This is a genomic window from Gemmatimonadota bacterium, from assembly GCA_016720805.1.
GTDB lineage: Bacteria > Gemmatimonadota > Gemmatimonadetes > Gemmatimonadales > GWC2-71-9 > Palsa-1233.
Genome location: JADKJZ010000015.1, coordinates 102501 through 160171 on the forward strand (window position 1 = coordinate 102501; position 57671 = coordinate 160171).

Below are 57671 nucleotides of genomic sequence, written 5' to 3' on the forward strand. Positions count from 1 at the left end.
TCCGCAAGGGCCTGACCGCGTGCCTTTTGCATTATGATCCGGCGAGTTACTGATCACGTGCGGGTTAAGGCCCTCAGGGCCGGAGCCAGAGCGAAAGCGAGTCTGAATAGGGCGCATGTACGTGGTCGTAGACCCGAAGCCGTGGCGATCTATGCTTGAGCAGGTTGAAGCCGCCGTAACAGGCGGTGGAGGACCGAACCGATGTGGGTTGAAAACCGCTCGGATGACTTGAGCATAGGGGTGAAAGGCCAATCAAGCTCGGAGATAGCTGGTTCTCCCCGAAATATATTTTGGTATAGCCTCGGAAAATGAGTTCCTGGGAGGTAGAGCTACTGGATGGGTCCGGGCCGCGTCAGCGGTACCTCCCCCAACCAAACTCCGAATGCCCATGGAATGCTGTCCGGGAGGCAGTCGCTGTGCGCTAATGTACAGCGGCGAGAGGGAAAGAACCCAGAACGACTGCTAAGGCCCCGGAGTGGTGGCTCAGTGTAGCAAAGGATGTGATTTTGCTGTGACAACTGGGAGGTTGGCTTAGAAGCAGCCATTCCTTTAAAGAGTGCGTAATAGCTCACCAGTCCAGCGAGATTGCGCCGATAATGGTCGGGACTTAAGCCACCCGCCGAAGCATCGTCTTCATGCTTTGCATGAGGGGTAGGGGAGCGTTCCCATAGCGACGAAGCCGCGGCGGAAGCCTTGCGGTGGAGCGGTGGGAAGTGAGAATGCCGGATTAAGTACGCGATAAACAGGGTGAAAACCCCTGTCACCGTAAGCCTAAGGTTTCCTGAGCCATGTCGATCAGCTCAGGGTTAGTCGGTCCCTAAGGTGAGGCCGAGAGGCGTAGCTGATGGGAAACGGGTCAATATTCCCGTACCAACTGTAGGCCGTTATGAGCTCGAGGAGGGACGCAGGAGCAGGGTGTCCGACGGATTGTGGTTATGCCGTTGCAAGGTGGTAGACGTTTCCCGGTAGGCAAATCCGCTGGGATAGTCGAGAACCGATGCCGAAGGGTCTTCACCGACCCGCAAAGGGATGCTGACGCCGACTGCCGAGAAAAGCTTCGCGAGCCAGGACTGCAGTTGACCGTACCGTAATCCGACACAGGTAGGCGAGGCGAGCAGCCTAAGGTGCTCGAGTGATTTACGGAAAAGGAACTCGGCAAAATGACCCCGTAACTTCGGGATAAGGGGTGCCGGCAGTAGCTGACCTAATCAAGGGAAGGCGAGACCGGCCGCAGAGAATCGTCCCAAGCGACTGTTTAGCAAAAACACAGGAGCGTGCTAAGGCATTGTCCAAGCCAACGTATACGCTCTGACTCCTGCCCGGTGCCGGAAGGTTAAGGCAAGCTGTCAGCCGCAAGGCGAAGCAGTGAACCGAAGCCCCGGTAAACGGCGGCCGTAACTATAACGGTCCTAAGGTAGCGAAATTCCTTGTCGGGTAAGTTCCGACCTGCACGAATGGAGTAACGACTTGGGAGCTGTCTCTTCCGTAAGCTCGGCGAAATAGAAGCATCGGTGAGGATTCCGATTACCCGCGACAGGACAAAAAGACCCCATGCACCTTTACTACAACCTGTCATTGATTGTCGGTATGCGTTGCGTAGCATAGGTGGGAGCCGGTGAAACCGGGGTTTCGGCCCTGGTGGAGGCACCAGTGAAATACCACCCTTCGTTTACTAACAATCTCACTCAGCCGGCAACACCGGCGAGGACCGTGGCAGGCGGGTAGTTTGACTGGGGCGGTCGCCTCCTAAAAAGTACCGGAGGCGCACAATGGTTGGCTCAGTGCGGTCGGTAATCGCACGTCGAGTGTATACGCAGAAGCCAGCCTGACTGCGAGCGCGACAGCGCGAGCAGGGACGAAAGTCGGTGTAAGTGATCCGGCGGGACCGTGTGGACGGCCCGTCGCTCATCGGATAAAAGGTACGCTGGGGATAACAGGCTTATCGCGCCCGAGAGTTCACATCGACGGCGCGGTTTGGCACCTCGATGTCGGCTTGTCACATCCTGGGGCTGGAGAAGGTCCCAAGGGTCCGGCTGTTCGCCGGTTAAAGTGGCACATGAGCTGGGTTCAGAACGTCGTGAGACAGTTCGGTCTGTATCCGTCGTGGGCGTGGGAATGTTGAGGGACGTCGACCTTAGTACGAGAGGACCGGGTCGAAGCGACCGCTCGTGTACGGGCTATCCTGCCAAGGGTATCGCCCGGTAGCGATGTCGCGCGCAGATAACCGCTGAAAGCATCTAAGTGGGAAACTGTTCCCAAGATGAACATTCCTGGGTCTTAAGACCCCTGAAGGGCCGTGGGAGACTACCACGTTGATAGGCGGCAGATGTAAGGCGTGCAAGCGCTTCAGTCGAGCCGTACTAATCGCCCGTGCAGTTTGATCTCTCCCTATTATTTTTGGTTTTCGGTTGCCTTCCCAGGCACATCATCCCTCCCTTCGCTTGTTAATCAGCCGATATTTTTGGCTGGCGACTAGCGCGCAGGGGCCACACCCGTTCCCATTCCGAACACGGTAGTTAAGCCCTGTAGCGTCGATGGTACTACGACTGCGAGGTCGTGGGAGAGTAGACCGTCGTCAGCCACCCCATTGAAGCCCGAGGTTCCGCAAGGAGTCTCGGGCTTCTTGGCGTTCGTGGGGCGGTAGTCGTGGTCCTTAGTCATTAGTCATAGGCAGATGCCACCAACGACTAACGACTAACGACTAACGTCTACGCAACGACTATCTTCCCGCATGCCCAAGACTGGACGCATCGCCCTCGCCGGCCGACCAAATGTCGGCAAGTCCTCCCTCATGAATGCCATTCTCGGCACCCCCCTCGCCATGGTCTCCCCCAAGGCCCAGGCCACGCGGATCCCCGTTACCGGGCTCCACACCGAGGGTGACGTCCAGATGATCTTCGAGGACCTCCCGGGTCTGCTCGATCCCGCCTACCTGATGCAGTCTTCGATGCGCCACATGGCCCTCGAGCTGCTCCCCAAGGTCGACGTGATCCTGCACCTGCACCCGGCCGACGAGGGTGACCATCCCGATTTCGCCGCCCTCGTGCCCGATGCCCCAGCCTTCACCGCGCCGATACTCAAGGTCCTGACCAAGGGCGACCTCGTCAGCGGCCCGCGCCGGACCGAGCTGATGAAGACCGTCGTGGTGACCGAGATTGGCCGACCGGCCTCGATCAAGGCGCTCCTGGCCGCCATCACACCCTTGCTGCCCGAGGCGCCCTTCACCTACGACCCCGAAGACATCGGGACCCAGCCGGTGCGCTTCTTCGTCGGGGAGTACCTCCGCGAGGCGGCCTTCCAGGAACTGGGGGACGAGGTGCCCTATTCGTTCGCGGCCGAGGTGGACGAGTTCCGCGAAACCCCGGCGCCAGTGTACATTCGGGCGACGCTGTATGTGGAGCGGGAGTCCCAGAAGGGCATCGTGATCGGCAAGCAGGGCGCCACCCTCAAGAAGATTGGGGCCCACGCTCGGCAGCGCCTCGAGACCCTGCTGGGGGAGAAGGTCTACTTGGAGACCTGGGTAAAGGTGCTCCCCAAGTGGCGCCGCTCGCCGACCGCCCTGACCCGCTTTGGCTTTCCCATCCCGGACCCCGAGATTCGTTGATGCCCCTGGCTCAGGAACTCCTCGACCTGCTTGTCTGTCCGAAGTGCAAGGGCGACCTTGTGCATCGCACCGAGCCGGAGGAATCGCTGGCCTGCCTTGCCTGTCGTCTGGTATTCGCGGTCGAGGATGACATCCCGATCATGCTGCTCGACGAAGCCACCCCTCTCGACTGACCTCCGTGCCCCCACTTGATGATCTTCGCGCCGCCGCTGCAGCCCGGGCCGCGGCGCTGGAAGCCGATTTCACCGGCACCGAACACCTCCTGCTCGCGTGGCTCGACACCGCCACCGGGCCACTCGCCGAGGCCGTCAGCACCGCCGGCCTGACCCCCGACACGCTGGCCGCCCTGATGGCCCAGGGGAAGGGGCGCCGCCGCGGTGGCGTCCCCGCCGGCGAGCCGGGTGGGCTCTCTTCGCAGGCGCAACGCGTCATGGACCTGGCGACCGAGCAGGCCGTCGCCGCCGGCCGCACTGACGCGACCCCCGATGACCTCTTCCTCGCGATGATCCACGAGCCGCGGGGCATCGTCGCCCGCGCCCTCACCGAGTACCAGCTCAAGCCGTCAAAGCTGCGCGCGCTGGTCCGGGCGGAGGCGCCGAAGCCGAGGCGCGATCCGGCCGAGGCGGACGCACGGGCCGCCGAGAAGGCCGCACGGCGCGCCGCGCGGGAGAGCGAGCCAAAGCCCGAACGCCCCCCGCGGACGGAGCCTTCGGCCCCCAAGGCCGAGCGCCCGGCGCGCCCCGAGCCGAAGCGCGGTCGCGATCCCGAGATCGATGACATCCCCGAGCCACGGGCACCGGTCCGACCCAAGCTCGTTCCGCCGCCCAAGCTGGTCGCGGTGGTGGTCGAACCGGTCAAGCGCCGCTTCGGCATCACGACGCCGCTCTTCCTGGCCGTCCCGATCGCCATCTGGCTCTACAGCACCGGCGCCGATCCCCTCTGGATCTTCATCACGGCCTGCCTCGGCGTGCTGCCGCTCGCCGGGCTCATGGGCACGGCGACAGAGCATCTCGCCGAGAAGACCGGCCCCGCATTGGGTGGATTGCTCAACGCGACCTTCGGCAACGCGGCCGAGTTGATCATCGCGCTCGCGGCGCTGCGTGCCGGGTACGTCGACCTCGTGAAGGCGTCGATCACCGGCTCGATCCTCGGCAACCTTCTGCTGATCCTCGGCCTGTCGTTGATAGCCGGCGGCACTCGCAAGCCGATGCTCGCCTTCAATCGGACCAACGCCGGGATGAGCTCGGCGATGCTCGCCCTCGCCGTGGCGGGGATGGTCTTCCCGGCACTCTTCCATGCGACCCATCCCGATGCGGCCGCGCTGGTCGAGCTGCACCTGTCCGAGGCGGTCGCCGTCATCCTCGGTGTGACCTACATCCTCTCCCTCGTCTTCGTGTTGCGGACGCACCGCCCGCTGTTCGGCGGCGCAAGCCATGGCGTGGATGGACCGGTGTGGGGAATCGGGCGCGCCGTCCTGGTGCTCGGTCTGGCGACGGTCGGTGTCGCCGTGATGTCGGAAATTCTGGTGCATGCCGTCGAACCGGTGACGAAGACGCTCGGCGTCTCCGAGGTGTTCCTCGGCTTGATCATCATTCCGGTCATCGGCAACGCGGCGGAACACGCCACCGCCATCGTCGTCGCACGGAAGGGGAACACCGACTTGGCGTTCCAGATCGCCCTCGGCTCCAGCACCCAGGTGGCACTGTTGGTCGCCCCGATTCTGGTCTTCGCCGGGGCAATGATGGGTGTGGTCGGCATGAACCTCGTCTTCCCGGCCTTCGAGGTGATGGCGCTCAGCGTCTCGGTTGTCCTGACCGCGATCATCACGCTGGATGGCGAGTCCCACTGGTTCGAGGGGGTGCAGCTGCTGGCCCTCTACGCCATGCTCGGTGCGGCCGCCTGGTTCATTTGACGGCCTCCGCGGGAGCGGATACGTTGAATTGTTGGTTCACCCTCGTCCCGGAGTGCCGGCGTGCCGCTGCCGCGTCGCACCATCCTTCACTGTGGCTCGCCAGAGCACCCGCTGCCGGAGTTGTATCGGCGGTGGGCTGAGAGCACAGGGATGGTTGTCGAGTTCACCGACGACCCCGCCGAAATCGAGGCGCGGATCCTCCGTGGGCGCGGTGCGCTCTTGTTCGTGCTGGACGACGAAGGGCACCCCGAACGGGAGGCGATGGTCCGTCGGCTGAAGAGCGACGCCTACACGGCGATCGTCCCGGTGACGATCCTTGCAGGGGCGCACGATGCCAATCGGGTGGCCCGCTGGTATGAGGCCGGTGCAGATGAGGTGTTGACGCCGCTCTTCGCCCCGGCCGAGCAGCGGGCCCGCCTTGGCGCCTTGATGGCGCGCACCGAGCGCAACGTCGGCGTCCATCCGTCGACGCGGCTGCCGGGCACCATCGAAATTGAGCGCGAATTCCGGCGTCGGATCGACGCCGCCGCGGGGTTCGCTGTCTGCTACGCCGATCTCGACCACTTCAAGGAGTTCAACGACCGCTACAGCTACTACGATGGCGATCGGGTGATCTTCGTGCTTTCCCGCATCCTCCACGACGTCGTCCGTGGCGTGGTGGGTCCGGACGGCTTCGTGGGGCACATCGGCGGCGACGACTTCATCTTCGTCGTGCCCGCGGCGTCGCACGCCGAGATCTGTGCCGAGATTCTGAACGTCTTCGACACCCTGGTGCCGTTGCAGTACAGCGAGCAGGATCGGCGGGCGGGCTACTTCTTCGGCAAGGACCGTCGCGGGCAGCTGCATCGCGTGCCGCTGATGACGCTGTCGATCGGCGTGGTGACCAATGCGCACCGGACCTTCACCCATCCGGCGCAGATCAGCGAGTTGGCCACCGAAATGAAGAGCTATGCCAAGACGCTTCCCGGCTCGGTCTACGTGGTGGACCGGCGCCGCAGTGATCATGAGATTCGCAGTGGGCCGGGTGGGCGCGATGCCCGCGGCTCCTGAGGCTTCGAGGACCCGATGAACGTTACCTGTCCGCAATGTGCTTCCGTCTTTCGGGTCGACCCGGCCAAGGTCCCCGAGTCCGGTGTCCGGGCGCGCTGTTCCGTCTGCGCGGGATTGATCGCCGTGCGCCGTCCGCCGATTTCGGCGCCGGTGCTTCCGCCGATCGACATTCCGCTGCCACCGGTTGACGTCCGGCCGACTCCACCGCCGGTCGAGTCCCACATGGCCGCGCCGTTGGCCTCCGAGCCGGTTGTCGAGCCCGAACCGTTGTTCGAGGCGCCACCGGTCGAGGCGCCACCGGTCGAGGTGTCGCCGAGCGAGGTGTCGCCACCGCCAGCACCCGAGATCATGGTCCGAGACGTCGCGGCGCCGGTGATGCCGCCGGCGGTGCCGTTCACGACGCTGCCCCCGGAGCCGACGCCGGCCGTTCGTCCCGCCGCGCCGACTCCGGCGCCCGACGCCGAGGCGCCGCGCGCAGCACCGAACCGCTTCGCCAATCCGTTCCTGCAACAGGATCCCGCGACGCGGGCGCGCCGACTGGCCCGCGCCCTCGTCTCCGATCTCGTTGTCTACCATCCGGAGAAGCGGCAGCGCGGGCTCGCCGACGGCACGCTGAAGGAACTTTTCTCCGAGGAGATCCGGAAGAGCTGGGAAGAGTATTCGGAGCAGGTGGGTCAGGAGATCGCCACCACCACACCCTGGTTCACCGAGGCGCTGAACGAGATCCTCGCCGAGGGGCGGCCGCTCTTCGGCTGAACCGACCGGCGGCGTCGCCGTGCAGGGTCGATCGCGTTATCTTTGAACGCTGAGTCCGGGTCGTTCCCCGCCACCGGGCGGGTGAGCGGCCCGGTGGTGTCTCTGGTCCCGATGGGGTGGTGTGATGGCTGATCTTTCCGAACGCGCAGCGGGCTTGAAGCAGCGAGTCGTCGAACTCCGAGACTTTCTTTGACGTCCCGCGGAAGACGGCGCGGCTGACGGACCTGGAAGGACGACAAGGCGATCCCGCGTTCTGGGCGGATTCGGAGCGTGCCCGGGAACTGGTGCAGGAAATCAAGGCGCTGAAGGCGTGGATCACGCCGCACAGCGACCTCTCGGCGCGCGTCGACGATGCCAGCGGCATGCTCGAGTTGCTCGAACTTGAGCCCGATGCGTCGATGGAAGCGGACATCGCCACGGAGCTCGACAAGATCACGGCGGGTCTCGACAAGCTCGAGATGCAGACGATGCTGCAGGGCCCCGACGACCAGCGCGATGCGCTGCTCACGATCCATCCGGGCGCCGGCGGCACCGAGTCGCAGGACTGGGCCCAGATGCTCATGCGGATGTATGTCCGCTGGGCGGAACGGCGCGGCTTCGCGGTGACGATCCTCGACCTGATGGAAGGCGACGAAGCCGGCATCAAGTCGGCCACGATCGAAATCAAGGGCCAGTATGCCTACGGCTTTCTCAAGGCGGAGAAGGGCGTGCACCGGCTGGTGCGCATCTCCCCCTACGACTCGCAGGCGCGCCGGCACACCTCCTTCGCGTCGGTGTTCGTCTATCCCGACATCGACGACACGATCGTGATCGACATCCGCGACGAGGACATCAAGATGGATGTCTATCGCGCCTCGGGTGCCGGCGGGCAGCACATCAACAAGACGTCGTCCGCGGTGCGGCTCACGCACATGCCGACCGGGACGGTCGTGGCGTGTCAGCAGGAGCGGTCGCAGCACAAGAACAAGGACACGGCGATGAAGATGTTGCGCGCCGCGCTCTATGCCCTGAAGCTCGAGGAGCAGGAGGCCGCCAAGGCAGTCCTCGAGGCGACCAAGAGCGACAACTCGTGGGGCAACCAGATCCGTTCGTATGTCTTCCAGCCGTATACGATGGTCAACGACCACCGCACCGAGCTGAAGCTGACCGACGTGCACGCGGTCATGGACGGCGACCTCGACGAACTGATCGAGGCGTATCTGAAGCGGAACGGAGGGACGGCCGCATGAGTGATCCGCTGCTGAGTCGGGGTCATGTCGAAGAGGGGCGGCGCGCCAAGCGCACCGCCCTTGAGGCGATGGGCGTGACACCGTTCGCCTACGCCTTTGCCCGCAGTCACACCGCCGCCGCGGCCCTCGCGCTGTGGGACGACGCGATGGGCGAGGACGGACCGATCGTGACGGTCGCGGGTCGCCTGGTGGCGCTGCGCGGCCAGGGGAAGACCGTCTTCGCACACCTCGAAGACGCCTCCGGCCGGATCCAGCTCTACTGCCGGCGCGATGCCCTCGTCGAGGCATGGGCGGTGCTCGAATTGCTCGACCTCGACGATCACGTCGGCGTCGAGGGCCGACTCTTCCGGACCCGGACCGGCGAGGTGACCCTCGCGGTGTCGGCCATCACGCTCCTCGCCAAGAGTCTCCGGCCGTTGCCGCGCGGGAAGGTCGAGACCCTCGAGGACGGCAGCAACGTGGTGCACGGCGGGCTGACCGATCCCGAGGTCCGCTACCGGCAGCGCTATGCCGACTTCGCCGTGCATCCCGAGCTCCGCGACACCTTCCGGCTGCGCGCCCGGGTGATCGCCTACATCCGCCGCTTCCTCGACGACCGCGACTTCCTCGAGGTCGAGACGCCGGTGCTGCAGCCGCTCTATGGCGGCGCCTCGGCCCGCCCGTTCGTGACGCACCACAACGCGCTCGACATGCCGCTCTTCCTGCGCATCGCGGACGAGCTGTACCTCAAGCGCCTGCTCGTGGGTGGCTTCGAGCGCGTCTACGAGATCGGCCACGACTTCCGCAACGAGGGGATGGACCGGACGCACAATCCCGAGTTCACCATGCTCGAGTGGTACATGGCGTATGCCGATTACCACGACGTGCTGGCGATGTTCGAGGAGCTGCTGAGCGGGCTGGTGCAGGCGACGCTCGGTGGCGTGCAGCTGGAGCGGCAGGGGCATGCGCTCGACTTCACCGCGCCGTACCGTCGGGTCTCGTTCGTCGAGGGCATTCGCGACACCTCGGGGCTGGACGTCCTGAACGATTCCGAGGCCACGCTCCGCGCCTATCTCGTGACGCGTGGCGAGCCGGCCGAGTCGGCGGCGACGATGGCGGGTGGTCGCTTGCTCGACGAGGTCTTCAAGGTCACGCTCGAGCCGACGCTGGTGCAGCCGACGTTCGTGGTCGACTATCCCCGCGCCCTCTCGCCGCTCGCCAAGCCGCATCGTGACGATCCGCGGCTGACCGAACGCTTTGAGTTCTTCGTGCTCGGCCGCGAGATCGCGAACGCCTTCTCCGAGCTCAACGATCCGGACGATCAGCGGGCGCGGTTCGAGGATCAGGTCGCGCAGCGCGCGGCGGGTGACGACGAGGCACAGCAGTTCGACGCCGACTACATCCGCGCACTTGAGTACGGGATGCCACCGACCGGCGGGATCGGTGTCGGCATCGATCGGTTGGTGATGCTGCTCGCCGACGAGGCCTCGATCCGCGACGTGATCCTCTTCCCGGCGATGCGCCCCGAATCCACCGGCGCCGCGCCGGCCGCCCCCGAGGGCTGATGGCCGCGCGCTGGTGGCCGACGGCGCTCGAGCGCCAGATCGCGGTCCGCTACCTGCGCGGACAGCGCGGCACCCGCAGTGCCTCGCTGCAGACCATCATCGCGATCGCGGGGATCGCCATCGGCGTGGCCGCGTTGATCGTGGTGCTCGGCGTGATGACCGGCCTCCGCAACGACCTCCGCGATCGCATCCTGGTCGCTGCCCCGCACCTGCGCGTCCTGACCTACGGCACGTCGCTGCGCGTCGATGATTGGCGCGCCCAGCTCCCGAAGATCCGGGCCGTCCCGGGCGTCGTGCAGGTGGCGCCCGAGGTGAACACCCAGACCATCACGCTGAACGCCGACGGCTACCCCGAACCGGCCGCGGTCCTCGGGGTGGAGCCCGGCCTGGGCAACAACGGCGTCGTCCAACTCGACTCGGTGATGACGCAGGGCAATCTCGACTTCAAGCCACGGGCCCCCGACGTCGATGCCGCCGTGGTGCTCGGAGGCCGTCTCGCAGAGCGGTTGTCGGTGCTCCCTGGCGACCTGCTCTCGATCATTCCGCCGAGGGCTGTTCGCCGGAGTCGAACGTTGGGCACGCTGACTGGTACCAACGTGGTGCCGTGGACTGTCGAGGTGACCGGAACGTTCGAGACCGGGATGTACACCTACGACAACACCTTCATGGTGATGTCACGGGCGGACGCGCAGCGGTTCGCCGGGCTCGACACCGCGATCACGGATATCGCCGTCCGGGTCAGCGACCCCTGGCGGGCGGTGGCGATCGCGCGGCAGCTGGACACGCTCCTCGGCCTCCCCTATCGGACCGAGGCGTGGCAGGAACAGAACAGCACGCTCTTCGCCGCCCTCGAGCTGGAGAAGAAGGCGATGGCCATGGTCATCTTCTTCATCATGCTGGTGGCGGCGTTCAACATTGTCGGAACGCTGACGATGGTGGTGGCGTTCAAGACGCGGGAGATCGGGATTCTCCGCGCCATGGGCGTCACGCCGTCGGGCATCGGCCGCATCTTCCGCACGCAAGGGACCACGATCGGCCTCGTGGGCACCTCCATCGGCCTCGTCCTCGGCCTGGCGCTTTCGCTGGCGGTCGATCGCGGCAAGCTGATCACGCTCGATCCGACCGTGTACTTCATCGACGCCCTGCCGATCCGCACCGAGCCGCTCGATGTGCTGGCCGTGGTGCTGACGTCGCTGGCGATCGCGGTGCTCGCGACCATCCCCGCCGCCCGCCGTGCCTCGCAGCTCGAGCCGGTGGAGGCAATCCGCGCCGAATGAGTCTCCTCCTCGAGGGTCACGATCTGGTTCGCCGCTTCATGGGCGGCGATGGCACCCCGGTCGAGGTGCTCAGCGGCGCGTCGCTCACGATGGCGCCGGGCGAATGCGTGGCGATCACCGGCGCCAGCGGGACGGGCAAGAGCACGCTGCTCCACCTGCTCGGTGCGCTCGATCGGCCTGATCGCGGGACGGTGCGGCTCGAAGGCGTCTCCTTTGCCGACCTGGATGCGGATGCGTTGGCCGATGTGCGGAATCGACGGATCGGATTCGTCTTCCAGTTCCATCATCTGCTGCGCGATTTCACCGCCACCGAGAACGTCATGATGCCGTTGCTGATCGCCGGCGTCGCGCCGGCCGATGCCCGCCGCCGTGCGGTCGCCGAGTTGGCGCGTGTCGGCCTCGAGGGGCGCGCCGCCTCGCGCGTGACGGTTCTGTCGGGCGGGGAGCAGCAGCGGGTGGCGCTGGCCCGCGCGCTGGTGCCGCGGCCGGCCCTGCTGCTGGCCGACGAGCCGACCGGCAATCTCGACGTGCCGACGGCGGCCCGGATGCACGGTCTGCTGCTCGATGCGGCGCGCGAAGCGGGGGCGGCGGTGGTGCTCGTGACCCACAATCCCGACCTTGCCGCCTTGGCTGACAGGGTTCTTACGCTTCATGCCGGCGTCCTCTGCTCGGCCGATCCGGCGGGGACCGGGGAATGAGTCTCTGCGTTGACTGTCACCAGCGCGAGGCGGTGGTCCACCTGACGCAGGCGGAGGGGGGCGAAGTTCGGACGCTCCACCTCTGCAGCCGGTGTGCCGCGGAGCGCGGCGTGGCCACCGACTCCGACGTCGGGGAGACGCCACTCGGTGCGTTCCTGGCGGCCATGGGGAGTGGCGGCGCGATGCTGGCGGCGGCCGCTGCTCCGGACGTCCACTGCCCGGCATGTGATGCGACCCTCGGCGATTTCCAGGCATCGGGTCGATTGGGATGCCCCACCTGCTGGGAGACCTTCGATCGTCCCCTCCGCGAGCTGCTTCGGCGGGTGCACGGGGCGACCCGCCACGTGGGCGAGGCACCGGGGCAATCGGCTGCCGGAGCCGGGGCACTGACGGCGGTGCAGCAGGTGGCCCGATTGGAAGCCGTCCTGGCCGCCGCCGTGGCCGCAGAGCGCTTCGAGGAGGCGGCCGAGCTGCGGGACCGGCTCCGGCAGCTCCGGGAAGCGGCCCAGTGACCACTGACGGTCTCTTTCCGGATGGAGCACTCCCCTGGTTGGACGCGACCGGGCCAGATAGCGCCCTGGTCGTCTCCACCCGGGTGCGGCTGGCCCGGAACCTGGCCGGACGGCCGTTCTGGGGTCGGAATTCGCCGTTGGACCGCGAAAGTGTGGTCCGGATGGTCGAGGCGGCCTCCGGCGAGGCGCCGGGGCTCTCCGGGGCCCCTGTGGTCCGGGTGGACGGCCTCAGCAAGCGCGAGCGGATCCTCCTGCATGAGCGGCAGCTGATTTCGCGTGAACTGGCCGGGTTGGACGCCTCCGGGCGGGTCCGCTCGGGGGCCGGTTTGCTGGTCGGGGCGACCGCCTCGGTGATGCTCAACGAGGAGGACCACCTCCGCATTCAGGCGTTTCGGTCCGGCTTCGCGCTGGCGGCCGCACACGCCGATGCGGCGGGGGCGGAAGCCGATTTGGGGCGGCGTCTTTCCTTCGCCTTCCACCCCGAGTTCGGCTATCTTACGAGCTGTCCGACCAACGTCGGCACCGGCCTCCGCGCGTCGGTGCTGATGCACATCCCGGCGCTGGTGATGACCCGGGAAGCCGCGAAGGTGCTGCATGGATTGGGGCAGGTGGGGCTCACGCATCGGGGCCTCTCCGGCGAGGGCAGTGAAGCCCTTGGCCACCTCTTCCAGCTCTCCAATCAGACCACCCTCGGCAAGTCGGCGACGGAGCTCCTGGATCATCTGGGACGATTGGTCCGTCAGGTCGTGGAATACGAGGAACGGGCGCGGGTCGTCTTGCGGCGCGATGCCCCGACGGCCCTGGAAGATCAGGTGTGGCGTGCGTGGGGACTCCTCCGGCACGCCAGGGCCTTGGGCTTCGAAGAGGCAGTGACCCTGTTGAGCAGCGTCCGGCTGGGCGTCGGGATGGGCATCCTCCCGGCCGTGGCGCGACCGATCTTGAACCGGCTCCTGGTGCTGGCGCAGCCCGCGCACGTGGCCCAGGATGCCGGGACCGGCCTCGACGACGAGGCACTCGCGATGCACCGCGCCACATTGGTGCGTCGACTGCTGGCTGACACGGAGGGTGGCGGATGAACGGCTACAACTTCACCGACCGCGTGCGGAAGGTGCTCCAGATGGCCCGCGAGGAAGCGGCCCGTCTGCACCACGAGTACGTCGGGACGGAGCACATTCTGCTCGGGCTGATTCGCGAGGGAGAGGGCGTCGCTGCGGCGGTGCTCACCAACCTTGGCGTCGAACTGGAAGATGTCCAGCAGAAGATCGAGGAGACGGTGAAGAAGGGAAAGGCGGCCTCGGCCGCCGGTCCGGAGCTGCCGTACACCTCGCGCGCGAAGAAGGTGCTCGAGTTGGCGATGGTCGAGGCGCGTGAGCTGAACCATTCCTACGTCGGCACCGAGCACCTGCTGCTCGGCCTGCTCAAGGAAGAGAAGGGGATTGCGGCGCAGGTCCTAACCGATGCCGGCATCTCGCTGGAGCAGGCGCGCAGCGAAACGCTCCGCTTGCTTGGCTCCGACCTCCCGGCGCAGCCGCCGGCGTCGTCGGCCCCGGCCGCCGGTCCGCAGAGCGTGCCGCCCAAGGGCGACAAGAAGTCGAAGACGCCGGCCCTCGATCACTTCTGCCGCGACCTGACGACCCTCGCCGCCGAGGGAGCCCTCGACCCGACGATCGGCCGGGCGAAGGAGATCGAGCGCGTCATGGAGATCCTGGCGCGGCGCAAGAAGAACAACCCGGTGCTGATCGGCGAGCCCGGCGTCGGCAAGACGGCGATCGTCGAGGGACTCGCGCTCCTGGTGGCGAACGGCAACTGTCCCGACGTGCTGCGCGACCATCGTGTCCTCTCGCTCGACATGGCGGCGGTCATCGCGGGCACCAAGTATCGCGGCCAGTTCGAGGAGCGGCTCAAGGCGGTGATGAACGAGATCGCGGCAAGCAAGAACGTGATCCTCTTCATCGACGAACTGCACACCCTGGTCGGCGCGGGTGCCGCCGAGGGAGCGATCGACGCCTCCAACATGCTGAAGCCCGCGCTGGCGCGCGGCGAGCTCCAGTGCGTCGGCGCCTCGACCCTCAATGAGTATCGCAAGTACATCGAGAAGGACGGCGCGCTTGAGCGCCGCTTCCAGACCGTGGTGGTCGAGCCGCCCTCGATCGAGGAGACGGTCGAGATCCTCAAGGGGCTGCGCGGCAAGTACGAGGACCACCATCGCGTGACCATCCCGGATGCCACGCTGAAGGCGGCGGCCGAACTCTCGGAGCGCTACATCACCGACCGGTTCCTGCCGGACAAGGCGATCGACGTGATCGACGAGGCGGGCGCGCGCGCACGGCTGGCGTCGCAGCATCCGCCCGCCGAGGTCGGCGCACTGAAGCTGCAGCTCGACCAGGTCACGGTCGAGAAGGAAGAGGCGGTCCGCGACCAGAATTTCGAGAAGGCGGCGGCGCTCCGCGATCGCGAGCGCGACCTGCAGCAGCAGATCCGCCAGGTGCAGGAGGACTGGGAGCGCGAGCGGCAGACGATGCGTCCGATCATCGACGAGGAGGCCGTCGCCTTCATCGTCGGCCGGTGGACGGGCATCCCGGTGACGCGCATCCAGGAAGCGGAGGCCTCGCGCCTGCTGCGCATGGAGGATGAGCTGCACGTGTCGGTGATCGGCCAGGATGAGGCGATCAAGGCGGTGTCGCGCGCCATCCGTCGCTCGCGGGCCGGCCTCAAGGACCCGAATCGCCCGATCGGCTCGTTCATCTTCTCCGGCCCCACGGGCGTCGGCAAGACCGAACTTGCCCGCTCGCTGGCGAAGTTCCTCTTCTCCGACCCCTCGGCGTTCATTCGCGTCGACATGTCGGAGTACATGGAGAAGTTCTCGGTCTCGCGGCTCATCGGGGCGCCCCCGGGCTACGTGGGCTACGAGGAATCGGGGACGCTGACCAAGGCGGTCCGCCGCAAGCCCTACTCGGTCGTGCTGCTCGACGAAATCGAGAAGGCGCATCCGGACGTCTTCAACATCCTGCTGCAGGTGCTCGACGAGGGCCACCTGACCGACAACTACGGCCGGGTGATCGACTTCAAGAACACCGTCGTGATCATGACGTCGAACGTCGGGGCGCGCGACATCATGCAGGGAAAGTCCCTCGGCTTCCACGCGGTCGACGGCGCGCAGAGCTTTGCCAAGATGTCGGAGACGGTCAAGGAAGAGATCGGCAAGGTCTTCAATCCGGAGTTCATCAACCGGCTCGATGACGTGATCGTCTTCCATCCGCTCGCGAAGGAGCACATCGCGAAGATCGTCACCGTCCTGCTCAAGGATGTCATGCGGCGCCTCGGCGACGAGGTGCGGCTCACGCCGGCGGCGATCGACTTCCTGGCCGATCATGGCTACGACCAGAGTTACGGTGCGCGCCCGCTGAAGCGCGCGATCCAACGCTACATCGAAGACCCGCTCAGCGAGCGGATTCTCGCTGCGGACTTCGTGCCGGGAGATGAAATCGAAGTGGACGTCGCCCCTGAAGGGGACAAGCTGGCCTTCCGGGCCCTGTCCGAGAGCAAGGCCTGAGCGCCGCGTCGCTGTGCCGGCGTGTACTCGGGATGGCTGCACTGGCCACCCTGATGACGAGCACGCCGCTCCGGGCGCAGGACCCGCCGGCAATGCCACCGGTCGATTCGATCCTGGTCGAGGGCAATCTCCGCAACAAGTCGGAGCAGATCCTGGCCGTCGGCGGTCTCAGCAAGGGGTCGGTCATCACCTGGCGCGACATCCAGCGCGCGATCACGCTGCTCTACCGCTCCGGACAATTCGACCGGATCAGCGTCGAGCAGCGCGAAGGAGACGGGATCCTGATCCTCGCGCTCGTGGTGGTTGAGCGGCCGTTGCTGCGCAGCTGGACGCTCGAGGGGCCGGACAAGATTGCGGCGCGGCAGTCGAAGGAATTCGTCCGGCTGGCCATTGGACAGCCGATCGAGCGCGTCGCCGCTGCCAAGGCGCGATACCAGATCGACTCGATGTACCACAAGCTCGGCTACTACACGGCCAAGGTGACGTACAAGGAGACCAAGACCGAGGACGGCGGCGTCTCGCTGGCGTACACGGTTGACGAGGGCAATCGCGTCGCCATCGCCCGGGTCGAGGTCGAAGGCAATTCGGCGATGACGGCCGAGCAGATGGTCGGGGCGATGGCCACCAAGCCCGAGGGCTTCTGGTGGTTCCGCCCGGGGGCGTACAACGAGCGCGAGCTCGACCTCGACATGCGGGAGCGGCTCCCCCGGTGGTACGGCGAGCGGGGAATGATCGACTTCCAGGTGGTGCAGGACACCATCGTCGACGACCAGCAGAATGGCAAGGCGACGCTCAAGCTGAAGGTCGAGGAGGGCGACGTCTACAAGGTCGGCACCTTCGAGATCGTCGGGAATCGGCGCTACTCGCTCGAGGAGCTGTCGCAGGGCTTCCCGTTCGGCCTGCCGGGTCAGGTCGGCACTGGGCAGCAGCTGGGCGGGCTCTTCAATCGCAGCCAGTGGGAAGATGCGACCCAAAAGGTCGGCGAAACGTACGCCAACGCCGGCTACATCCAGGCGCGCGTCGATCCCGAGCAGGTGCGGCGCACGCTCCCCGATGGCAGCAAGGTGCTCGACTTGCGCTGGCGGATTTTCGAGGGCCAGCCCGCGACGGTCAACAAGGTCAACATCGTCGGCAACGAAGTCACCCATGAGCGCGTGATCCGCGAAGCGATCGTCCTGCTCCCGGGCCAGTTGTACAACCAGGAAGCGGTGAAGCGCTCCTATCAGAACATCTCGAATCTCGGCTACTTCAATCCGCTGCCGAATCCGGACATTGCGCCGGCGCCCAACGGCGTCGACGTCGACGTCACCTTCCGCGTCGAAGAGAAGCGGACGGGCAACATCAATTTCGGGGCGTCCGTCGGCCAGGGCACCGGGCTTGGTGGCTTCCTCGGGCTCGAAGAGCCGAACCTCTTCGGGCGCGGCAAGCGCGGGCGGCTGCAGTACCAGTTCGGCCGGAACATCAACGACTTCTCGCTGTCGTATTCCGACCCGGCGATTCACGAGAGCCGGATCTCGGGCACGCTGACGGTCTACAATTCCCGCCAGCGGTACGTGATCGGCGACCTCGGGCGGCAGCAGCAGGAAGGCGGGTCCATCCAGCTCGGCCTCCCGTGGTTGGGCTCACGGGTCTCGCGCCTCTTTGCGTCGTACGGGTTCCAGCGGATCCGGTACTCCGAAGGATCGGCGGCGCTGCAGGCGCGCTTCCAGTGCGCCCCGTGTTCCCGTTCGACGATCGGCTTGTCGTTCATGCGCGAGACGCGCATCGGCCTGCCGTTCCCGATCGCCGGCTCGATGGTGCAGGTTGGCGTCGAGCAGAACGGCGGTCCGCTCGGCGGCACCGGCGACTACCAGAAGGTCGACCTCGATACCCGGTGGTATGCCCCGCTTGGGCGCCTCGGCGGCACGCCCGGCGCGCTCGGCGGCGGCGTCCAGTTCACGCTCGGACTGACGGCCAAGTCGGGCTTCATCTTCGGCGATCCGGGCGGCTTCTTCACCCAGCTCTATTCGCTCGGCGGCGTGCAGTATGGCATTCCGCTGCGCGGTTACAGCGAGTTCGCGATCACCCCGAACGGCTTCGACGCCCTGGCGGGTGGGCAGCGGGCAAGCGCCGACGGCTTCGGCAAGTCCTACGCGGCCTTCACGGTGGAGGCCGGCGCCAGGATCTCCCAGGCGCTGTACGTCAACACCTTCTTTGACGCCGGCAATGTCTACCGCAATGTGCGCCAATACGATCCCACTCGTCTCTATCGAGGCGCGGGCGTGGGCGTGGCGTTAATTTCCCCGCTTGGCCCGATCGGCGTCGACCTCGGGTACGGGTTCGACAAGCTCGACAATCTCGGTCGCCCGAAGCCTGGCTTCCAGCTCCATTTCCGCCTCGGCAACTTCCAATAGTTGCTGACCTCAACCGGCAGTACGCCAAGGATGTCCCGATGATTCGTGTTGGATTCCCGCTCCGCGCCCTCGGCCTTCCGGCCGCCATGCTCCTGCTGGTGGCGCCCGTCTCGGCCCAGTCGATCGCCGGCTGCAAGGTCGCCTACGTGAACGGGGCGCAGGTGCTCCAGTCGACGCCCGGCTATGTGCAGGCGGACTCGATCTTCAAGCGCGAAATGCAGATCTACTCGACCGAGATCCAGCAGCTGCAGGCCAGCCTTCAGGCGGCGGCCGCCAAGTTCGAGGAGTCCTCGGTGATGCTCTCGGCCACCAACCGGGCCGCCGAGCGGAAGAAGCTCTCGGATCAGCAGGACGCGCTCGAGAAGCGTCAGCAGGACATCCAGACCAAGGCGCAGGATCGTCGCACCCAGCTGGTGTCGCCGATCGAGGCGCGCATCACCGCCGTCATCGAGGGGATCCGCGCCGAGAACAACTGCGCGATGATCTTCGACGTCGCGGTGGACGGCAATGCCATCCTCGCGGCCGACAAGTCCCTCGACCTGACCGCCAAGGTCATCGAGCGTCTCCGCGGCGCCACCGCTCCGGCCGCGAAGCCCTGAGCCTCGGGGCTGAAGGTGCGCTGACGGCACAGGCGGTCGCCGACGTGGTCGGTGGCCGCCTGTATGGTCAGGGGGACCTCCCCCTGCGGCGGCTCCGTTCGCTCGAACTGGCCGAGGCCGATGCGTTGGCGATCTGTCTCGGCCCGAAGTACCTCCCGGCCATGGCCACGACGCGCGCCGGGGCCGTGCTGTTGCCGGAATCGCTGCGCGACAGCGCCGGCCCGGTCACGCGCATTGTCGTGGCCGACCCGGCGCAGGCGATGGCCGAAGCGGCCCGCCTGCTCCATCCCCGCGCGGGCTCCCGGCCGCAGATTGACGTGTCGGCCCGAATCGGGGTCGGCACCACGATGGGCGAGTCGCCGCGCATCGAAGCCTTCGTCGTGATCGGGGCCAACGTCACCATCGGCCGCGGTGTGCGCATCGGCCCCCATGTGGTGATCGAGGACGGCGTGGTGCTGGGCGATGACGTCCGGCTCGACGCTGGCGTCGTCGTCCATTCGCACGCGGTGCTTGGGCACCGGGTCTGGTGCAAGTCGCGCTCGGTGATCGCCGGAGAGGGGTTCGGCTTCCACTCCGACGCGAGCGGCCATCGACGCAGTCCGCAGGTTGGCGGCTGCCTGCTCGGCGACGATGTCGAGGTCGGCGCGGGCAGCTGTGTTGATCGCGGATCGCTCGACGACACCGTCATCGGTCGCGGCACCAAGCTCGACAACCTCGTGCACGTCGGTCACAATGCGCGGCTCGGCGAACACTGCCTCGTCATGGCGGGCACCGGCGTCTCCGGCAGCGTCATCATCGGCGACCGCGTGATCCTGGCGGGGCAGGCGGGCATCGCCGGCCACCTGTCGATCGGCAACGACGCGCGGGTCGGCGCCCAAGCCGGTGTGATTTCCTCCGTTCCCGCTGGCGCCTCGGTTTCCGGCTACCCGGCCCGACCGCATCGCGAATTTCTGCGGGCGATGGCCGCCCTATATCGTTTGACACCGCATGTCGACGCACTCGAAGCGCTCGGCAGGGCAGAGGAGCAGGACGATGGCTAGGCGCACGCTGGCCGGCACGGCAACCGTCTCCGGCACCGGACTCCATACCGGCGCGAAGACGACCGTCCAGATCGGCCCCGGCGAGTCCGGGAGCGGTATCCGTTTCCAGCGCACCGATCTGCCAGGCCAGCCGTTCGTGACGGCGCGGGTCGCGCAGGTCGAGGCCACCGAGCGTCGCACCGGGTTGGCCGACGGCAGCGCCGCGGTGCAAACGGTGGAGCATCTGCTCGGGGCGCTGTTCGCCGAGCAGATCGATGACGCCGTGATCACCATCGACGGCCCCGAACCGCCAATTCTCGATGGCTCGTTCCAGCCGTGGATCGAGGCGATCGACCAGGCCGGGATCCGGGAACTGACGGGCGACCCGGTCGTCATTCGGGTCACGGCGCCGTTCACGGTCGAGGAAGGCGATGCGCGCTACGTCGTGGCGCCCGCGTCGAACTTCCAGGTCACCGGGACCATCGAGTGGAGCCACCCGGTCATCGGCCGCCAATCGTTGTCCGTCACCATGACACCGGACTCGTTTCGCCGCGAGATTGCGCCGGCGCGCACCTTCGGGTTCGTCCACGAGGTCGCGGCGCTGCAGGCGCGCGGACTGCTGCAGGGAGCCACGCCGGACGTGGCGGTCGTGCTGTCGGAGACCGGGATCGCCTCGGGGACGCTGCGCTGGCCAGACGAGTTCGTGCGCCACAAGATCGGCGACATCGTCGGCGATCTCTCGCTGCTCGGCGCACGAATCGAAGGGCACGTGATCGCCGAACGCCCCAGCCATCAGGGCAACCTGGCGTTGGCCCGCGCCCTGGCGCGTCTCGCGCTGCGTTCCGATCCGCGCCGGCTCGACGTCACTGCCATCATGGACGTCTTGCCCCACCGCTATCCGTTCCTCCTCGTGGATCGTGTGCTGGAGATCGAACCGGGGAAGCGCCTCGTCGGAATCAAGAACGTCACCATCAACGAGCCGTTCTTCCAGGGCCACTTTCCGGGGCATCCGATCATGCCCGGCGTCCTGATCGTCGAGGCGATGGCGCAGGCGGGAGGCATGCTGCTGATGGACAACTTCGATGATCCGGGGTCGAAGGTGGTCTATTTCGCCGCGCTGGATGGCGTGAAGTTCCGTCGGCCCGTGGTCCCGGGCGACCAGCTCCGCTTCGAGCTCGAATTGTTGCAGTTCCGTGGTCGCACCTGTCGCATGAAGGGGCAGGCCCTTGTGGAGGGACGCGTCGTGTGCGAGGCCGAGATGCTGGCGACGGTGGTGGACCGGTGACCCAACGCATTCATCTGTCAGCGATCATCGACCCGGCCGCGACGATCGGGGACAACGTCGAGATCGGGCCCTTCGCGATCATCGGACCCAACGTCACCGTGGGCGACGGCTGTCGCCTCGGCGCGCGGGTCACGCTGGAGCGCAACGTCCTGCTCGGCGAGGGGATCCAGATCGGCACGGGCGCCGTGCTCGGCAGCCCGCCCCAGGACCTCAAGTACCGCGACGAGGAAACCTGGGTCGAGGTCGGCGATGGGACCATCATCCGGGAGTACTCCACGATCAATCGCGGGACGGCCGCGTCGGGCAAGACCACCGTCGGTGCACGCTGCTTCATCATGACCTACGTGCATATCGCGCACGATTGCCACATCGGCGACGGCGTCGCGATTGCGAACGGCTCGCAGCTGGCCGGCCACGTGACGATTCAGGACCGCGCCGCCTTGTCCGGACTCGTGGCGGTACACCAGTTCACGACCATCGGGGCACATTGCTTCATCGGCGGGGCCACCCGCGTGAGCCAGGATATTCCGCCGTACGTCAAGGCGGTTGGCAATCCGGTGGAACTCTACGGCCTGAACTCGATCGGATTGCAGCGCTCCGGCTTCCCGCCCGAAACGATTGCGGCACTCAAGCGCGCCTATCGGCTCTTCTTCAACTCCGACTTCAATCTTGGCCAGGCGCTCGATCGCGCGCGCACCGAACTGCCCGCCATTCCTGAAGTGGAGCGCTTCGTCGAGTTCGTCTCCTCTTCGCAGCGCGGCGTCCCGGCATGAGTTCCCCGATCCCGGTCGGCGTGGTCGGCGTCGGAGCGCTCGGTCGGCACCACGCCCGCCACTACGCCAAGATGCACGGCGCGGAGTTGGTTGGTGTGTACGATGCGGACCCGGCGCGCGCCGCCCTGGTGGCGGCCGAGGTCGGCTGCCGCGCCTTTCCGGTGATGGCCGAATTGCTGTCCGAAGTCCGAGCCGTCTCCGTCGCGGTCCCGACCTCATACCACCATCAGGTCGGGCTCGAGTGTCTCGGGCGCGGTGTGGCCGTGCTGATGGAGAAGCCGATCGCGGTCACGCTGGAAGAGGCCGACGCGCTCCTGACCGAAGCGACCCGCCAGGGCGTCGTGCTGGCGGTGGGACATGTCGAGCGGTTCAACCGCGCGGTCCGGGCAGCCCAAACGGTCATGGAGCGACCGATCTTCATCGAAGGGATTCGATTGGCGCCATTCCAGCCGCGCGGGACGGATGTCGCCGTGGTGCTCGACCTGATGATCCACGACCTGGACCTCGCGAACCACCTGGTCGGTGGTGCGCCGACGCAGGATGTCCGAGCCAACGGCGTCTCGATCCTCTCCCCGCACCTCGACATGGTGAACGCCCGCGTCGAGTTCCTCGGAGGGGTCGTGGCCTCGATGACGGCGTCACGGGTGGCACGCGATCGGGTGCGTCGACTGCGTGTCTTCCAGCCCTCGGGCTACATCTCGATCGACCTGGCCGAGGGCAGCGGCACCTTCATGCGACTGCGTGATGGCTGGCGCCCCGGGATCGGTAGCAGCATCGAGGAAATCGTCGAAACGATCCCCTTGACGGCACCAGAGGCGGATGCGCTCGGCCTTGAACTTGCGGCCTTCGTGGCCGCCGTGCGCGGCGAGCGTGCCGCCATCGTGACGGGCGTGGAAGGGCGGGCTGCCCTCGCGCTCGCGCTGGAGGTGACGGCGGCCGTCCAGCGCTCCCCCCAGCCTGCGCTGGGGCGATGACCCCCCGGATCCTGATCACCGCCGGAGAGCCCTCCGGCGACTTGCACGCCGCCCGGATCGTCGCGGCGTTGCGCGCCCGAATGCCGGAGGCGGTCATCGAGGCGGTCGGGGGTCCGCTGATGGAGAAGGCGGGCGCGGTCCTGCGACGATCGATCGACGGGCTGGCCGCGATGGGGTTGGTCGAGATCCTCGACAAGCTTCCTGCCCACATTCGCCTCCTCCGCATGCTGACCGCCGATTTCCGCGCCGGTCGCTACGATCTCCTGATCACCGTCGATTACCCGGGCTTTCATCTTCGCCTCGCCGAGTCCGCCAAGCGCCACGGCGTGCCGGTGCTCTGGTATATCGCGCCACAACTCTGGGCCTGGCGACCGCAGCGTGCGGCGCGTCTCGCTCGCGCCGTGGACCGACTCGCGGTGATCCTGCCGTTCGAGGAGGCGTTCTTCGATGCCGCAGGCGTCGAGGCAACCTACGTCGGGCATCCGCTGGCCGATCGCGAGGCGCCGTTGACGCGAGGTGTCGCCCGTGCGCACTTCGGGCTTCCTGAGGGTGCCCGCACGCTGGCCCTCTTTCCCGGGTCGCGCGCAGGTGAGATCAGCCGCCTCTGGCCGGCGTACCGCGATGCCGCGCGTCAGCTCCTCGCGAGTGGTGCGTGCCACGAAGTGCTAGTGGCGGCCACGGAATGGGGCGACTATCCCGGGGCCGAGGGGATGCACCTGGTGCGCGATGACTCGTCCCGCATCCTCGCCGCGGCCGATGCCGTGCTGGCCAAGTCGGGCACCACGACGCTCGAAGCGGCGATGGCCGATGTCCCGATGGTGGTTGCCTATCGGGTGCATCCGCTGACGTATCGGCTGGCGCAGCGAATGATCACCGTCAAGTGGGTCTCGCTCGTCAACCTGATCGCCGATCGCGAGGTCGTGCCCGAGTTGCTGCAGGGCGAGGCCACCCCGGCGCGACTCGTCGCCGCGATCGCTCCGCTGCTCGATCCTGCGAGCGCGGCCTGCCGCGCCCAGCGCGCCGGGTTGGCCGAGGTGCGCGCACGGGTCGGTGGGCCGGGCGCCAATGCCCGCGTGGCCGAACTCGCCGCCGGATTGCTCGCCGCATGAAGATCCCGATGCCGAAACTCCTGCTGCGCTGCGTCGTCGAGCCGCTGGTGTCGGCGCTCGCGGCGTCGTGGCGGATGCGCGTCCATGGCGAAGCGCGCGTGGCCGCGCTGCAGGCGAGCAACACGCCGGTCGTCTTCCTGTTGTGGCATGAGACGTTGCTGCCGCTGCTCTGGTGGCAGCGCCGCCGGGGCATCGGCATCGTGGTCAGTCAGGGGCGGGACGGGCAGGTGCTCGCCGACTACGCGACGCGCCTTGGCTACCGCTGCATTCCCGGCTCCTCCTCGCGCGGTGCCGTGCGGGCCTTCCTCAAGGCGGTGCGACTCCTCGACGAGTCGGTCTCCGTTGCATTCGCGACCGACGGCCCTCGGGGGCCCAGGCGGGTGGTGAAGCCCGGCGTGGTGCGCGCGGCCCAGCGCGCGGGCGCACCGATTGTTCCGCTGCACGCCGTGGTCCGCTCGGGATGGCATTCGCACTCGTGGGATCGAACCGTCGTGCCGAAGCCGTTCACCCGCGTCGATGTCGGCTATGGCGAACCGTTCACGATCGCGGCTGGCGAGGAAGGACTCGGGGCAGGGGTGGTCCGCGCCGCTGCCGCGCTCGAGGCGTTGGAACGCGAGATGGTGGCCTGATGACGACGCGCAAGCGCGATGGCCACCGGATGGTGCGGTGGTTATGGACGGCCCGTTCCCTCGGGGCGAGCAGCGCGCGCGCGGCGCTCGTGCCGGCCAGCGGACTCTGGCAGGCCGGGATGGCGGTGCGGGAGCTCTGCTATGCCCGTGGATGGCTGGCGCAGCACGCCCTCCCGTTGCCGAGCGTGGCGATCGGGAATCTCTCGGTCGGCGGTTCGGGGAAGACGCCGCTGGCGGGATGGGTCGCCTCTCACTATGTCTCAAGGGGTCACCGGCCCGGGATCCTGCTCCGAGGCGTCGGTGGCGACGAGGCCTTGGTGCATCGCGAGGCGGTTCCCGAAGCGATTGTGGTGGCCAACCCCGATCGCGTGGCGGGCGCAGCGATGGCCCTGGCGGCCGGGGCCGATGTGCTGGTGCTGGATGACGCCTTCCAGCGACTCGACGTCTTGCGCGATCTCAACCTCTGCCTGGTGAGCGCCGAGACGAGTCGCGCGGTGCCGTGGCGACTCCCGGCTGGGCCGTGGCGCGAGGGGTTTGGCGCCCTGGCCCGCGCCGACGGGTTGATCATCACCCGCAAGCGGGCCGATGCGGGCACGGCCGAGCAACTGGCGGCACGGCTTGCCCCGCGCGTCACCGGGCCGGTCGCGATCGTCCGCCTCGACCTGGCGATGCTCGAGGGATTGACGAGTGGACAGCAACAGCCGATCGGTGTGCTCGACGGGCGGCGCGTGGTGGCCGCCAGCGCAATCGCCGATCCGGAGGCCTTCGTGACGCAGCTCAAACGCACGGGGGCGCAGGTGCAGGTGGCAACCTGGAAGGATCATCACCAGTTCCGCGACGAGGACGTCGCCTGGCTCGCCCATGCGGCGCGCCGTGCCGACCACGTCGTGATCACGGCGAAGGATGCCGTCAAGTTGCGCGACCGTTGGCCCGCCTCCGTCCCCGAGCCGCTGGTTGCCCGGCTCGCGGTGACCTTCGAGGCGGGAGAAGTAGCATTGCGGTCCGCGCTCGACCGAGTGGTCGGGCACGACGCCTGACCACCGAACCCTGAGGTCCCTCGCGGACCGGAGTCTGACATCATGGCTAGCCCGAAGTCGCGCAAGTCAACCGAAATCATCTCGCCGGACAAGGATCGTCGATTCGCCTCGGAGGAAAATCCGTTCGAGGCCATGATGAGCCGGTTCGACGACGCCGCTCGTCGCCTCAAGCTGGAGCCGGGGCTCTACAAGGTGCTCCGCGCGCCCGAGAAGCAGCTGATCGTGTCGATTCCGGTGATGCGCGACAACGGCGAGATCGAGGTCTTCACCGGTCTTCGCGTGTTGCACAACACCTCGCGTGGACCGGCCAAGGGCGGCATTCGCTTCGACATGAACGTCTCGGTCGACGAGGTGAAGGCGCTCGCGGCCTGGATGACGTGGAAGTGTGCCGTCGTGAACCTCCCGTTCGGTGGCGCCAAGGGCGGCGTGATCTGTGACCCGACCTCGATGTCCGCCGGCGAACTCGAACGCCTCACCCGCCGCTACACCTCCGCCATCATCGACCTCCTCGGCCCCGACTCCGATGTCCCGGCGCCGGACGTGAACACCAACGAGCGCGTCATGGCGTGGATCATGGACACCTACTCCATGCACAAGCGCCACACGGTGACCGCGGTGGTGACCGGCAAGCCGGTCGCGATGGGCGGCTCCCTCGGCCGTCGCGAGGCCACGGGTCGCGGCTGCCTCGTGGTGACGCGCCGTGCGCTGCAGCGCAAGAAGATGAAGGTGGCCGGTGCGACCGTGGTAGTGCAGGGCTTCGGCAACGTCGGATCGATCGCCGCGCAGCTGATGCAGGAAGCCGGCATGAAGATCGTCGCCGTCTCCGACAAGAGCGGTGGCGTCTACAATCCGAAGGGCCTCGACGTCAACGACTGCCTCGCCTGGGTCAAGGCCAACAAGTTCCTCGAAGGCTACCCGAAGGGGAAGCCGGTCTCGAACGAGGAGATCCTTGAACTGCCGTGCGACGTGCTGGTGCCCGCGGCGCTCGAGAACGTCATCACCAGCAAGAACGCCGGATCGATCAAGGCCAAGATCATCTGCGAAGGCGCCAATGGCCCGACCACGGCCAAGGCCGACGCCATCCTCGATGCCAAGGGGATCTACGTCATCCCCGACATCCTCGCCAACGCCGGCGGCGTCACCGTCTCGTACTTCGAATGGGTCCAGGACCGCGGCGGCTATTTCTGGGATGAGGCCACCGTCAACGAGCGCCTCGAGAAGATCATGGTCAAGGCGTTCGACGAGGTCGCGGCGATGGCGGCCGAGCACGACGTCTCCATGCGAATCGGCGCCTACATGCTGTCGATCGACCGGGTCGCCTCGATGCACCGTCTGCGCGGGCTCTATGCCTGATGAAGTGGACCCTCGTCGCGGTGGGGAAGCTGCGACCCGCCCTGCGTGAGGTCTGCGACGACTACCTCCGACGCCTCGGCCGGCACCTGCCGGTCGAGGAGCGTGAAGTGCGCGAAGCGGGTCGGGCCGGATCGCCGGCCCGCCAGCGCGAGGAGGAGGGGAAGCGCCTGTTGGAGGCACTCCCCTCGTCGACCGACGTCGTGCTCCTCGATGTCGGTGGCAGTGAATGGTCCAGTGAATCGCTGGCCAGCCAACTCGAGGGCTGGCGCCTGGCCGCCCGCGATCGCGCCTTCGTGATCGGAGGCGCGGAAGGGGTTTCCGACGCCGTGCGCACCCGTGCCTCCGCGCGATGGAGCCTCGGGCCGCTGACCCTCCCGCATGAACTCGCGCGCGTCGTCGTGGTGGAGCAGCTCTACCGCGCGGGGACGATCTTGCGTGGCGAGCCCTATCACCGTGGTGAGCGCGACACGTGACCGACGACCTGCGACTCATCGGCGGGGCACCCGGACCGATTCCGGCGCCCGTTCCAACGACCATCCCCTGGGATCGGACATTGGATGGGGCGATCGTGTCGTGCGCCGAGCGCGACTCGCTGCTCGCGCGGTTGCATCAGCCCGGTGCCATGGTGGTGACCACGGGGCAGCAACCTGGGCTCTTCACCGGTCCGATCTACACCATCCACAAGGCCCTCGCGGCCGCCTCGTTGGCGCGTCGACTCGAGGCGGTCTGGCAGCGACCCGTGGTGCCGCTCTTCTGGCTCGCGGGGGACGACCACGATCATCGCGAGGCCAGCAGCGCGGCGTGGCTCGATGCACAGGGACGGCTCGACCGCTGGGGGCTCCCGGAGCGTACAGCCGATGCCGTGCAGCATCCGATGTCGCGCGAGCCGTTCCCGGAAAGCATCGCGGAGGGACTCGACCGACTCACGCGGACCTTGCCACCAGGGCCCGACACCGATGCCACGATGGCGTGGCTCGAGCGGCATTACGTCGCTGGGGCAACAATCCACGCTGCCTACGCCGGCGCCCTCGCCGAACTGCTCGGCCCCTACGGTGTGGCCTGTCTCGATGCCACGCACGCAACGGTCAAGCTGGCGCAGCGGGCCGTGCTCGCCCAGGCGCTCCGCGAGGCCACCGCCCTCGATGCGGTCCTGGCGGCACTCCCCGACGCCGGGACCGGCATCCGTGCGGGTGAGGGCGCCACCCTGGTCTTCCTCGAGACAGCCGCGGGACGCGAACGACTCCTCGTGGATGGTGACGGATTCCAGGCGCGACGCAGCGGTGATCGCTTCTCCGCCTCGGAGATTGATGCGTTGCTGGCGTCGTCCCCCGAGCGCTTCTCCGCGAACGTCCTGCTGCGCCCCGTGGTGGAGCGGCGCATCCTGCCGACGGTCGCCTACGTCGCCGGGCCGGGGGAATACCGCTACCTCACGCGACAGGCTGCCGCGCTCTACCCCGCATTTGCGACGACTCCGCAAACGCCGGTGCCGCGCTGGGGTGGGACGCTGATCGAGCCATGGGTACAACGCCTGTTGGATCGGCTCGGCGTCACGGCGGAGGCGGTGCTCGCGGATGACGGCACGCTGGCGCGATCGATTCTCCGGCGCGACCTGCCGACCGCCGTGACCGCGCAGATCGAGGCACTGCGCCAGTCGATCGCGACCGCGGAACGCGTGCTCGGCGCGGAGGGTCATCTCCTCGATCCGGTGCTTGATCGCGCCGTCGCCGGTCGGGGGCGCAAGCTCACGGCCGTCGCCGATGATTTCGAGCGACTCTTCGAGCGGCACCTCCGCAAGCGGGATGACATCGCGCACGCCCAACTGCGGCGGGTGCTCGATGCGCTCCGTCCCGGCGGGGTGCCACAGGAGCGTCACCTGACCGCGGCGACGTTCCTGGCACGCTACGGCCGGAGCTGGCTGGACCGGATCGTGGCCGCTACCGATGCGTGGGCTGCGGAGTGGTCGGCATGAGCCTCATCTCGGTCGTCCTCATCGTAGCGCTGTGCATTCCGATCGTCGCACTGATCGTCGACTCGCCGATCGGCCGCGCACTCGGTCGCCGGCTTGAGCGTGAACCGACCCCAGGCACGCGCCGAGACGCAGTCATCGGCGAGTTGACCAAGCGCCTCGACCTGCTCGAAGGTGACGTCGAGATCCTGCAGCACACGGTCAACGAGCTGCGCGACGAGAATCAATTCCTCCAGCGCCTGCTGGATGACGGCGGGCGGCCGCCGCGATCCTTGCCGCCCGAGGAGCGGTGACCCAGCGCAATCGCGGGTCGGTGCTGGTCGGCGCGGGGATCCTCCTCTCGCGGATCTCCGGGTTGGTGCGCCAGAAGGTGATGTCCCATTACTTCGGCCTCTCCGACACGGCCGACGTGTTCTACGCCGCCTTCCGGGTTCCCAACTTCCTGCAGAATCTGTTCGGCGAAGGGGCCCTCTCCGCCTCCTTCATTCCGAGCTACTCACGGCTGCTCGGCGAAGGCCGCGAGGACGAGGCTCGCCGGCTGGCCGGCGCGGTCCTCAGCCTGCTGACTCTGGTGGTCGCCGTCATCGTGCTCGGCGGCGTCCTCGGCGCGCCCGCTCTCGTGGCGCTCCTGGCCCCGGAATGGACGGGCGAGAAGCAGGCGCTGATGGAACGCCTCATCCGGATCCTCTTTCCGGGTGCCGGACTCCTGGTGCTCTCGGCGTGGTGCCTCGGGGTGCTGAACTCGCATCGCCGATTCCTGCTCTCCTACGCGGCGCCCGTCGTGTGGAACATCGCCATCATCGTGGCCGTGCTGATCGCCGGGCCTCGCGGGGGGATGGACCACGTCGCGGTCTGGGCGGCATGGGGGTCGGTCGCCGGGTCACTGCTGCAGGTTGCGGTCCAGTGGCCGATGGTCCGCCACGTCGGCGGGGCGATCAGGTTCCGTGGATGGGGAGGCGTCCCCGAGGTTGGTGTCGTCGTCGCCACCTTCCTGCCAGCCTTGCTCTCGCGCGGCGCACTCCAGTTCGTGGCGTTCGTGGACATCTACCTTGCCGGCCTGTTGGGGGAGGGGGCGGTCGCCGTCCTCACGTCGGCGCAGGTCCTGTACACCCTCCCCGTCTCGCTCTTCGGCATGTCGATCTCGGCCGCAGAACTCCCGGAAATGTCACGGGAGCGTGGTGACACTGACGCCATCGCCGGGTCGCTTCGGGTGCGACTCGACGCCGCGACGCAACGGCTCGCCTTCTACATCGTTCCCTCGGCGGTCGCGTTCCTCTTCCTGGGCGGGGTGCTCGCCGCGGCGATCTACCAAGGTGGCAAGTTCACCGCCGACGACTCGCAATACGTCTGGGTCGTGCTGGCCGGCTCGGCCACCGGACTGCTCGCGTCGACGCTCGCACGGCTCTACGCCTCCGCCTTCTATTCCCTTCGCGACACTCGCACGCCCCTTCGAGCGGCCCTCATCCGCGTCGGGCTCGCCAGTGGACTGGGCGCGATTGCGGCTCTCCTGGTGCCCGGGTGGCTGGGCATCGACGAGAAATGGGGCGTGGTCGGGCTCACCTTCACGGCCGGGCTCTCGGGGCACGTCGAGTTCATGATGCTTCGCCGCGGCCTCTGCCGCCGGATCGGGCGCTTCTCGTTGCCGCAGACCGAACTGGCCAAGCTCTGGGGCGCGGCCCTGCTCGCCGGCGTCGTCGCGACGGGCGGTCGCCTGCTGCTTGGCCACCTCGCGCCGTTGCCGATGGCCGCCGTGGTGGTGCCGCTCTTCTGTGCGACCTATCTGGCGGCGACCCACACCATGGACATCCCGGAAGCGGCGGTCTTGACCTCGCGCCTGGTGCGTCGCGTCCGCCGATGATCTCCGAGGCACTCGCGCGGAAGCTGGACACGCTTGCGGATGGCCCGGGCGTCTATCTCTGGCGGGACGCCGAGGGGGAGGTGCTCTACGTCGGCAAGGCCAAGAAGCTACGCACGCGGGTGCGTTCCTACTTCGCCACCGACTTTCCCGACTCGCCGAAGCATCGGCTCCTGCAGCGGCGCATCGCCGACGTCGAGACGATCGTCGTCGTCAACGAGGCGCAGTCGTTGCTGCTCGAGAACAACCTGATCAAGGAGTATCAGCCGCGCTTCAACGTGCGGATGAAGGACGACAAGAGCTACCCCTCGATTGCCGTCACGCTCGGCGAACCTTTCCCCCGGGTGCTCGCGACCCGGCGCCGCGACATTCCCAAGGCGAAGTACTACGGTCCGTACACCGACGTCGGCGACATGCGCCGCACCCTGGGACTGGTGCGCCGGATGTTCACGGTTCGCTCCTGCGCGGACAACATTCCCGTTGATCGCCGCGAGCGTCCCTGTCTCGACTATCACATCGGTCGCTGCAAGGCGCCCTGCGTGGGGTGGCAGAGCGAGAGCTCCTATCGCGCCATGATCAGCGAGGTGACCGACTTCCTCGACGGCCGGACCGTCGACCTCAAGGCGCGCATCCGGGTGATGATGCACGAGGCGAGTGAACGCGAGGACTTCGAGCGCGCCAAGGACCTGCGCGACACCCTCAAGTGGCTCGAGCAGGTCGAGACGCCGGCGACCGTGGACGTGGTCGGCACCGGGGACGCGGACGTCATCGGCTACGCGCGCGACGGGGACGATGCGGTTGGCGCGCTCCTCCGCATCCGGGATGGTCGGGTGATCGGCCGCGAGCATCGCTTCCTGGAGAATGTCGACGAGGTGCCCGATGGCGAGGCGCTCGAGGCGCTCCTGGTGCAGTGGTACGTCCCGCTGGCCGGGAAGGCGCGCCGGATGCTGCTGCCATTTCTCCCGGCCGAACTCGAGGGCCTCGAGGAGCTGCTCCCCGACGCCAGGATCGCCGTGCCGCAGCGGGGCGTCGGATCGCGCTGGAGCGAGCTGGCCGATCAGAATGCGCGCCACCTGCTCGAGAGTCTCCGCATGGAGAGCTTCGAGACCGAGGAGCGGGTCGAGGACCCGGTCTACCTGCTGGGGAGAGAACTCGGGATGACCACCGTCCCGCGCACCTTCATCTGCGTCGACATCTCGACGGCCCAGGGGAAGGACACCGTCGGATCGCTGGTCACCTTCGAGGCCGGGCGTCCGCGGAAGGCCGAGTATCGCAAGTTCAAGATCCAGGGGCCTGGGCAGCAGGACGACTTTGCCGCGATCCACGAAGTCATCACGCGCTATTTCACCCGACGCCTCGAGGAAGGGAAGCCGCTTCCCGACCTGGTGGTGATTGATGGTGGGAAGGGGCAACTCGGTGCCGCACAGGATGCGCTCCGGGCGCTCGGTCTCGACCAGATGCCGCTCGCCTCGCTCGCCAAGCGGGACGAGGAGATCTACCTTCCCGGCCAAAGCGACCCGCTTCGGTTGCCGCGGCGCAACGCCGCGCTGCGGCTTCTGCAGCGTGCCCGTGATGAGGCCCATCGCTTCGGCGTCACCTACAACCGGAAGCGCCGCACGCAACGTACGATCACCTCGGCGTTGCTCGACATTCCTGGCATCGGGGCGACCAAGCGACGCCTCTTGCTCACCACCTTCGGATCGCTCGCCGGGGTCAAGGCCGCGACCGTCGCCGACATCGCGGCGCTGCCTGGCTTCTCCGAGACCAGCGCACAGAAACTGCTCGACGCCCTCAAGGGGAGCTGAATGGATTGGCATCTTGAATGTTCCGACTGCGGCCTCGTCGCCGCCCCCGATGGCCTTCCCTCGGTGTGTACCGCCTGCGGTCGCCCCTGGCTGGTCCGCTATCCTGACCGCGTCCACAGCACCATCGAGCGCGCCGAAGTGCGTCGTCGCCATGGCATGTGGCGGTACCGCTCGTTCATGCCGCTCGGTGTCAACGAGGAACCGGTCTCGCTTGGTGAAGGGGACACGCCATTGCTTCGGCTGCCGCACCTGGAGCGGAGCCTGGGCTTCACCAATCTTTGGGTCAAGGACGAGGGCACCAATCCGACCGGCGCCTTCAAGGCGCGCGGGCTCAGCGCCGCGATCACCCGCGCCGTTGCGGCAGGGGCCACCCGCTTCACCATTCCGACCGCCGGGAATGCCGGGGTGGCGAGCGCGGCGTACGCGGCGCGCGCTGGCGCCGAGGTCCGAGTCTACGCGCCGAAGACCACGCCGCGGACCATCCTCTCCCAGATCACGGCGTTCGGGGGCGAGTTGGTCCTGCTCGATGGGCACATCGGCGATTGCGGCAAGGCGTCGCGAGACTATGCGACCCAGAGCGGCGCGATGGATCTGAGTACGCTGCGCGAGCCATACCGGATCGAAGGGAAGAAGACCCTCGGCCTGGAGCTGGCACTGCAGTTCGGCTGGGAACTGCCGGAGGTCATTCTCTACCCCACCGGCGGCGGGACCGGCCTGATCGGGATGTGGAAGGCGTTCCACGAGCTGCGCGAGGCAGGGTGGGTCACCTCCCCCATGCCGCGATTCTACACGGTGCAGAGCACCGGCTGTGCACCGATGGTGAAGGCATTCGAGGATGGCAGCGAGACGGCGACGCCGTGGGCTGATCCGTGGACCATCGCCAGCGGGCTCCGCGTCCCAGGCCCCCTCGGGGACAAGCTGATGCTCAAGATCCTGCGCGAGAGTGGGGGCGGGGTCTCGGCAATCGCCGACGCCACGATGGTCGACTTTGCGGCCCGCGGCACTCGGGAGGAGGGGGTGGACTGGTCGCCCGAGGGTGGGGCGGCTCTGGCGGCCGCCGTTGCCCTCCGCGATCAGGGGCAGTTGGGGGCCAGTGAGCGCGTCGTGGTCTTCAACACCGGTGCCGGCTGGCTCTACCGGACCCCCGAGGATTTGCTCGGCCCCATCCAATGATGGATATTCGGGGGTTCTTGAGGGGGAGGCTGAGTGTACCCCGGCCCTCCCTTGGGCGTCCCCTAGGCTGGAACAGGTCAACAACCGGCTGCTGTCGGAGCGCGTAATCAGTGTGGTCGCCAAAGAGGTGACCTTCCATCCCCATGCCGATTTCTCCGGGAATCGGCGGATCGAGACGAGGAGCTGCGATGAGGACGTTCGGATTCGTTGGAGTGGCGGCGGTGGCCATGGTGGCTCTTCCGCTCACGGCGCAGGTCGAGGGCAACCCGCACGTCATGCGGGTCTTCGCCGGTGGCCGCTATCAGGCTCCCCTCTGTTCGCTGAAGGGTGACTTCCGAACCAGCAGCGCCGGGATGTATCTCAAGACCTCCGTCGAGGGGGCCGACGGTGGCTCACGGCCGGATGACGAAAAGCGGATCGGGATCATCAAGAAGGGCCGCGATCAGGCCCTCGAGGCGGTCAAGGCGAATCCCAAGAGCGGGGCGGGATGGTACTACCTCGGCCGCGCCGAGCTGTTGCTTGGCAATCTTGTTGGCGCCGACACCGCCTTCACCAAGGCGACGGAGAATGCGCCGGCGTGTGCCGAGGAGATCAAGGGGTATCGCCAGCGCGCTTGGCAGCCGCTGCTGATCGTGGCGGCCGAGGCAATGAAGGCCTCGAAGAACGATGAGGCGCTGAGCCGGTTCCGCGAGGCGGCCATCATCTCGCGCGACTATCCGCAGGGGTTCTACAACACCGGCATCCTCTTCGCCAACACGGGCAAGCCGGATTCGGCCGCGCACTACTTCGCCCTGGCGGTGGAGAAGAGCGGCAACGATCCTCGGCTCGCCAAGGACAAGCTCTCCGCGATCGTGAACCTCGCCTCGATGTATCAGGCGATGGACAAGCACGCGGAAGCGGTCGTGCAGTTCCGGCAGTACCTCGCTGCCGAGCCGAACGACGCACAGGTCAAGAAGGCGATGGCCTCGTCGCTCCGCCTCAGCGGGCAGGTCGAGGAAGCGTCCAAGATCGAATCCGCGATGCTGACCTCCGCGCTCGCCGACGGGTCGGTGACGGCGAACGACCTGATGCAGATGGGTGTGAACCTCTTCCAGGACAAGAAGTACCCGGAAGCGGCGGATGCCTTCGGGAAGGCGCTCGAGAAGGAGCCCTATTTCCGCGACGCCCTGTTCAACCTGGCGAACGTCTATCTGGCCGAGAAGAATGGGCCGAAGCTGGTTGAGACGGCGCAGAAGCTGTTGGCGATGGAGCCGCTCAACACGATCAACATGAAGCTCCTCGGCGAGGGCTACCGCGCCGCCAACGACCAGACCAAGCTGATCGAGACGGTCGAGAAGCTGGTTGGCGTGCCGACGAATGTGTCGATCGACAACTTCCAGATCCACAAGGACGGCGCCAAGCTGGCCGCGACGGCCACGGGCCTCGAGGCCACGACCCCGGGCGGCAAGCCGCTGCCGGCGATGGCCAAGACGCTGACGTTCGAGTTCCTGGATGCCACGGGCGCCGTGGTCGGGACCAAGGAAGTCGCCGTGCCTGCCCTGAAGGCCGGAGCGACCCACCCGATCGAGTTCGAGGTGACGGGCGCGAACATTCACGGCTGGCGCTACACCGCAAAGTGAGGCCGGTGCGCTGCCGACGCCGTTGATCGGCGTCGGCGGCCGCGCTATCTTGGTGGCCTCGCGGGAGTAGCTCAGTTGGTAGAGCATCAGCTTCCCAAGCTGAGGGTCGCGGGTTCGAACCCCGTCTCCCGCTTAGGTCCCGGACTGCCCTGTTGGCGGTCCGGGATCGCTCGTTTTCCCCCATACCCACCGATCTACCCCATCCCCGCCGCCACCGGGCAGGCTTGCGGCCGCGAACTCGCTTGAAGTGAGAGCCCTTAACCCTTGTCAGGGGGCCAACATAGCGTCATATTGACTCCGTGAATAACTCCCCCGGGCGGCTCGCGTGATCAAGGTGACCAGTGTCCAACCCGATTCGATCGGTGAGGAACTTGGGCTCGTGCCCGGCACCGAGCTGTACACGGTGAACGGCCGCGAGCTCGAGGACTTCCTCGACTGGGAGTTCCTGACTGCGGACGAAGAGTTCACGCTCGTCTTCCAGGAGCCTGGGGCTGACGAGGCATTCGAGGTCGTCGTTGAGCGTCCGGTCGAGGAGCCAATGGGCGTGGCGGTCGAGCCGCCCCGCATTCGGCGCTGCGCCAACCGCTGCGACTTCTGTTTCGTCGAGGGGAATCCGGATGGCGTCCGCGAGGTGCTCTACATTCGCGACGACGATTACCGGCTCTCCTTCCGGTATGGCAACTTTGCGACGCTGACCAACCTCAAGCCCCACGACACCGCCCGGATCATTGAGTACCGGCTCTCGCCACTCTACGTGTCGGTCCACGCCACCGATCCCGCCATCCGGCGCTGGGTCCTCCGGAATCCCCAGGCTCCCGAGATCCTGCCGCAGATGCAGGAGTTCGCCGACCACGGGATCGAGTTCCACACCCAGATCGTGATGTCGCCGGGCGTGAATGACGGCGATGCGCTCAAGCAGACGCTCGACGAGCTCTACGCCTTCGGCCCCTCGGTCCTCTCGGTCTCGGTCGTCCCGGTTGGGCTGACCGAGTTCTCGAAGCACCACCTCGTGCGTGAACCGGACGATGCCGAGTGCCGCAAGGCGGTGCTCCTGGTCGAGGCCGCATCCGCCCGTGCCCGCGCCGAGCGCGGCACCGCATGGGCGTACGGGGCGGACGAGCTCTATCTGCGAGCCCATCTCGACTTGCCGCCGGCCGAGAGTTATGGCTCGTTCGACCAGGTGGAGAATGGCGTGGGTTCGGTGCGCTGGTTGCAGGAGCAGGTGCGGGAAGGCGCCGACGAGCTCCGCGGCTGGGAAGGCCGGCGGATCGCGGTCGTCACCGGCACCTCGATGGCGCCCTTGATGCCGATGGTGCTCGGGCCGCTCGAGGAAGCGACCGGCGCGACCTTCACGCTCCTCTCGGTCGAGAATGATCTCTTTGGTCGGCGCGTCACCACCGCCGGCCTGCTCCCGGGCAGCGCCATGCGCGACGCCCTGCAGGCGCTCGAGGGGATCGACCTCGCCCTGCTTCCCGGCGAGTCGGTCAACGACGCCGGTTTGTTCATTGATTCGCTCAGTGTCACCGCCCTTGCCGAGGCGGTGCCGATGCCGGTGCGGCTGTCGCGGACCTTTGTAGACGCCCTGATGGAGCCGTTGCCCGCATGAGCAGAGCCACCGTAGCCCTGGTCGGACGCCCGAACACCGGGAAGTCGACCCTCTTCAATCGCCTCGTCGGTGGACGCGAAGCCATCGTCTCCGACAAGGCCGGCACCACGCGCGATCGACACTTCGGCGAGGCCAACTGGATCGGCGTCGACTTCTGGCTGGTCGACACGGGCGGGCTCGTGCCCGGCTCGCAAGACACGATGGACAAGGCGATCGGCGCGCAGGTCGAACGTGCGGTGGAGGAAGCCGACGTCGTGATCTTCCTGGTCGACGGCAAGGACGGCATCAACCCGATCGATGCCGAAATCGCCGCCGGACTTCGTGCCTCCGGCAAGCCGGTCATCCTGGGCGTGAACAAGCTCGATGACATCGCCGAGCGCGACGCCCGCTTCGTCTTCTACTCGCTCGGGCTCGGCGAGCCGTGGCCCGTCTCTGCCGCCACCGGGAAGGGGAGCGGCGACCTTCTCGACGAAGTGGTGCGCCTCCTTCCCGAGTCGGATGACGACGAGGAGACCGAGCGGATCGATGTTGCGGTGATTGGCCGACCGAACGCCGGCAAGTCGTCGCTGGTGAACAAGCTCCTCGGCGAGGAGCGGCTGGTGGTGACGCCGATCGCCGGCACCACGCGCGACTCGATCGACACCGACTTCGCGTATGACGGCGGCGTGATCCGCTTCATCGATACCGCCGGCCTCCGGCGGAAGGCCAAGGTCGAAGAAGACCTGGAGTTCTACTCGGGGATGCGGACGGAGCGCTCCATCGGGCGCGCCGACATCTGTCTCCTCGTCGTCGATGCCGAGCGCGGGATGCACAACCAGGATCTCCGCATCGCCAACAAGGCGTGGGACGCCGGCTGCGCAGTCATCGTCTATGTGAACAAGTGGGACCTGATCCCCGAGAAGGACGCCAACACGGCGAAGCGTGGACAGGAACAGTTGATCGAGAAGGCGCCGTTCCTCGAATTCGTTCCGTTCCTCTACGGCTCGGCGTTGACCGGACAGCGCGTGCGCAACGTCCTCGAGCTGATCCGCAAGGTGGCCGACGAACGGAAGCGCCGCATTCCGACCGCCGAGGTCAACACCGTCCTCGAGGCGCTGCTCGAGCGGGCCGCCCCGCCGCAGGCCGCTGGCGACGAAGTGAAGCTGTTGTACGCGACGCAGATCGAGTCGGCGCCGCCGACCTTCGTCATCATCTGCAATCGACCGGACCACGTCGCCGAGTCCTACCAGCGCTATCTCATTCGCGGCTTCCGGAAGGCGTGGGGCTTCACGGGCTCGCCCTTGCGCCTCAAGCTGAACCGGCGGGGAAACCGGAATTGACGGCAGCGCTCCTCGGTGCGGTCGTGGCGTCGTACCTGCTCGGGGCGATTCCCACCTCGCATTGGGTGGCGCACGGCCTCAAGGGGATCGATCTCCGGACCGTCGGGAGCGGCAATCTCGGCGCGACCAACCTCTATCGTCAGCTCGGCTGGCGGTATGCAATTCCCGTCGGAATCTTCGACATGCTCAAGGGAGCCATTCCCGTGGCGGTCATCGGGCCGTGGGCTGGGGCGGGGGCGATCGGCTCACTCCTGCTCGGCGTGGTGGCGGTGTTTGGCCACGTCTTCTCCCTCTTCGTCGGCTTCAAGGGCGGCAAGGGCGTGGCGACTGGTGGCGGGATCGTCCTCGGCTTCGCGCCTTGGGCCTTTCTGGTGGCCCTGCTGGTGTGGATCGTGACGACGCGCCTGAGCGGTTACGTCTCGCTCGGCAGCATCCTCGGCGCCCTGGCGCTGCCGCCGGCGATCTGGTTGCTGCATCCGGCCGAGCGCGCCGCGGTCCCCTACGTCGTGCTGTTGTCGGCGCTGGTGATCTGGTTCCACCGGGCCAACATCCGACGGCTGATGGCGGGGACCGAGAACCGCTTCGGCACGGGCCGGCCCACCACCGGGGCGACCACGTGAGCCGGGTGGCAGTGCTTGGCGCGGGCGCCTGGGGAACGGCACTGGCCGACTTGCTCGCAAGGAAGGGCCATGAGGTGCGGCTCTGGGCGCACGAACCCGATGTCGCCACCGCAATCAACGCCGACCACCTGAACCCACTCTACTTCCCGGATGCCCCGCTCGATCCCCGCTTGATCGCAAGCAGTGATCTCGCGGCCGTGCTCGACGGTGCGCCGGTGATCTGCTCGGTGGCACCGAGTCACGTGACGCGCGGATTGTTCGAACGGGCGGCGCCGATGGTGCGTCCCGGCACCCGACTGGTCTGCGCGACGAAGGGGATCGAGACGGAGACGCTCGCGCTGATGAGCGATGTCGCCGCGGAGGTGCTGCCACACGCGCCGTTCGTCGCGTTGTCGGGGCCGAGTTTCGCCGACGAGGTGCACGAGGGCCAGCCGACAGCCGTCGTGGCCGCGTCGCGCGATGAGGCCGCCTGCGAGGAAGTGCAGCAGCTCTTCAGTACGCCCTACTTCCGGGTGTACTCGGGAAGCGATGTGACCGGCGTCGAGTTGGCGGGAAGCTTGAAGAACACCATGGCGATCGCCGCCGGCATCCTCGAAGGCCTCGGACTGGGTCACAATCCGCGCGCGGCGCTGCTGACCCGCGGCCTGGCAGAAATTGCGCGGCTCGGTGCGGCGCTCGGCGCTCGGCCGGAAACCTTCGCGGGGCTCGCCGGGATGGGGGATCTCATCCTCACCTGCACCGGCGCCTTGTCCCGGAATCGTCAGCTTGGCGTGTTGCTGGCTCAGGGGCTGACGCTCGCCGAGTACCGCGCGACGCATCGCAACGTGGCGGAGGGGGTCAACACGGCACTCGGCGCGTCGCGGCTCGCGACGAAGCATGGCGTGGCAATGCCGATCACCGAGCAGGTGGCGGCGGTGTTGTATCAGGGGGCCTCGCCGCGCGAGGCGATCCGACTGCTGATGGAGCGGGAGCTCAAGGCGGAGCGATGGACATGACCCTGCCGAATCCGGTGCAGCAATTCTTCTCGATCGGCGAGGTGTGTGCCCTCACCGATCTCAAGCCGCACGTGTTGCGCTACTGGGAGAGCCAGTTTCGCTTCCTGAATCCGGCGAAGAATCGCTCGGGCAATCGCGTGTACAAGTCGCGCGAAGTCGAGATGATCATGCTGGTGAAGCATCTCCTGTACACGGAGAAGTTCACCATCGAGGGCGCGCGTCAGCGTCTTGACGCCTACCGTCGCACCGGCGAGCTCAAGAACGCGGCACGGGCGGCGATGCGTTGGGAGACGGTGCAGGAAGTCCGCGCCTCGCTCGACGACGTGCTCGCAGTCCTCGAGGGACGCGAGCCCGCGATCCGTGCCCAGCCCGCCGATGAAGAGGTCGGGTAACATGCACATTCTCGTCGTGAACGATGACGGCATCCTCTCGCCCGGGATCCAGGTCCTCGCCGAAGCGTGCCAGACGGTGGCGCATGTGACGGTGGTGGCGCCCGATCGGGAGCAGAGCGCCCAGAGCCATGCCTTGACGCTCACACGACCGCTGCGTCCCGTGGCGCGCCCCGATGGCAGTTGGCAGGTCGACGGGACGCCCACCGATTGCGTGCTGCTGGCGCTCGAGGCGTTGATGCCCGAGCAGCCGGCGTTCGTCTTCTCCGGGATCAACCACGGCCCGAACATGGGCGAGGATGTGCTGTACAGCGGGACCGTTTCCGCGGCGATGGAGGCCGTGGTGCTCGGCATCCCGGGCGTCGCGATCTCCTTTGCGGGTCGGCGCGAGGATCTGCTCCCCGGCTACGCGCCCATCCTGGCCAAGCTGGTCAAGCGGATCACCACACTCGACAACTATCCTCGCAACACGCTGCTCAATATCAACCTCCCCGAAGTTCCGGCCGACGAGGTCAAGGGGATCACGGTTGCCCGCCTCGGCTCGCGGGTCTTCGAGGGGTCGGTGGCCCGCCAGAAGGATCCGTGGGGCCGCGAGGTCTTCTGGATCGGCGGGGGCACCATCACGTGGAGCGGCGAGCTCGACACCGACCACGCGGCCGTCGCGGCGGGGTACATCGCCGTGACCCCGCTGCAACTCGACCTCACGAATCACACGCTCCTCGAAACGGTCCGCGGATGGCGCCTGGAGGAGTAGCGTGAGCGACGGCTATGTCGGCTACCGCTCCGCGCTGGTCGAGGCGCTGCAGCGCAAGGGCATCCGCGACATGGCGGTGCTGCGCGCGGTGGCCACCGTGCCGCGCCATCACTTCGTGCCGGAATCGCTGCGACACCGGGCGTACGAGGACGAGGCGCTGCCGATCGGCAGCGGCCAGACCATCTCCCAGCCCTACGTGCAGGCCCGCTCCTGTGAGTTGCTGGCCCTCACCGGGCGCGAGCGCGTGCTGGAGATCGGCACCGGTTCGGGCTACCAGACCGCCCTCTTGTCGATGCTGGCCGAGAGCGTCTTCTCGATCGAACGAGTGCCCGAGCTCGCGCGGCGTGCGCATGACACCCTGCGCTCGCTGGGTGACTACGAGAATGTCTCGGTGATGCATGCCGATGGCACCCTCGGCTGGAAGCCGAATGCACCGTACCAGGCGATTGTCGTCGCCGCGGCATCGCCCGCCGTGCCGAAGCCGCTGGTCGAGCAACTGGCGCCAGGGGGACGATTGGTGATCCCGGTCGGGTCGCAGGAAGGGCAGGTGTTGACGTTGGTGACGCGTGATCCCGATGGACCAGGGTACGCCGAGCAGGCCATCCACGACGTCCGGTTCGTCCCGCTGCTGGGCGAATTCGGCTTTTCCCCGCAGGATTGAATGGAATTCCTCAAGACGTTCGTCGACTATTTCCTGCACCTCGACGTCCATCTCGGGGAGCTGCTTCGCTCGTACGGGAACTGGACGTACGGCATCCTCTTCCTGATCGTCTTCGTCGAAACCGGTGTGGTGATCATGCCGCTGCTTCCCGGGGACTCCTTGCTCTTTGCCGCGGGGACCTTCGCGGCACTCGGCGACCTGAATCCGTGGGTACTGAACCTGATTCTGGTGGTGGCAGCAGTCCTCGGCGACGGCGTCAACTATCACATCGGCAAGGCGATCGGCCCGCGCGCCTTTTCGGGGAAGATCCGTTTCCTGAAGAAGGAGTACCTCGACCAGACGCAGGCCTTCTACGACAAGCACGGCGGAAAGACGATCATCCTGGCGCGCTTCATCCCCATCATCCGCACCTTTGCCCCGTTCGTGGCCGGCATCGGGACGATGACCTATCCCCGCTTCCTGGCGTACAACGTCATCGGCGCGGTGGCGTGGGTCACCTCCTTCGTCTGGATCGGCTATGGCTTCGGGAATATCCCGGCGGTCAAGGAGCGCTTCTCGTTGGTGATCCTGGGGATCATCGGCGTCTCCGTCCTGCCGATTGCGCTGGAGGTGCTGAAAGGGTGGCGAGCACGGCGGCGGCCCGTCGCCTGAGCAGGTTGATGTTCCGTTGTGCAACCGTAGGCCCCGCTAACGCGTCAGAGCGGGTATGACGCACTCACTCCGACTCCTCATGGCGATCTCGCTGGCGGCCCTCCCGCACCGCGGCGCGTCCCCCTTTGCCTACGACCGCCACGCCCCGTTGCGGGTCGCCGACTCCCTCTGGAAGCAGCAGGACGGGGTCGAGATCCGGGCGATCCGCTTCGATTCCCCCAAGGGCGGCCGGGTGACCGGTCTCCTCTTCCTGCCCGGCAACGGTGGTCGCCATCCCGGCATCCTGCTCGGCCATGGTGCGCCGGGAGACAGCCGGAGCGAGCGGGCGGTGGAGATGGGGGTCGCCCTCGCGAGGGCGGGGACGGTGGTGCTCGCGATCGACGCCCCCTTTGCGCGCCGGGGGGACGCACCGGTCACCTTCACCCCGTCGGATAGCGCGGATCAGGTGCAACTCGTGATCGACTCACGACGGGGGCTCGACCTGCTGGTGGCACGGCCAGACATCGATCCCTCACGGCTCGGCTACGTCGGGACCTCCTATGGCGGGGCGCAGGGTGCGCTGCTGGTGGGAGTGGAACCCCGCCTGCGGGCGGCGGTGCTCCGCGTGGCGGATGGCGGATTCATCGCTCACTTCAGCGATCCGTGCGATCCCGCTGCACAGGCCGGGGCGACGATTCGCGGCTGCCTGATCTGGACGCTTCCCGAGGGAGGGCCGTCCGAGGCCGAACGGGAGCGTTGGGCGGCAGCGATGCGCCCGATCGAACCGATCGAGTATATCGGGAGGGCGCGGGCCAGGATCCTGTTTCAGAGCGGACGGCAGGACGCATCGGTCCTTCCGGTCCGTGCGGCCCGTCTTCATCAGGCCGCCCCGGCAGGCAGCGTGGTAGAATGGTATGACTCCGGTCACCGCCTGCCGGCTGAGGCGACGGCGTCGGCGCTCAGCTTCCTGGCACGCGCGCTCGGGACACTGGCGCCCGCCGCGGCCTCCAGCCGTTGATGGATCGCGGGGCCGGGGACCCCATTCTGTCGGAGGGTCGGGGCGTTAGATTCTTCGGATGCGCCCCCGTAGCTCAGCTGGATAGAGCGGACGCCTCCTAAGCGTCAGGTCGGCAGTTCGAATCTGCCCGGGGCATGGAACCTGGGCCGACCCCGCCGCGTCGTACCGAAGGGTTGGCTCCTGCGACACGCAATGCGGTACCCATCGCACCTTTCCTGAGGGGCTCCGGCGTCATGCATTCCCGATCACGACCCTGGTCCATCGTGGTAGCCGCGCTCGCATTCGCGGGATGTGCCACCGCAAGCGCACGCCCGGCACCGGTGGCGCCCGCTCCCGCGACCACGTCAGCAATTCTTGGTGGCGACCCCGGGAGCATCGCGCGCGCGCGCCGACAGCATCCGGTACCCCTACACGGCCGCCGACATCCATTTCATGACCGGGATGATCGGCCACCACGCGCAGGCGATCGACATGGCCCGGTGGGCGCCGACTCACGGCGCCTCCGAGTCGATGAAGGTGCTCGCCGCACGGATCATCAATGCGCAGCAGGACGAGATCGTCATCATGCAGCGCTGGCTCCGGGACCGACAGCTGCCGGTCCCCGAGGCGAAGGCCGGGCCGATGATGATGCAAATGGGGGGCATGGCGCACGAGATGTTGATGCCGGGGATGCTGACCGAGGCGCAGATGAAGGAGCTCGATCAGGCTCGCGGACTCGAATTCGACCGGCTCTTTCTCCAGTTCATGATCCAGCACCACCGCGGGGCGGTGTCCATGGTGAAGGACCTCTTCGCCACCGACGGGGCCGGCCAGAACGAAACCGTCTTCAAGTTTGCCTCCGACGTCAACACCGACCAGACGACGGAGATTGCCAGGATGGAGCGCATGCTCGCCACGATTCTCTTCGAGAAGCGCGCTCCCTGAGTCGTTCCGTTTCCCTCCACCCCCAGGAGTCCTCCATGACGATTCGTACCACCCAGATCGCGCTGCTGTTCGGCGCCGGTGTATTGGCCGGTTGCGCCGGCGGCGGCACTGGCGGCAGTGCATCGCCCGCGCCGATCGCGTTCACGGCTTCGCCGCGCCCCGACCCGCGTGTCGGCCTCAAGGCAGGCCTCTATGACGCCGGCGAGGCTTCCTGGAATATGCGGCTCGCGTCGACCACCAAGTCGCCGCCGAAGTTCGAAGGCTCGACCAACTCCGACCTCGCCTTCACCGGCAAGTATGCCATCCAGGGCAACTACAACGGCTACCAGGTCTGGGACATTTCCAACCCGGCCAAGCCGGTGCTGACCACGGCCTACTACTGCCCGGCCTCGCAGAGCGACGTCTCGGTCTACAAGAACCTCCTCTTCGTCTCCGGCGAAGGGATGACGGGCCGACTCGATTGCGGCGCCCAGGGCGTCCCCACCGCGGTGAGCAAGGACCGCCTGCGTGGCCTCCGCATCTTCGACATCTCGGACATCAAGAACCCGAAGAATGTCGGCAACGTGCAGACCTGCCGCGGCTCGCACACCCACACGGTGCTCGAGGATCCGAAGGACAAGGCCAACGTCTACGTCTACATCTCGGGCTCGGCCGGCGTCCGTTCCGCCGAAGAACTCCCGGGCTGCGTCAACACCTCGCCCGACAAGGATCCGAATTCGGCGCTCTTCCGCATCGAAGTGATCAAGGTGCCGTTGGCCGATCCCTCCAAGGCCGCCATCGTCTCGTCGCCGCGCATCTTCAACGACCTCACCGCGCCGAAGGGGCACGGGGCGTCACCGGCTGATGCCGCCGAAATGGCAAAGGCGAAGGCGGCCGGCGCGTTCATCGCCGACGTCGGTGGTGAGCAGATGATCCTGCCGTCCGGCTTCATCAAGCCGATGCTGGATTCCGTCGTGAAGTCCCGCGGCGGCACGGGGGCGCCAACCGGGGCGGACTCCAGCGCCCTCCGCGCCGCGCTGCCGGCCATGATCGCCAAGATGATCGGGCAGCAGGCCGGGCCGAGCAACGCGCCGCGCCCGGGACCGACGCAGTGCCATGACATCACCGTCTATCCCGGCATCGGGCTGGCCGGCGGGGCGTGCGAGGGCTACGGCCTGTTGCTCGATATCAGCAACCCCGTCAACCCGGTGCGCATTGCCGCCGCGGCCGACTCGAACTTCTCCTATTGGCATTCGGCGACGTTCAACAACGACGGCACCAAGGTGCTCTTCTCCGATGAGTGGGGCGGCGGTGGCGGGCCGAAGTGCCGCGCCGACGATCCGAAGCAGTGGGGGGCCGACGCGATCTTCTCGATCGAAAACCGTCAGCTGAAGTTCCGCAGCTACTACAAGATGTCGGCGCCGCAGACCTCCCTCGAGAACTGCGTCGCGCACAACGGGTCGCTCATCCCGGTGCCGGGCCGCGACATCATGGTGCAGGCGTGGTACCAGGGCGGCATCTCGGTCTTCGATTGGACCGATGCCGCCCACCCGACCGAAATCGCCTTCTTCGACCGCGGTCCGATCGCGGCCGACCATGCGGCGAGCGGCGGGTCGTGGTCGGTGTACTGGTACAACGGGGTGATCGTCTCGTCCGAGATCGCGCGTGGCCTCGACGTCTTCGAGCTCGTGCCGAACGCGAACCTGACCCAGAACGAGATCGACGCCGCCAAGTCGGTGGTGCTCGATCACCTCAACACCCAGGGCCAGCCGAAGTACACCTGGGCGCCGACCTTTGCGCTTGCCCGCGCCTACACTGACCAGCTGGAGCGGTCGCGCGGACTCTCGTCGAGCCGAATTGCCTCGGTGCGGCAGGCACTGCTCCGCGCCGAACAGGCCAACGGCGCCGCGCGGCGCGATGCACTGACCGCGCTGGCCAACGAGGTGAATGGTGACGCCGGCAGCTCGAAGGACGCCCTGAAGGTCCGGGCCCTCTCGGCCGCGGTGCGGGACCTCGCCGCCAAGTAGCACCACCCTTTCTTCAAGCGGGGGGCGTCGGCTTCAGGATGAAGCCGGGGCCCCTTCGCCGTGGAGCCCCCTCCCATGTCCGGTGAACTGATTGTCCTGCGTCTGCTCCATGTGGTCGGTGGCGTCGTCTGGGTTGGCGGCGTCGTGTTGATGCATTTCGTCCTGCTCCCCTCGGTCACCCAGGCCGGCCCAGCCGCCGGTCCGGTGATGGCCGCGATCCCGCAGCAGCGGCTCTTCCGGTGGCTGCCCCCGATCGCCGTCATCACGATGCTCGCAGGGCTCAGGCTGCTCTGGGTGACCTCGGCGGGTTTCGCGAAGGCCTACTTTCTGACCTGGCCCGGCCACACGTACTCGGTCGGGGCGCTGCTGGCGATCGTCGGCTTCATGATCGCCATGCTGGTGGGTCGGCCCAGCGCCATGCGCGCCGGGCAACTGGTGGGGCAGATGGCCGGCATGAGCGACGAGGCTGAGCGGGCTCGGTTGCAGGCCGAAGTTGGCCGACTCCGGGCGCGCGCCGGCCGATTCGGCGCACTTTCCGTCGTCCTCCTGTTGACGGCGACGGCCGCGATGGCGGTTGCCCGGTACCTGTAGGATGCCCGCCGCTTCCCCAGACGTTAGATTCGGGGGCTTTCCGCCCCCAACCTCGTCACCAGGTGTCTCGATGCGATCGCGTTGCCTTCGTGCGTTCCTCATGTTGTCCGCCGTGGCCATTCCACTCCATGCGCAGGTCCAGAAGAAGGCGCTGACTCAGGCTGACTGGGATCGCTGGGAGTCGATTGGGGCCCCGACACTCTCCAACGACGGTCGCTGGGCCGCGTACACGATTCGTCCGCAGGTGGGCGACGGCCGCTATGTGGTCCGGGCCACCACCGGCAACACGGAATACACCATTCCGCTCGGCTACATCGCGCGCGCCAACAACAGCGTTCCCGCGCGCGGCGCGGCGGGCGGCGGGGCACCGGGCGGCGGTGCCCCTGCGGGGGGAAGTGGCCAGCTGACCGCGGATGGTCGATTTGCCATTGCGACCACGCAAGCGACCAAGGCCGAGGTGGACCGCATCGCCAAGGCTGTCGCCGCGCTGAAAAATGCGCCGAAGCCGGCGGCCATGCCGGCGGGCGCGGCGCCGGCGCCTGCGGCCGCCGCACCGGACACGGTGACCCCGAAGGGGGCGCTCGTCATCCTCGATCTTCGGACCGGCGTCCAGACGGCGATCGTCGGGGCGCGCGGCCCGCGGTTGGCGAAGGAGAGCAGCAACTGGATGATCTATACGCCGGACTCGGTTCGCGCCCCGGGCGACTCCACGGCATCGAATGGCCGTGGCGCGGCAGGTGGGCGCGGTGCGGGTGGCCGAGGCGCCACCGGGGCGGCCGCGTCGACGGGGCCACGGCGGACGTACGGCTCCACCATCACCTTGCGGAACATGGCGACCGGGGCCGAAGAGAAGATGGCGTACGTCGCGTCGTCGACCTTTGACGACAGCGCCAAGGTGCTGGTGTACACCATTGCCTCGCGGGACTCCACGCAGGACGGCATCTTCATCCGCAACCTCGCGACGGGTACCACCACCACGGTGATGAAGGCGCCGGGCAACTACCGCGGCTTCAACTTCGACCGGGCCCAGCAGCAGTTCGTCTTCACGACCGATGCCGGTGCCGAGTTCGGCAAGCCGGAGCCGGTCGGGACGATCTACTACGGTTCGATCAAGAGCGGGACGGCCACCGCGCTGATCACGCCGGCGATGGTGCCGACCGGGCTCCGCATTCTTGCGACCACGACCGCGAGCTTCAGTCGGAACGGGACGGCGCTGCAGTTCACCATGTCACCGCCCGCGCCGGACACCATTCCGGCCGACTCGCTGAACGGGAAGGCGCGCTTCGACCTCTGGCACTGGAAGGATCCGCAGTTGCAGCCGGCGCAGCTCCTGAGCGCGGGCCGGGATCGGAGCAAGAGCTACCAGACGATCTTCCATCTCGGCCCTGCGCCGAAGGCGGCACGGACCGTCAAGGGTCGCGACACGATGATGACCTTGGTCGGCGACAAACGGCTGGTCAAGCTCGCCGATGACACCGTGAGCGGCGTGCAACTCTCCGACGACGCGAAGGTCGGCGTCGCGACGAGCTCGGTGCGCTACGACATCGAGAAGATGTGGGGGGCTGGCGGCAACGACATCTACGTCGTCGATCCGGTCACCGGGATCCGCAAGCAGATCGCCACCCAGGTGCAGACGGGTGGGCAGCTCTCCCCCGATGCGAAGTATGCCTACTACTTCGATCGCGGGAACTGGTACGCCTATCAGCTCGCCACCAACACGCTCCTCAACGTCACGGCGCAGGTGAAGGGTGTGCGCTTCGACCAGGAGACCTGGAGCACGCCGGACGAGCCAGCGGCCTGGGGTGTGGCGGGCTGGACCAAGGGCGACAAGTCGGTCCTGGTCTATGACCGCTTCGACGTCTGGGAACTCGATCCGACCGGGGCGAAGGCGCCGGTCATGGTGACCGATTCGGTCGGTCGTCGTGAGCATACCGCCTTCCGGCTCGTCGACCTGAATCGCGATCGCGAGGAGGATCGCTTCATCGACCCGAGCAAGCCGCTCTATTTCCGCGCCTTCTCCGAGGCCACCAAGGGCAGCGGCTATTACCGGGATCGGCTCGACGTGAAGGGTGCGCCGGAGAAGATCATCTTCGGTGACTATGCCTATGGCCAGCCGACCAAGGCGAAAGCGGCCGACGTCTACCTGATGACGCGCGGCACCTTCGTGGAATTTCCGAATCTCTGGGTCGGACCGTCGCTCACCCAGCTGACCCAGATCACCGACATGAATCCCTGGCAGAAGGAGTACAACTGGGGGACGGCCGAACTCGTGAGCTGGCTCAGCGAGGACGGCGTGCCCCTGCAGGGCATTCTGTACAAGCCGGAGAACTTCGACGCTTCGAAGAAGTATCCGCTGATCGCGTACAACTACGAGGATCTCTCCGACGGCCTCTACAGCTACGTCCCGCCGACGGGCCGGAACATCATCAACGCGACGCACTATGCCTCGAACGGCTACCTCGTGTTCATGCCGGACATCCACTACGAGGAAGGCCATCCGGGGGAGAGTGCCCGCAAGTCGATCGTGCCGGGTGTGCAGATGCTGCTGGCGCGTGGCTACGTCGACCCGAAGGGCCTCGGCATCCAGGGACAGTCGTGGGGCGGCTACCAGGCGGCCTACATCGTCACGCAGACCTCGTTGTTCTCGGCGGCGATGGCCGGCGCTCCGGTGTCGAACATGACCTCGGCGTACGGCGGCATCCGCTGGGGGTCCGGCCTGGCCCGTGCCTTCCAGTACGAGAAGGGGCAGAGCCGCATCGGCAAGTCGCTGTGGGAGGCGCAGGATCTCTACCTCGAGAACTCGCCGCTCTTCCACCTGCAGCGCGTCACCACGCCGCTCTTCATCATGGCCAACGACCAGGACGACGCGGTGCCCTGGTGGCAGGGGATCGAGCTCTTCGTCGGCCTCCGCCGGTTGAACAAGGAGGTGTACCTCATCAACTACAACGGTGACGTGCACAACCCGGCTTCGCGCGCGAACCAGAAGGACATCGCGATGCGGATGCAGCAGTTCTTCGACAACAAGCTGAAGGGCGCCCCGGCCCCCGACTGGATGGTCAAGGGCATCCGGGCCGTCGACAAGGGCCGCGATCAGTTCACCGTCACGACACCGGCGCCGCCGGTGAAGCCGTAACCGCGGCGGTACCGCATCCCTATGCAACGGGGCGACGCGTCACGCGTCGCCCCGTTGTGCGTTCCCGTGCAGCGCTCGCTCCTAGGCACCGCGCTTCGCGATCAAGGCCACGCGCGATCGGTCCGACACCACCACGCCGCCGGGCCTCTCGACCGTCACCACGAACAGTGTCGCCTTCGTGACCCGGATCGCCGGGTCGATCGGCACCAGGGTCTCGGCGGTGCCGGCGGTCACGTTGAAGACGCCGCCGTCCACCGGATAGCGTTCGTCACCGGAGGCATCGAAGATCCAGAGCTGGTACTGCTCCTTGGTCGGATCGTTGGCGGCGAGCTGGTGAAAGCGCATCACGCCGGCCTGTGCTGAGTCGCTCCAGACGACGTCACCGTGGGCACTGTCGGCCATCGCGTCGGGGCCACGCGTCCAGGCGACCTCGCCCCCACTCGGCAGCAGGGCCGCGCGCAGTGCGAGTGGGCTGGGTCCCACCACCGTCGCGGGGGCGGGCGAGCGGCCCACCATCGCCCAGAGCGCGATCGCGGCGGCGGCGGCCCAGCCGGTCCAGCTCGGCATGCCGGTCGTTCGGCGGGTCGCGATGTCGACCACCGGCACGAGCTCGGCCTCGCCGCGCGAGATCAGCTTCGCCGTGAGGGCACCGGAGAGCGGCACCTCCTCGTCGGCCACGAGCGCGGCCGCAAGTTCGGCTTCGATCCGCTCGTCGTCGGAGGCGTGCGGTCGGTCGGTCACGGAGCACCTCCCTCGTTGGACGGTCCCACACCCATCAATGCCCGGGCCCGAAGCAATCCGCGGCGAACGTGCGACTTCACGGTGCCGAGGGGGGTGTCGGTCTCGAGTGCGACTTCCTCATGCGTCTTCCCGTCGAGGAGGGTCATCTCCAGCATGCGACGCTGCATCGGCGTCAATTCCGCCAGGACCCGTCGCGCAGCATCCTCGTGCTCGAGCACGTCGGCGGCCCCGGCGGCTTCGCTGGCGGCATCGAAGTCGTCGGGCATGGCCACCATGACGGGGGCGCGGCCGCGCCTCCGGGCCCGATCGATCAACCGGCGTCGGGCAATCATCGCGACAAAGCCGCGCGGCGAACACTTGGTGGGATCGTATCGCCCGGCGCTCTTCCACAGGTCGATGAAGATCTCTTGCACCGCATCCTCGGCGTCGGATGGATCGTGGTTCCAGCGCTTCGCCAGCGCCTGCACCAGCCCCCCGAAGGTCTGTACGCAGTCGGCCACCGCCCGCTGGTCGCCACGCGCGATGCGGCCGAACAGGTCGGACGCGTCGACGTTACCCATCATCACGCCGGGAGCGGGGAGCAGTCCAGTCATCACCCCCCGGTTCGCTGAGGGTCGTCCGGTGGATGCAGGCGGCCCGATTCATGGCCGGCCGTCATCGCCAAAGGGATCGCCCGGGGGCCCGGAGGGCAGGAGATGGGGTTGGCAGTTCCCGCCGCTCGCGCCACCGGGTGATGTCGGCGGCGATGCCGGCCCAGTGCGCTCGTGCGGACTCCGACCCCGTGGCCGCGCGCGCCTTTGCATCGGTCCCCAGCGCGGCCAGCTTCAATTCCACGACATCACGGACTTCCTGGGCGGCGTCTCGATCGGCGGCCAGGGCCAGCAGCCGGTCGATGACGGCCCGCTGAGTGACCCGGCGCAGCGCGGCGTCGGTTGGCGTGGTCGACGCACCGCGCCAAGTGGCCGCCACGAGGCGGTCGATCATTTCCTCGAGGGTCAGTTGCCCCGGCTGCCGCACCGAACCGATCACCAGCCGCGCAGCGCGCTCCCGTTGCAGCAGGCCGTCGACCGTGAACTGGGCCAGTGTCCGCGCGGCGCTCAAGGCATCGAAGCCCGGGCGACTCCGGGTCGCGAAGAGTTCCACCGACTCGGGGTAGCCACCTGGCCGCGGCGCCATCAGGGTCTGGATGGAATCGGGGATCGCGAGTTCGGACGGTTCGAGGGTGGTGAGCAACTGGGCGAGTGCCGCACGTTGCCGGTCGGCCGCGACCATCCGCGTCGCCTGCTGTCCATCACCCTTCACGGCGTAGGCGTACTCCATTCCGCCAACGGTCTTCACCAGCGAATTGATCGCGAAACGATGCCAGAAGTAGAGGGGCACGAAGCGTTCCTGCAGCGTAGCGACCGGTTCGCCGTCGCGAATATTGCGCTCCCGAAGTGCGCGATCCCCCAGCGGCGCACCTCCATCTGGTGCTGCAGGAACTCGCCGGCGGTGGCTGCGTCGTCCCACAGATTGGTGCGCGGATCGCTCGCCGACTCGGGGCGCGCATCGTTGTCGGAGAGGAAGCGATAGCCCTTGCGCAGGCCGTCGGCGACGATCGCCCGCAACGAGTCGGCTTCGACCGCCGCAGGCCAGATGCCATACCCCCAACGAATCGCCCAGACGTCATACTCGCCGGGGCCGACGTCGTAGGCAGCCGAGATGTCGGGACGACCGTTCGCCATGCGGATGCGCGGGGCGGGGTAGTCCATCACCGACCCGCGATTGTACGTCGAGGCGATGTAGTTGTGTGCGAGGCCCAGCGTGTGCCCGATCTCATGGGCCGTGACCTGACGCACGCGCGCCAGCACGAAGGCGGTGTCGGCCGCGGCAGCGTCGGCGCCGAAGAAGGCGGCGTAGAGATTGTAGTCGGTGCGCGCGCGGTGCGAGTCCATCCGCGCCATCCCCTTGAGCAGTTCGCCGGTGCGCGGATCGCCGACGGCACCGCCGATGCTCCACCCGCGTTCATTGCGATTCTCCCACTGCACCACGTTGTACCGCGCATCCATCGGGTCGGCACCGGCGGGGAGGTACTCGACGCGGAAGCCGCCGGGCAGTCCGGCCTGCGCAAACGCCTCCTCCCACCACTTGGCACCTTCGAACGTCGCCGTCCGGATCGGCTCCGGAATACCGGGGTCGATGTAATAGACCAGCGGGTTCACGATCGGAGAGGCGGGATTGGCGGGATCCTGGCGCTGCAGGCGATGTCGGGCGATCCAGCGCTGCGTGAGATCGCCCTGGATCGGCTCGAAGTAGTCCTTGAATCCGGTGGCCCCATAGCCAACCCGCGGATCATAGCGCCGCGGGGTGTACCCATCGTCCGGCAGCGCGAGCAGCGTGAGGTGCTGACGCAGCGTGAAGGCCCGGCCATCGGGAACGATCGATTCGACGGTCCGACCAGGATTGCCAGTGGTCGCAAAGGTCAACGAGACGTCGATTTCGCTATTGCCCGGGAAGCCGATCGTGAAGTTGCGATTGACGCCCGAGCGATCCCGCGCGACGGTGTAGCTCCCCTCCTGACTCCGCTGGAGCGTCGAGGCGACGTCCATCCAGTCGCGATGGACAAAGTCGGTGGCGTCGACCAGCACGCGGTCGCCCTCGGCACCGATGATCGGCAACGCGCCAGAGATGCTCGACGGGAACGCCTCATCCACGGTGCGACGATGGAGCGAGTCACCCCGCGAGCGATAGCTCCAGTTCTCGAAGATCACCCGCACCACGGTGCCGGTCGTTTCGAAACGGGTGACAAAGGTCGGGCCGTTGGCCCCGCGATCCAGCCCGATCGGGTTGGACCCGAGCCCGGTGGCCAGCTCGGCGACGAAGAGTGCCCGAAGGCCACCCTTGGGCAGCTCGAGGGCGAGGGTCCCCTTCGATTCGTCGAGGTACATGGTGACGAAGCCGGGGAGACGGCTCCACCCGGCGGTCTTGCTGGCGATCGTTGGCAGCGGGGCAGGGGCAGCGGTCTGCTGGGCCGTCAGCCCGCCGGTCGGGAGGAGCGCGACGAGCAGGGTGGCGGCGGCCGCCGGCATACCCCAATAGCGCCGGAGATTGGCAATGATCACTGGCAGGCCCCGGAACACACAGAAGGTGAGTGCCACCCAGGCCAGCCAGCGGCCACCCTGCAGGAGTGTCGGGGCGTATCCGGCCAGCGACTGGGAGGCAGGGTAGCCGGCCAGCGCCTGGGCCAGCGTGAGCAGGGTAAAGGTGACGATCTTGCTGATCGAGTACCCGGTTCGCATGAAGGGAGATCCGACCATGAACTTGCCGAGCTTCGACTTGTGCTGGTCGAAGGGCGCCACTCCCTGGGCGATCCCGATGCTCCGGAAGGCGTCGGTCAGGGTGGTCCGGGCGATCACCACGAGCGGGATCACCACCGAAATCAGCCCGAGGTCGGCGAACACGGCCCACAGCACCAATTCGTACGTGCGGTCGGCCGCGATGTCGAGGACGGAGCCAAAGAGGGTGGTTTGGCCGCTCTTCCTGGCCACCATCCCGTCCACCGTGTCCAAGCCGAGCCCCACCAGCAGCAGCCCGACTCCGGCCAGCTGGAGGGCCGGCGAGCCGAAATAGAGGATCAGGACGTTGGCGAGGAGGAGGGGGAAGCGGGAGAGCGTGATGTAGTTGGCCAGCAAGCAATGCTCCGGTCGAGGCTGGCAGGAATGGACACCCTGCGGGGCGGTGGAGACAAGGGATGGGGTCGGGATCTGGCGCCCACCCCGCCATTGTGCCATCTTTGGAGGCTGTATAGGCCATTTCTGGCCAGTGGCGGGGCTTCTTACACGACAGGTCGCATGGCTACTTCTACCGACGACACCTCGACGACGACCCCGGATGCCGTGCCGCACCATGCGGACGGCTCCTTCCTGACTCCCCAGCGCATCAAGGTGCTCGGCATCGCCGGTGCGGCGGTTCTGGTCGTGGCGCTCGGGATTTGGTTCGCCATCACGGCGGGCAAGCGCAAGGAAGCCTTCGCCGCGCAGGCGCTCGAGACCGCCCGCATCACGGCCGAGCAGGGGAACCTGCCGGAAGCGGTGGCCCAGTTCGAGAAGGTCGTCACGACGTACGCGGGTACGTCGGCGGCCTACAGTGCCTCGCTCGGCGTCGCCCAGGCCCGGCTGGTCAGCGGTCAGACCGAGCTGGCGATTGCCTCGTTGCTCGACTTCCTCAAGACCAATCCGCCGGCGTTGTACGCCTCCCCGGCCAATGGTCTGCTGGGCAGTGGCTACGAGAACACCGGGAAGTACGCCGAGGCTGCGGCGGCCTATCGCAAGGCGGCCGACGAAGCGACCTCGGATTACCTCAAGGCGTCGGCGCTCCTCGACGCGGGCCGTGCCTTCCGTTTGGCCAGGAACAAGGACGAGGCGATGAAGTGCTACCGCGAGATTCTCGACAAGTACGCCGAGACCGCCGCGAAGACCGAGGCCGAAGTTCGGCTGGCGGAGATGACGATCGGCCAGGGCTGAACCGCAGCGTACAGCGCGGCACGCACCGACGGATACGAAACGCGGCGCCCAATGGGCGCCGCGTTCTGTTGGAGCATGGTGAACGGGGCTACTTCGGAAAGCGCACCCTGCGGATGGTGAAGGTGCCGATCCCGAGCTCGTCCTCGGTGCGGAAGACGACGCGATCGTCGCCGAAGGCGAGGGGCGCGGTGCCCGTGATTCCGACGATCCGCCCGAGAATCCGTCCGTCCTTGGCAAAGGCCGTGGCGGCCCAGCCGTCGGTGCCAGGCATCGGGTAGTCCACCACCCAGAGCGTCCCATTCGGGCTCACCTGCGTCCGGTCGAACAGTGGCAGCGAGTCGGCGTGCTCATTGGCCAGCATGTTCTTGCGCATCTCTGCGGTGTCGGGGCCGGCCCCTCCGCCACCGATGGCGCGCGTGGATCCGACGCTCATCGTCGATGCCCGACCGCTGCTCGCGCCGGTGAACTGCGCAATCATTTCCGAGGCATTGTCGTTCAAGAGCTTCTCGGTCACCGCCTGACGCGCCTGCGCGACCACGAGCACCTGCTGCAGCGTCCCGGTGGTGTCCCGAAACTCCATCCGGAAGTGGTTCGGGTCAGCCACGACAAACCGGCCACCCCACGCAAAGGCCGTCGGGAATGCCTCGAACGTCTTCATCCGAATCGGCATCCCGACCATCATCATCCCGCCAGTTCCCTCCACGACGCGCGGTGCCTCCGCCGGCTTCTCCGCTGCTCCGGTTGTGAAGGCGCGCCGCGACACATCGGCCTCGGGGTTGAACAGGACCCCCTTGATGCCGGATGGCGTCCCCGCGGCCACATCGGCACCCGAGGTGATGTTGAGCCCATAGAGCAACAGCCTTCCGTGTGCGGCACCGATCAGGACGTTGCCGCCGTCCGCCATCGCCTTGGCGAGCGGATACTCGGCACCCAATCCACTGGCCGGATCGACCACCGTGAGTCGGGCGTTGGCGTAGTCCTGGACCAGCAGCGAGTCGCCGCCCCCGGCGACGATGTTCCCGATCGCGCCGAATTCGCCGGGGCCCGCGCCCGGTCGCCCGAACTCCTTGCGGCTCGTGCCGTCGGCCCCGAAGAGGACGATCACCTGTCGCTGTTGATCACGGCCAACCAGCCGGCCGTCGGCGAGGAAAAGCGTCGGGGCGATCGTCGAGATGTCGGCCGCCGCGTCGTCGGCCGATCCCTTGATCTCGGCGATGGCGACGCTGTCGAGGGTCAGCTTCGGCGCGCGGCCGAACGGGTCGCCTTCATGGCGGAGGACGGTGACGCCCGCCGAGTCGGATGTCGTCGGCTCGAGGCTGGTCGTGGCGGTCGCCGACTCCGACGCGCGACCGCAGGCCGTGACCAGCAACAGGGACGGCAGAAGCCAAAGCTTCACGAGGCACTCCGGGCATGGTGGTCGATGGAGGGGTGGGGTGGTGGCGAAGGTTGGGCTGCCACCGACTGGATGCCCAATCTAGCGGAACGGACGCACCTCTCGCCGCCGGTGGAGATCGCGCTATCTTCTTGGCTTCCCCCAGACAGGCTCCGTCCATGCTCGGCTTTCTCCTGCTTGCGGCATTCCAGCAAGGGCAGACCCCGGCCCCGGCCCAAGGGCTGCCCCCCTCGCCAATTGCCAAGATCGAGATCACCCCGGCCGCTCCGTCGATGACCGCGCGTGACACGATGCGACTTCGGGCCCGGGCCCTCGACGCGGCCGGACGCGAGGTGCCCAACGTCACCGTGCGCTTCGTGCTCGCCTCTGGCGCACGCTTCGAAGGGAGGGTCGCCGCCGATGGTCTGGTGAGCTCCGGTGCCACCGGCCGCCTGCCGATCTCGGTGATTGCGTCCGTACCGGGTACGGCGCCGGTTACGGAGCGCATCGAAGTGCCGATGCTCCCTGGTGCACCAGCGCGGGTGGCGATCGACAAGGCGCCGAACCGCCTGGCCATCGGGCAGCGCGTGGGGCTCACCGCCACGGCCTATTCCAGGGACAATGACCCGCGGGTCGGCGATCGGATCCGATGGAGCAGCCTCAACCCCGCCGTCGCGCGCGTCAAC

At 67.4% G+C, this 57671-nt stretch carries 49 protein-coding genes, 2 tRNA genes and 2 rRNA genes (2 of these 53 cut by a window edge); 48 read left to right on the top strand and 5 right to left on the bottom strand.

Going from position 1 to position 57671, the window contains the following annotated elements; translation table 11 throughout:
* The 46 genes from IPP98_15905 to IPP98_16130 form a co-directional block, all read left to right on the top strand.
* Positions 1-2385, top strand: a 23S ribosomal RNA gene (locus IPP98_15905) (it extends 563 nt beyond the left edge of the window).
* A gap of 79 nt (positions 2386-2464) precedes the next feature.
* Positions 2465-2581: ribosomal RNA gene (rrf, locus tag IPP98_15910) — 5S ribosomal RNA — on the top strand.
* 150 nt (positions 2582-2731) lie between these two features.
* Positions 2732-3604, top strand: coding sequence for a GTPase Era (gene era / locus IPP98_15915; GenBank protein ID MBL0180572.1), 873 nt, complete (start codon positions 2732-2734; stop codon positions 3602-3604).
* Complete coding sequence (locus IPP98_15920) at positions 3604-3777, top strand: Trm112 family protein (GenBank protein MBL0180573.1); 174 nt, start codon at positions 3604-3606, stop codon at positions 3775-3777. The genes era and IPP98_15920 overlap by 1 nt, the downstream gene beginning before the upstream one ends.
* 5 nt (positions 3778-3782) lie before the next feature.
* Positions 3783-5516 carry a calcium/proton exchanger gene (gene cax / locus IPP98_15925; protein MBL0180574.1) on the top strand — a complete coding sequence of 578 codons (1734 nt, stop codon included), beginning with the start codon at positions 3783-3785 and terminating at the stop codon, positions 5514-5516.
* Between the two features lie 60 nt (positions 5517-5576).
* Positions 5577-6566: a diguanylate cyclase gene (locus tag IPP98_15930; protein MBL0180575.1), complete on the top strand. Its 990-nt coding sequence runs from the start codon at positions 5577-5579 to the stop codon at positions 6564-6566.
* 15 nt (positions 6567-6581) lie between these two features.
* Complete coding sequence (locus IPP98_15935; protein MBL0180576.1) at positions 6582-7322, top strand: zinc-ribbon domain-containing protein; 741 nt, start codon at positions 6582-6584, stop codon at positions 7320-7322.
* 124 nt (positions 7323-7446) lie between these two features.
* A protein-coding gene (prfB, locus tag IPP98_15940; GenBank protein ID MBL0180577.1) for a peptide chain release factor 2 occupies positions 7447-8551 on the top strand; the annotation gives its coding sequence in 2 pieces (ribosomal slippage) (positions 7447-7512 and positions 7514-8551; 1104 coding nt in all).
* Positions 8548-10095, top strand: coding sequence for a lysine--tRNA ligase (lysS, locus tag IPP98_15945; protein MBL0180578.1), 1548 nt, complete (start codon positions 8548-8550; stop codon positions 10093-10095). Before prfB ends, lysS begins: the two co-directional genes overlap by 4 nt.
* On the top strand, positions 10095-11372 hold the full coding sequence (locus IPP98_15950) for an ABC transporter permease (GenBank protein MBL0180579.1): 1278 nt from the start codon (positions 10095-10097) through the stop codon (positions 11370-11372). Before lysS ends, IPP98_15950 begins: the two co-directional genes overlap by 1 nt.
* Complete coding sequence (locus tag IPP98_15955) at positions 11369-12070, top strand: ABC transporter ATP-binding protein (protein ID MBL0180580.1); 702 nt, start codon at positions 11369-11371, stop codon at positions 12068-12070. The genes IPP98_15950 and IPP98_15955 overlap by 4 nt, the downstream gene beginning before the upstream one ends.
* Positions 12067-12582 carry a UvrB/UvrC motif-containing protein gene (locus tag IPP98_15960; protein ID MBL0180581.1) on the top strand — a complete coding sequence of 172 codons (516 nt, stop codon included), beginning with the start codon at positions 12067-12069 and terminating at the stop codon, positions 12580-12582. Before IPP98_15955 ends, IPP98_15960 begins: the two co-directional genes overlap by 4 nt.
* Complete coding sequence (locus IPP98_15965) at positions 12579-13658, top strand: ATP--guanido phosphotransferase (protein ID MBL0180582.1); 1080 nt, start codon at positions 12579-12581, stop codon at positions 13656-13658. Before IPP98_15960 ends, IPP98_15965 begins: the two co-directional genes overlap by 4 nt.
* The gene (locus tag IPP98_15970) at positions 13655-16135 is read left to right on the top strand and encodes an ATP-dependent Clp protease ATP-binding subunit (GenBank protein MBL0180583.1); all 2481 of its coding nucleotides are present in this window, start codon (positions 13655-13657) and stop codon (positions 16133-16135) included. Before IPP98_15965 ends, IPP98_15970 begins: the two co-directional genes overlap by 4 nt.
* A 32-nt stretch (positions 16136-16167) precedes the next feature.
* Positions 16168-18528 carry an outer membrane protein assembly factor BamA gene (gene bamA / locus IPP98_15975; protein MBL0180584.1) on the top strand — a complete coding sequence of 787 codons (2361 nt, stop codon included), beginning with the start codon at positions 16168-16170 and terminating at the stop codon, positions 18526-18528.
* 38 nt (positions 18529-18566) lie between these two features.
* On the top strand, positions 18567-19127 hold the full coding sequence (locus tag IPP98_15980; protein MBL0180585.1) for an OmpH family outer membrane protein: 561 nt from the start codon (positions 18567-18569) through the stop codon (positions 19125-19127).
* A 44-nt stretch (positions 19128-19171) separates the two neighbouring features.
* Entirely contained in the window at positions 19172-20167 is a 996-nt protein-coding gene (lpxD, locus tag IPP98_15985) for a UDP-3-O-(3-hydroxymyristoyl)glucosamine N-acyltransferase (GenBank protein MBL0180586.1), read from the top strand.
* Positions 20160-21431 carry a UDP-3-O-[3-hydroxymyristoyl] N-acetylglucosamine deacetylase gene (lpxC, locus tag IPP98_15990; GenBank protein MBL0180587.1) on the top strand — a complete coding sequence of 424 codons (1272 nt, stop codon included), beginning with the start codon at positions 20160-20162 and terminating at the stop codon, positions 21429-21431. Before lpxD ends, lpxC begins: the two co-directional genes overlap by 8 nt.
* On the top strand, positions 21428-22204 hold the full coding sequence (lpxA, locus tag IPP98_15995) for an acyl-ACP--UDP-N-acetylglucosamine O-acyltransferase (protein MBL0180588.1): 777 nt from the start codon (positions 21428-21430) through the stop codon (positions 22202-22204). Before lpxC ends, lpxA begins: the two co-directional genes overlap by 4 nt.
* The gene (locus tag IPP98_16000; protein MBL0180589.1) at positions 22201-23178 is read left to right on the top strand and encodes a Gfo/Idh/MocA family oxidoreductase; all 978 of its coding nucleotides are present in this window, start codon (positions 22201-22203) and stop codon (positions 23176-23178) included. Before lpxA ends, IPP98_16000 begins: the two co-directional genes overlap by 4 nt.
* Positions 23175-24287: a lipid-A-disaccharide synthase gene (lpxB, locus tag IPP98_16005; protein ID MBL0180590.1), complete on the top strand. Its 1113-nt coding sequence runs from the start codon at positions 23175-23177 to the stop codon at positions 24285-24287. The genes IPP98_16000 and lpxB overlap by 4 nt, the downstream gene beginning before the upstream one ends.
* Positions 24284-24916, top strand: a complete 633-nt coding sequence (locus IPP98_16010; GenBank protein MBL0180591.1) for a lysophospholipid acyltransferase family protein — start codon at positions 24284-24286, stop codon at positions 24914-24916. The genes lpxB and IPP98_16010 overlap by 4 nt, the downstream gene beginning before the upstream one ends.
* Positions 24916-25953, top strand: a complete 1038-nt coding sequence (gene lpxK, locus IPP98_16015) for a tetraacyldisaccharide 4'-kinase (protein ID MBL0180592.1) — start codon at positions 24916-24918, stop codon at positions 25951-25953. The genes IPP98_16010 and lpxK overlap by 1 nt, the downstream gene beginning before the upstream one ends.
* Positions 25954-25995: 42 nt before the next feature.
* Positions 25996-27306: a Glu/Leu/Phe/Val dehydrogenase gene (locus IPP98_16020; protein MBL0180593.1), complete on the top strand. Its 1311-nt coding sequence runs from the start codon at positions 25996-25998 to the stop codon at positions 27304-27306.
* Positions 27306-27779, top strand: a complete 474-nt coding sequence (gene rlmH, locus IPP98_16025) for a 23S rRNA (pseudouridine(1915)-N(3))-methyltransferase RlmH (GenBank protein MBL0180594.1) — start codon at positions 27306-27308, stop codon at positions 27777-27779. The genes IPP98_16020 and rlmH overlap by 1 nt, the downstream gene beginning before the upstream one ends.
* Positions 27776-29275: a bacillithiol biosynthesis cysteine-adding enzyme BshC gene (gene bshC, locus IPP98_16030; protein MBL0180595.1), complete on the top strand. Its 1500-nt coding sequence runs from the start codon at positions 27776-27778 to the stop codon at positions 29273-29275. The genes rlmH and bshC overlap by 4 nt, the downstream gene beginning before the upstream one ends.
* Positions 29272-29565, top strand: coding sequence for a hypothetical protein (locus tag IPP98_16035; GenBank protein ID MBL0180596.1), 294 nt, complete (start codon positions 29272-29274; stop codon positions 29563-29565). The genes bshC and IPP98_16035 overlap by 4 nt, the downstream gene beginning before the upstream one ends.
* Positions 29541-31130, top strand: coding sequence for a murein biosynthesis integral membrane protein MurJ (gene murJ, locus IPP98_16040; protein ID MBL0180597.1), 1590 nt, complete (start codon positions 29541-29543; stop codon positions 31128-31130). The genes IPP98_16035 and murJ overlap by 25 nt, the downstream gene beginning before the upstream one ends.
* Positions 31127-32932, top strand: a complete 1806-nt coding sequence (gene uvrC / locus IPP98_16045; GenBank protein ID MBL0180598.1) for an excinuclease ABC subunit UvrC — start codon at positions 31127-31129, stop codon at positions 32930-32932. The genes murJ and uvrC overlap by 4 nt, the downstream gene beginning before the upstream one ends.
* Entirely contained in the window at positions 32933-34105 is a 1173-nt protein-coding gene (locus tag IPP98_16050) for a threonine synthase (GenBank protein ID MBL0180599.1), read from the top strand. It begins immediately after the preceding gene.
* A gap of 188 nt (positions 34106-34293) precedes the next feature.
* Entirely contained in the window at positions 34294-35724 is a 1431-nt protein-coding gene (locus IPP98_16055; GenBank protein MBL0180600.1) for a tetratricopeptide repeat protein, read from the top strand.
* A 60-nt stretch (positions 35725-35784) separates the two neighbouring features.
* Positions 35785-35857: transfer RNA gene (locus IPP98_16060), tRNA-Gly, on the top strand.
* 201 nt (positions 35858-36058) lie between these two features.
* Positions 36059-37330, top strand: coding sequence for a DUF512 domain-containing protein (locus IPP98_16065; GenBank protein ID MBL0180601.1), 1272 nt, complete (start codon positions 36059-36061; stop codon positions 37328-37330).
* Positions 37327-38649: a ribosome biogenesis GTPase Der gene (gene der / locus IPP98_16070; GenBank protein ID MBL0180602.1), complete on the top strand. Its 1323-nt coding sequence runs from the start codon at positions 37327-37329 to the stop codon at positions 38647-38649. The genes IPP98_16065 and der overlap by 4 nt, the downstream gene beginning before the upstream one ends.
* Positions 38646-39269 (top strand): glycerol-3-phosphate 1-O-acyltransferase PlsY, encoded by a 624-nt coding sequence (plsY, locus tag IPP98_16075; protein MBL0180603.1) that lies wholly within the window; start codon positions 38646-38648, stop codon positions 39267-39269. Before der ends, plsY begins: the two co-directional genes overlap by 4 nt.
* Entirely contained in the window at positions 39266-40264 is a 999-nt protein-coding gene (locus IPP98_16080; protein ID MBL0180604.1) for an NAD(P)-dependent glycerol-3-phosphate dehydrogenase, read from the top strand. Before plsY ends, IPP98_16080 begins: the two co-directional genes overlap by 4 nt.
* Positions 40261-40656 carry a MerR family transcriptional regulator gene (locus tag IPP98_16085; protein ID MBL0180605.1) on the top strand — a complete coding sequence of 132 codons (396 nt, stop codon included), beginning with the start codon at positions 40261-40263 and terminating at the stop codon, positions 40654-40656. The genes IPP98_16080 and IPP98_16085 overlap by 4 nt, the downstream gene beginning before the upstream one ends.
* Before the next feature lies 1 nt (position 40657).
* Positions 40658-41407 carry a 5'/3'-nucleotidase SurE gene (gene surE, locus IPP98_16090; GenBank protein ID MBL0180606.1) on the top strand — a complete coding sequence of 250 codons (750 nt, stop codon included), beginning with the start codon at positions 40658-40660 and terminating at the stop codon, positions 41405-41407.
* 70 nt (positions 41408-41477) lie between these two features.
* Complete coding sequence (locus IPP98_16095) at positions 41478-42068, top strand: protein-L-isoaspartate(D-aspartate) O-methyltransferase (GenBank protein MBL0180607.1); 591 nt, start codon at positions 41478-41480, stop codon at positions 42066-42068.
* Positions 42069-42719, top strand: a complete 651-nt coding sequence (locus tag IPP98_16100) for a DedA family protein (GenBank protein ID MBL0180608.1) — start codon at positions 42069-42071, stop codon at positions 42717-42719. It begins immediately after the preceding gene.
* A 55-nt stretch (positions 42720-42774) separates the two neighbouring features.
* Positions 42775-43716, top strand: a complete 942-nt coding sequence (locus IPP98_16105) for a hypothetical protein (GenBank protein ID MBL0180609.1) — start codon at positions 42775-42777, stop codon at positions 43714-43716.
* 61 nt (positions 43717-43777) lie between these two features.
* Positions 43778-43852, top strand: a tRNA-Arg gene (locus IPP98_16110).
* 221 nt (positions 43853-44073) lie between these two features.
* Positions 44074-44640 (top strand): DUF305 domain-containing protein, encoded by a 567-nt coding sequence (locus IPP98_16115; protein ID MBL0180610.1) that lies wholly within the window; start codon positions 44074-44076, stop codon positions 44638-44640.
* A gap of 35 nt (positions 44641-44675) precedes the next feature.
* Entirely contained in the window at positions 44676-46646 is a 1971-nt protein-coding gene (locus IPP98_16120) for a hypothetical protein (protein MBL0180611.1), read from the top strand.
* Between the two features lie 75 nt (positions 46647-46721).
* Entirely contained in the window at positions 46722-47237 is a 516-nt protein-coding gene (locus tag IPP98_16125) for a hypothetical protein (GenBank protein ID MBL0180612.1), read from the top strand.
* 112 nt (positions 47238-47349) lie between these two features.
* Entirely contained in the window at positions 47350-50370 is a 3021-nt protein-coding gene (locus tag IPP98_16130; protein ID MBL0180613.1) for a S9 family peptidase, read from the top strand.
* An 81-nt stretch (positions 50371-50451) separates the two neighbouring features.
* Here the strand turns inward: IPP98_16130 and IPP98_16135 are convergent, their stop codons facing one another.
* The 4 genes from IPP98_16135 to IPP98_16150 all read right to left on the bottom strand — a co-directional run bounded on the left by IPP98_16135 (position 50452) and on the right by IPP98_16150 (position 54782).
* Entirely contained in the window at positions 50452-51111 is a 660-nt protein-coding gene (locus IPP98_16135) for an anti-sigma factor (protein ID MBL0180614.1), read from the bottom strand.
* On the bottom strand, positions 51108-51704 hold the full coding sequence (locus IPP98_16140) for a sigma-70 family RNA polymerase sigma factor (GenBank protein ID MBL0180615.1): 597 nt from the start codon (positions 51702-51704) through the stop codon (positions 51108-51110). Before IPP98_16140 ends, IPP98_16135 begins: the two co-directional genes overlap by 4 nt.
* A 61-nt stretch (positions 51705-51765) precedes the next feature.
* On the bottom strand, positions 51766-52491 hold the full coding sequence (locus tag IPP98_16145; GenBank protein MBL0180616.1) for a zinc-dependent metalloprotease: 726 nt from the start codon (positions 52489-52491) through the stop codon (positions 51766-51768).
* Positions 52446-54782, bottom strand: coding sequence for a zinc-dependent metalloprotease (locus IPP98_16150; GenBank protein MBL0180617.1), 2337 nt, complete (start codon positions 54780-54782; stop codon positions 52446-52448). Before IPP98_16150 ends, IPP98_16145 begins: the two co-directional genes overlap by 46 nt.
* 159 nt (positions 54783-54941) lie before the next feature.
* Here IPP98_16150 and IPP98_16155 point away from each other — a divergent pair, with 159 nt between their 5' ends.
* Complete coding sequence (locus tag IPP98_16155) at positions 54942-55613, top strand: tetratricopeptide repeat protein (GenBank protein ID MBL0180618.1); 672 nt, start codon at positions 54942-54944, stop codon at positions 55611-55613.
* Between the two features lie 88 nt (positions 55614-55701).
* Here IPP98_16155 and IPP98_16160 read toward each other — a convergent pair whose 3' ends face one another.
* Entirely contained in the window at positions 55702-57009 is a 1308-nt protein-coding gene (locus IPP98_16160; protein MBL0180619.1) for a hypothetical protein, read from the bottom strand.
* A gap of 155 nt (positions 57010-57164) precedes the next feature.
* On the opposite strand from IPP98_16160, the gene IPP98_16165 reads away from it, so the two are divergent.
* Positions 57165-57671, top strand: the 5' portion of a protein-coding gene (locus IPP98_16165) for an Ig-like domain-containing protein (GenBank protein ID MBL0180620.1). Its footprint extends 1563 nt past the window's final position; 507 of the gene's 2070 nt are visible here — the first part of the coding sequence; it begins with the start codon at positions 57165-57167; the stop codon falls past the right edge of the window.

What these genes read in the sequence shown, in the direction of transcription:
- era (MBL0180572.1), top strand. Translation starts at nt 2,732, where the DNA reads ATGCCCAAGACTGGACGCATCGCCCTCGCCGGCCGACCAAATGTCGGC.
- IPP98_16000 (MBL0180589.1), top strand. Translation starts at nt 22,201, where the DNA reads ATGAGTTCCCCGATCCCGGTCGGCGTGGTCGGCGTCGGAGCGCTCGGT.
- IPP98_15970 (MBL0180583.1), top strand. Translation starts at nt 13,655, where the DNA reads ATGAACGGCTACAACTTCACCGACCGCGTGCGGAAGGTGCTCCAGATG.
- IPP98_16140 (MBL0180615.1), bottom strand. Translation starts at nt 51,704, where the DNA reads ATGACTGGACTGCTCCCCGCTCCCGGCGTGATGATGGGTAACGTCGAC.
- IPP98_16035 (MBL0180596.1), top strand. Translation starts at nt 29,272, where the DNA reads ATGAGCCTCATCTCGGTCGTCCTCATCGTAGCGCTGTGCATTCCGATC.
- bamA (MBL0180584.1), top strand. Translation starts at nt 16,168, where the DNA reads ATGGCTGCACTGGCCACCCTGATGACGAGCACGCCGCTCCGGGCGCAG.
- uvrC (MBL0180598.1), top strand. Translation starts at nt 31,127, where the DNA reads ATGATCTCCGAGGCACTCGCGCGGAAGCTGGACACGCTTGCGGATGGC.
- IPP98_15950 (MBL0180579.1), top strand. Translation starts at nt 10,095, where the DNA reads ATGGCCGCGCGCTGGTGGCCGACGGCGCTCGAGCGCCAGATCGCGGTC.
- IPP98_16050 (MBL0180599.1), top strand. Translation starts at nt 32,933, where the DNA reads ATGGATTGGCATCTTGAATGTTCCGACTGCGGCCTCGTCGCCGCCCCC.
- IPP98_16120 (MBL0180611.1), top strand. Translation starts at nt 44,676, where the DNA reads ATGACGATTCGTACCACCCAGATCGCGCTGCTGTTCGGCGCCGGTGTA.
- IPP98_16100 (MBL0180608.1), top strand. Translation starts at nt 42,069, where the DNA reads ATGGAATTCCTCAAGACGTTCGTCGACTATTTCCTGCACCTCGACGTC.
- IPP98_16105 (MBL0180609.1), top strand. Translation starts at nt 42,775, where the DNA reads ATGACGCACTCACTCCGACTCCTCATGGCGATCTCGCTGGCGGCCCTC.
- der (MBL0180602.1), top strand. Translation starts at nt 37,327, where the DNA reads ATGAGCAGAGCCACCGTAGCCCTGGTCGGACGCCCGAACACCGGGAAG.
- lpxK (MBL0180592.1), top strand. Translation starts at nt 24,916, where the DNA reads ATGACGACGCGCAAGCGCGATGGCCACCGGATGGTGCGGTGGTTATGG.
- lysS (MBL0180578.1), top strand. Translation starts at nt 8,548, where the DNA reads ATGAGTGATCCGCTGCTGAGTCGGGGTCATGTCGAAGAGGGGCGGCGC.
- IPP98_15955 (MBL0180580.1), top strand. Translation starts at nt 11,369, where the DNA reads ATGAGTCTCCTCCTCGAGGGTCACGATCTGGTTCGCCGCTTCATGGGC.
- IPP98_16125 (MBL0180612.1), top strand. Translation starts at nt 46,722, where the DNA reads ATGTCCGGTGAACTGATTGTCCTGCGTCTGCTCCATGTGGTCGGTGGC.
- IPP98_16020 (MBL0180593.1), top strand. Translation starts at nt 25,996, where the DNA reads ATGGCTAGCCCGAAGTCGCGCAAGTCAACCGAAATCATCTCGCCGGAC.
- IPP98_15920 (MBL0180573.1), top strand. Translation starts at nt 3,604, where the DNA reads ATGCCCCTGGCTCAGGAACTCCTCGACCTGCTTGTCTGTCCGAAGTGC.
- IPP98_16095 (MBL0180607.1), top strand. Translation starts at nt 41,478, where the DNA reads ATGGCGGTGCTGCGCGCGGTGGCCACCGTGCCGCGCCATCACTTCGTG.
- IPP98_15935 (MBL0180576.1), top strand. Translation starts at nt 6,582, where the DNA reads ATGAACGTTACCTGTCCGCAATGTGCTTCCGTCTTTCGGGTCGACCCG.
- lpxC (MBL0180587.1), top strand. Translation starts at nt 20,160, where the DNA reads ATGGCTAGGCGCACGCTGGCCGGCACGGCAACCGTCTCCGGCACCGGA.
- IPP98_16155 (MBL0180618.1), top strand. Translation starts at nt 54,942, where the DNA reads ATGGCTACTTCTACCGACGACACCTCGACGACGACCCCGGATGCCGTG.
- IPP98_16010 (MBL0180591.1), top strand. Translation starts at nt 24,284, where the DNA reads ATGAAGATCCCGATGCCGAAACTCCTGCTGCGCTGCGTCGTCGAGCCG.
- rlmH (MBL0180594.1), top strand. Translation starts at nt 27,306, where the DNA reads ATGAAGTGGACCCTCGTCGCGGTGGGGAAGCTGCGACCCGCCCTGCGT.
- surE (MBL0180606.1), top strand. Translation starts at nt 40,658, where the DNA reads ATGCACATTCTCGTCGTGAACGATGACGGCATCCTCTCGCCCGGGATC.
- lpxB (MBL0180590.1), top strand. Translation starts at nt 23,175, where the DNA reads ATGACCCCCCGGATCCTGATCACCGCCGGAGAGCCCTCCGGCGACTTG.
- IPP98_15980 (MBL0180585.1), top strand. Translation starts at nt 18,567, where the DNA reads ATGATTCGTGTTGGATTCCCGCTCCGCGCCCTCGGCCTTCCGGCCGCC.
- IPP98_16085 (MBL0180605.1), top strand. Translation starts at nt 40,261, where the DNA reads ATGACCCTGCCGAATCCGGTGCAGCAATTCTTCTCGATCGGCGAGGTG.
- IPP98_16055 (MBL0180600.1), top strand. Translation starts at nt 34,294, where the DNA reads ATGAGGACGTTCGGATTCGTTGGAGTGGCGGCGGTGGCCATGGTGGCT.
- IPP98_15960 (MBL0180581.1), top strand. Translation starts at nt 12,067, where the DNA reads ATGAGTCTCTGCGTTGACTGTCACCAGCGCGAGGCGGTGGTCCACCTG.